Genomic DNA, 57,671 nt, shown 5'->3' on the forward strand with positions numbered 1-57,671 from the left:
TTAAGTTGTTACCAGTTTTGCTTGGCGACCATAGCAAGGTGGAACCACCCGATCCCATCCCGAACTCGGAAGTGAAACGCCTTAGCGCCGATGGTAGTGTGGGGATTCCCCATGTGAGAGTAGGTCATCGCCAAGCACCTATTTAGAGAAAACCCAGCTCAGTGAGCTGGGTTTTTTCGTTTCTGCCCGGGGGAAAATTCGGCGTACTGATTACATCCTGTGACCGGATCTACTCGTAGGTTGGTCATCGCCTTGCGATGCCCAACACTTCCCTATATTCATGAGCCGACGTCTTTGTACTTCAAGTCTCAGGCTGTTGGGCAACGCTTCGCGTTGGCCAACCTACAGGTGCCAAGCCCACCGATAAAAGTGGGTCTTACGGCTTTGTTAAGCTCCCCTTCAAATCTACATGCTACTATTTCCACTTAACGGTAACGCCCCAGGCTATCAGGGAGTGGAAAGATGTCGGCAAAACCTGTGTATTGGTCCTTACTGGTATTTGTGTTCGCATTGCTTGCTGGATGCGGTGAAGACGAACCTAAGCAGGTGACTGCGCAAAGCACACCAACCGCAGAACAGTCTCAGCTTGTACCAGAGGCGCAACCAGCAGTAGCGGAACCGGATCTCAGATATGCCGACACAACCTTTGCGGTTGCCGATGTAAGCACCGAGCTTTATCAGGGGCGTTTGTCGGCTGCGGTTACGTTTACCGCACCGGTACCCGTGAACCAACCTCTTTCCCAGTGGCTCAAGGTGGAAACCGCCGAAGGTGAGGTGGTGTCGGGTGAGTGGGCGACCGCAGACAACGCCACTACGCTCTATTTCCCTCACCTCAAGCCGGAAGCCAAATACAGTGTGACCGTCCTTGCGGGCATGCCATCCCAGCTCGATAAGGCCATTCCTGAAACCTATAACGCAACTATCGAAACTGATACGCTTACTCCGATGCTGGGTTTTGTGGGACGCGGTAATCTACTGGCGCACAAGCTGACCAAAGGCCTGCCGGTGTTGTCACGCAACGCTGATTCCGTTGATATCGATTTCTTCAGTATCCCTTCCGAGAAACTGCCACGCTTCCTGAACGATAACCGCAAGGCCGGGCAGCAGGAGTTCTGGCAGGTAAGGGAATATCTGCGCGATCTTGAACTGGTTTATACCGGGCGCTTTGATCTGAATGTGGAACGCAATGCTCAGGCGACCAGCTATATCCCGATTAAACAGATTGAGAAGTTACAGGCAAAAGGTGCGTACCTGGCCGTGATGCGTAAAGCCGGGGACTACAACTACAGTTATCCCGCAACCTGGTTTGCAGTCACTGATCTGGGTGTTCACCTGCGTGTCTACAACAAGCAGATCGACGCCTATATCAGCCACTTGAGTACAGCCAAACCAGCTGGCGATGTGGAGCTGCAGCTGTTGGATGCTGAGGGCAACGTGCTCGCCGAGCAACGCGCGTCTGCTGACGGGCATGCCAGCTTCGGTGACCTGGATCTTGGTGGTAACAAGTCTCCACGCTTACTCCTCGCCAGCCAGGGTAACGACACCACACTGGTTCGTCTGTACGGCCCCGCGTTGGATCTGTCCGAATTCCCTGTTACCGGTAAACAACCCCAGGCACAAACCCTGTTCCTCTATTCTGCCCGAGACCTTTACCGCCCAGGTGAGAAGGTCACCATCAGCGGCTTACTGCGGGGGCGTGACGGTGAGATGGTGCCTGGGATTCCTCTGCAAGCCTCATTGCGACAGCCTGACGGACGTATTGTCAGTACTCAAACGATCACACCGGGGGCGCTGAATTATTATGAGGTAACCGTGCCAATTGCGGCTGATCAGCCCACAGGGCGATGGTCTTTGCTTGTACAGTTGCCTGACCAGACTCGGAGCGAATACAGCTTCCATGTGGAAGAGTTCCTGCCGGAGCGAATGACACTGGAGCTGGACGGACCTGAACAGGTCACACCTCAGGAAGGCTTAGCGGTGCAGGTTTCCGGCCAGTACCTTTACGGCGCGCCAGCTGTCGGCAATAAGCTGCAGTCTGAACTGGTTGTGGCTATGCACGCGACACCTTTTGAGAACTTTTCCGATTATCACTTCGGCGATATTCGCTATACCGAGCTGAATCGACGCGTTGATCTGGATGACCTCAAGCTCGATGACCAGGGCAATGCGGTATTGAAGGTTAAACCGTTCTGGCAAAATACCCGTGCACCAATACGTCTGCGCCTGTTCGAAAGTCTGCAGGATATGGGCGGTCGGCCAGTTAGCCGTGCGTTCACCAGCTTTGTGCTGCCGGCAGACAAACTGGTCGGCATTCGGCCATTGTTTGCTGATAACACCACCGACTATAACGGCAATGCTGCCTTCGAACTGGTTTATACCGACGGTGAGCAGAAGCTGGCGCGGGAGGATTTGGAGGTCACGCTGGTACGTGAACACCGCCGTTACCACTGGGTGTATTCCGATAGTGAAGGTTGGAGCAACCACTATACCGAGCGTCAGTACCCGGTATTCAGTCAGACAACCTCGATCGGTGCAAATGAGGTGACCGAGATTGAAGCACCGGTGGAGTGGGGCTATTACCGCCTGGAGGTAAAAGATCCTCAGACTGGCTTGATCAGCAGCTATCGTTTTAAGGCCGGTTGGAGCGAGCAGGAGCAGGCCCTGTCCGGGCGTCCTGATCGTATCGGTATGTCATTGGATAAAGCAGCCTACAAGGCCGGGGATACCGTACAGATACGTCTGCAACCACCGGCGGCGGGTGAAGGCTACTTGATCGTTGAAGGCGATCAGCCACTGCACTGGCAGAAGATCAGTGTGCCGGCAGAGGGCGGTACGCTGGAACTGCAGGTCGATCCGTCCTGGCAGCGCCACGACCTCTACATCTCTGTGTTGCTGGTACAGCCGGGCGAAGCACGCGAAACCCGCTTGCCGCGTCGGATGATGGGGATTCAGCCACTCAAACTTTCCCGCGAAGAACGCAAGCTGGATATCGCCATGACGCTGCCCGCAAAAGCGCTGCCGGAACAGGCTTTGAATATCCCGTTGCAGATCACGGCTAGTGAAGGCACCGAGTTGCCAGAGCAACTAGGGATCACAGTAGCAGCCGTGGATCTGGGGGTACTGAATATTACTCGCTTTGATACCCCAAGCCCGTTTGATGGATTCTTTGGCCAGCGTCGCTACGGTGTGGATGCGCGGGACAGTTATGGCGCGCTGATTGATGCCGACGATGGTGAGCTGGCAACTCTGCGCTTTGGTGGCGACGCAGATTTACAACGGGGTGGCGATCAGCCGGCGTCGGATGTACAGATCGTCTCCCTGTTCAGTGGCATGGTGACTGTGGACGAGAATGGCCAGGCGCAACTGCCGATTCAGTTCCCGGACTTTAACGGCCGGGTGCGTTTAATGGCAGTGGCCTTTGGAGAGGACCGCTTTGGTTCCGCTGAGCAGGAGTTGCAGGTGGCAGCGCCGCTAGTGACCGAATTGGTGAAACCGCGTTTCCTGGCGATTGGGGACGAGTCTCAGCTGGCCCTTCAACTGCACAACCTGAGTGGTCGTGAGCAGCAGGTGACTATTGAACTGGAGTTGGATCAAGGGCTCAAGTTGCTGACCGAAGCAGAGCTGTTTTCTCAGCCTGTCGTATTGGCGGATAACGAGCGCAGGCTGATTAAGATCCCGGTTAAAGCCACGGAACAGTTTGGACGCTCCAGCATCGATATCCATTTCAGTGGCCTGGAAGGTTTGGAAGCGGAGGCACCGACGCATTTTAGTCGTCGTTGGTATCTGAGTTCCCGTCCGGCCTGGGCCCCTAGTGAATACCGTTGGCAGTTGGCGCTTGCGCAGGGTGACAGCTTTGTACTGCCAACCGAACCGGTGAGTGCGCTGATGTCGACGGAGGCGTCGCTGTCACTGAACCTTTCTTCACGTCCACCTCTCGCGGTAGGGCGGCATATTGAGGCATTGCGTGCCTATCCATACGGTTGCCTGGAACAGACCACCAGTGGTGTGTTCTCCCAGCTTTTCGTCAATCAACAACAACTGGCACAGCTGGGAATAGAGGGAGAGAGCGAACCGGCGCGCCAGGATGCCATCCGGCTGGCGATTCAGCGTTTGCTGGGTATGCAGAAGAGCAGTGGTGGGTTTGGGTTGTGGAGTAATCAAAGCCCGGAAGAGTATTGGCTGACCATCTACGTGACCGACTTCCTGTTGCAGGCCCGAGAGCGTGGTTACAGCGTGCCGGAGCAGAATCTGCAGAAAGCCTTACAGCGGGTGCAGCGCTACCTGCGCAATCCACGCTGGATCCATGATGAATACGCCGGCGATAACAACCGCGCCCGATTTGCTGTGGGGGCCTATGCTGCACAGGTGCTGGCACGCAGCGGGCAGGCGCGTCTGGCGGAGCTGCGTACGCTATATGACAACCGAGGCACACATTGGTCGGCGCTGGGCTTGTATCAGCTGGGGCTGGCGTTGAACCAGGCCGGAGACTCGCAGCGGGCCGCGAAAGCCCTGCATGAAGCTTTGGTGGCATTTAACGGCAATCGATTCCATAGCAGCACCTACGGCAGTGAAGTGCGTGACCTCGCGTTGGCGCTCTACTGGGGGCTGGATGCAGGCTTGTCGGAAGAGCTGTGGTCACCGTTGCTGTTTGAGCTGGATGAGCGTCTGAAAAACCGCCAATGGCTCAGTACGCAGGAGCGCAACGCGCTGGTATTGGCTGGTTTGGCGCTGCAAAAAGCACCTGTGGATAAGCTGAATGCCGAAATTACGCTCGGGGATAAAACCCTGGTGCTGAGCGAGCTGGATCAACTGCAGAGCCGTTATGACTTGGACTCGCTGCACGACGGCCTGACGATCCGTAATCTGAGCACCAATAATTCATATCTCAGTGCAACGCTGAGTGGTTACAGCCGCACGTTGCCAAACGCGCAGAGCGAAGGTATCGATCTGCAGCGCCATTTCTATACATTGGATGGTGAGCCATTGGCGGATCCGCAGTTGCAGACCGGCGATATGGTCCTGGTGGAGCTGGCATACCGCTTAAGCACGGATATGAACCATCTGTTGATCGTGGATCTGCTGCCCGCGGGTCTGGAGCTGGAGAACCAGAACCTGGCCACCTCTTACGATCTGGATGATCTGAAGATCAAAGGCAGTAGCGTGACCGGCCTGATGCAGGAACTGGATATCCGCCACCAGGAGTTCCGCGACGATCGCTACGTCATCGCACTTAACCCGGCCTGGCGCAAACGCGGTCGAATCTTCTACCTGGCGCGTGCCGTATCACCCGGTGTGTTTACCCTGCCGCCAACGTTTGCCGAAGATATGTACCGTCCGGAGTTACGCCACAGTGGTATCGATGCCGGTGTGTTGCGTATTACCGAGGGCCAATGACCGGCAAGCTTAAATGGGGCGCTATTGGTGCCCTGAGCTCAGCGCTGTTGTTGCTGGTGTTCCTGTGGACACTGGATCGGCTCTACCCGGTGGCGGCAGAGCTGCGGGTCAGCACCGTGGTGTTGGCCGAAGACGGTACGCCGCTGCGCGCCTTTCCGGGTGACAATCACCAGTGGCGTTATCCAGTAACCCTGCAGCAGGTATCTCCGGCATATCTGGAGCTGCTGTTGGCCTACGAGGACCGCTGGTTTTACCATCACCCCGGGATCAATCCACTGGCGTTGGTACGGGCGTTCTGGCAGAACCTGCAAGCCGGGCGGGTAGTGTCCGGTGGTTCGACCCTGACGATGCAGGTGGCCAGGTTGCTCTACCCGCATGACCGCAGTTATGGCGGTAAATTGCAGCAGGTACTGCGTGCGTTGCAGCTGGAGTGGTACTACAGCAAGGCTGAGATTCTCAACCGCTACCTCAATATCGCCCCGTTCGGCGGCACTCTGTCCGGTGTGCAGGCGGCCAGTTATTACTACTTCGATAAACCCGCGTTGCAGCTGACCGATGCAGAGGCCGCGTTGCTGGCGGTGCTGCCGCAACGTCCCAGCGCGTACCGGCCTGATCGCCATCCTCAAGCCGCTAAGCTTGCACGGGACAAGGTTCTGCAACGGATGTTGTCCCTTGGTGAATGGCCACAGGTGCGGGTGGAGGATGCCCGCCGGGAACCGCTGGTGACTTTTGCACAGGGCATGCCCAACGTTGCGCCGCTATTGGCACGGCGTTTATATCAGGACTGCCCCGATTGCACGACAATCAATACCCTGATCGACTTCGATCTGCAGGTGCAGCTGGAAACCATGGTGCGCCAGTACAGTGAATCGCTCAGCGACCAGCATTCGGTAGCGGTGATGGCGATGCGCAACGATGACGGCGCTGTGCGAGCCTATGTCGGCTCGGCGGATTTCTGGTCCCGGACACGCGCAGGGCAGGTGGATATTATCCAGGCGGTGCGCTCCCCCGGTTCGACGCTGAAACCTTTCCTCTATGGCTTCGCCCTGGATGAAGGTCTGATCCATTCCCACTCGCTGTTGATTGATGCACCCCGTCATAAGAGTCGTTACCGTCCCGGCAACTTTAACGGTTACTTCAACGGCCCGGTGACCGCCACCGATGCCTTGCAGCGATCGCTGAACGTTCCTGCAGTGCAACTGATCGAGCATTTCGGTGCAGATCGCTTTGTCACCCGCCTGCAAAACGGAGGCATGAAAACCTTTGGCCCCGGCAGTATCAACCCGAATACCTCGGTCATTCTGGGTGGGATCGGTGTGCAGCTGGAATCCCTGGTAGGGCTCTACAGTGCGCTGGCGCGGGCAGGTCAGTCGATCCAGCCAAGATTGATTCCACAACAGGCAATGCGGGAACGTTACCTGTTATCCCCAGGGGCAGCCTGGATTCTGCAGGATATGCTGGCACAACATCCTTACAGGCGTATTGGCAACAAAACCGGTCAGCGCTGGGATCTGGCCTGGAAGACCGGCACCAGTTACGGCTACCGTGAGGCGTGGGCGATCGGCACGTCCGCGGAGTGGACCATTGGGGTGTGGGTGGGACGGCCTGACGGCAGTGCCAGCCCCGGACGGTATGGTCGGGTAACCGCAGCCCCGTTGCTGTTTCGCATCCATGCCGCGCTGCCATCAACGAAGCCATTGCCGCAGCCTGCAACGGTCAGTCGCCAGCCGGTCTGCTGGCCGCTGGGGACGCGTGCCGAGCGAGAAGAGAATGCTGGGGATAACTGCCTGAAGCGTCATCAGGCGTGGCTGTTGAGTGATACCGCGCCTTATACATTGCCGGAGACCACCGACCTGAACCTGCAGCCTGCACTCAGTCGTATCTGGTTGGATAGCAGTAGTGGCCAGCGCGGTGATCCGACCTGTTTATCAAGCGCAAAGCTCAGCACAAAACAGATCGCGCTCTGGCCCGCAGCCGTGCAGCCTTGGATTCCAGTACACTGGCGCAATCACAACCGCCTGCCAACCCTGGCGGAAGCCTGCCGCACCTCTACGGTTGCCGTATCAGCGCCGTTGAAGATCACCAGCTGGCCGGACCAGGCACAACTGCGCCTGCCGGGCGCCCATCGTGATGAGGCCTTGGATATCGCACTGGAAGCGGAGGGCGGCAGCGGTTACCGGGATTGGTATCTCAATGGCGGTTATATTGGCCGTAGTCGCAATAGCCTGCCGTATCAGTTAACAGAGGTGGGGACCTATCAGATCAGTGTGGTCGATCAGCAGGGCAGTATGGATATGGTGGAGATCCGGGTACTGCCCTGATCAGCTATCGCTGTACCCGGACTGATCACACAACTTTTTGCCACTGGGCATAAAGGTGCCGCTGCCCCGGGCCACTTCACGCCCGCGTGGATCGTACATCACCGCTTCGGCCACCAGTAACTGCTTACCGGCACTGATCAGCGTACCCTTGGTGGTAAGTGGGCCTTCACTCACAGCGCGGGTGATGTAGGTGGTAAAACCGGTGGTAACCAGAAACTCAGAGCGGTTGCGGCTGGCTGCCGCAAAGTAGGCGGCATCATCCAGCGCCTTGAAATAGAGGCAACCGTGCATGGACCCGGCGGCATGGAAGTAGTTTGGAGAGACGTTGCTGAGAATGGTCGAGCTGCCTTTCTCCACCGAGATCGTACTTTCCAGAAACTGGTTGATCGGAGCGGCCTGATGCATACGCTCCAGTGCACGGTAATGGGCTTCAGTTGCTGACATCACTGTCGTCCTGTTTGAGCTTTTTGTCTTGTTTTTCTTCCTGCGCCTGCTGATGATCCTGCGCCAGATGCAGCCAGAAGGTGTAGGAGGTGTTAAAGCCCTGGGAGAGCTTAAATGACAGCTCGTAGCCGATCTTTTCACTGCCATCGAGAATCCGCTGGAACTGTTCCGGCGTAATACCACACAGCTCCGCCGCGCCTTCGACCGATAAATGGGTGGGTTTTAGGTACAGTTCGTGGATAATATCGCCCACGCTGGGTGCATTTTTAAGAACTTGCATAGCGGCTTCATCTCTTTTGTGTGGTATCTAAACAGCTCTTGATAGGAGAAACAATGTCTGAGTCGTGGATCTATGGTCTGATTGTTGTGGGGGTAATGGTGTGTGCCGGGTTGCTGGTGTACATCTGGAAGCAGCACACCTCTATCAAGGCGATAAAAGAGGAGCAGGCTGAGAAGCAGAAGGCGCTGGAGGCACGTGCGCAGGAGCAGCGTGACTATCTGATCGAGAGTATCCATGTGATCGCCAATGCGATGATCCACGATGAGCGTATGACCCTGACCGAAGGCACTATCCGTATCAGCGTGCTGCTGGACAACCTGGCGCCGCAGCTGAAGCAGGAGCCGGACTTCTCGGTGATCAGCGCGGTGTACGAGCAAACCCGCCATATCCCGTACCTGGACAAGTGGAAAGAGCTGGATAAACAGGAGCAGTGGCGCTATACACAAGAGATGAAGCGTATCGAAAAGGAGAACAAGGATGCGCTGCTGAAAGCGGCGGAATTGCTCTCCAAGTACCCGTTTGAGAAACACTTTCACTGATGGAATTTATAGCGGTCTTCCTGGTAACCCTGCTGATCGTCACCGGACTTGCGGTGGCACTGGTGTTTGGCCGCTCTCCCACCTACCGTCCGTCACGTAAGGATATCCTCGAGTTGCTGCAGGGGGTGGCCCGCGACACCGCCCAACCGGAACGCTGGCAGCTGTTCCTGGGCATGCCGATTCTGCACGATCCGGAGCTGGAGAAGATTCGCCAGCTCTGTGTCGGTGTGGATGAGGGGGATGAGGATCATGCGCCCGCCGCGTCCGGCATGATCATCTACGACCGCAAGGGGCGGGAGCGGATTGGCAGGATCGCCGAGCAGTTAGCGATCCTGATCGCCAAAGAACCCGTTTACCGCGACTTCTAACCCGCTTCTCCAATTTCTCAGTACTGACTGTGTTCGATCATCCGCTGCAGGCGCCAGAGGGCGTCCCAGGTCTGGCGGATATCGTCCTGCTTGATGGCACGGTTGAGTTCGATGCCTACCACTTCCAGTTCCGGCAGCTCATACAACCCCGCCAAGCCCAGCAATTGGTGGGAGTGGTGGCGCATGCGTTCTGAACTCCGATCTTCGAATCCCGCCTGCAAACCTTCCAGCTGCTTGATCAATTCCGAATGCAGCAGATCTTTGCTTATCTGGTAATCCTCCAGCATCTGGCTGCTGGAGACCGGCTCGGCGCTGGCCGGAGTATTCGCCAGCGGCGCCTTCTGGGTGAGGGCGTTGATCGCGGTTTTAACTTCATGATCATTGATCGGCTTGAGCAATACCTTATTGGCTCCGGCGTGCAGCAGGCGCTGGTGTTCGCTGGCGATCACATTAGCGGTCAGTGCAACGATCGGTGTATCGCGGTCCTGTTCGCGGATTGCCTCGGTGGCCTGGATACCGTCCACCTTCGGCATATGTACGTCCATCAGGATCAGGTCAAAGCTCTCTTTCTGCGCCAGACGGGTTGCGTCTTCGCCGTTGCTACAGGTCACCACGTCGGCTCCGGCCTGTTCCAGAATGCGGGTGATCAGCAGGCGGTTAAAGTCGTTGTCTTCCGCCACCAGGATACGTAGCGGCAGCTCGACACGTTTCTCACTGTATTCGTCGTCCGGCGCTGCAAACTGGTCCGGCAGCAGGGTGCCCAGCAGGTTGCTGGTGCGGGCCGGCTTACGCAGCACGCTGATGTTTTCCGGCAGCGCCAGTTCCGGCGGCTCACACGCCAGCAGGATCAGCGGGCCCTGGTACTGGGCGCAAACCATACGCAGCTCGTCGGCAAAAGCGCTGGAGCGGGTGGCGTTGGGTTCCAGCCCCCAGATAATGGCACCGACTTTTTCGGACGCCTGACGGCGCAGCATCTCCTCGCAGGAGGCGACGGAGATTGGACGTGGCACCAGACGGTTGAGCTGGTTCTTCAGGTTGCGCCGGTTGAGCGGGTGCTGGTCGAAGATCACTACCTGATCGGTGTGGTAGGTCTGCGGCAATGCCTGTGGTTGCGGGCAGAACAACGGCAGGTAAACACGCACAACGGTGCCCTGATCTTCCTCACTCTCCAGGTCGATGGTGCCACCCATCAGCTCGGACAGCAGGCGGGCGATCACCAGGCCCAGGCCGGAGCCACCAAACTTGCGGGTGATGGAGTTGTCCGCCTGGGTAAACGCCTGGAACAGGTTGCGGATGCGGTTTTTCGGAATGCCTACACCAGTGTCCTCCACCTCGAACATCAGGGTGGTGGTGTCTTCCGTCTGGCTTTCCAGATACACGCGGATCACCACGTGGCCGTGTTCGGTGAACTTGATCGCGTTGCTCACCAGGTTGGTGAGGATCTGACGGATACGCATCGGATCGCCGTGCAGCTCTTCGGGGATATCGGTGGCCAGCAGTGGGATCAGTTCCAGCCCTTTGCTGTGCGCTGCCGGCGCCTGCATCTCGATGATATCGCTCACCAGCGAGTCGATATTCAGCGGCAGTTTCTCCAGCTTGATGGCGTTGGACTGCAGCTTGGAGAAGTCCAGGATGTCGTCGATGATCGACAGCAACAAGGAGGAGGTCTGGTTGATGATGCGGGTGTATTCCTTCTGCTCGGGACGCAGGTTGGTCTCGTCCAGCAGACGGGAGAAACCCAGTACCGAGGTCAGCGGTGTGCGCAGCTCGTGACTCATCCGGGCCAGGAAGTCGTCCTTGGTACGGTTGGCACCGTCGGCTTTTTTACGCGCGGCGTTGAGGGCCAGGTTCTGGCGCTCCATATGCACCAGGGTTTTACGCAGCCGGTTGGTGGCTTTGTCTACCTGGCTTTCCAGGGTCTGGTTCGACTCCTGGACGCGTTGTGCCAGTCGGTTGATACCACGGGACAGGGTCTTCAGCTCGCCGGTGGTTTTGTGCTGCACGCGGACATTGAGGTGGCCCCGCTCCAGTTGCTCGACCACATCGGTGATCTTCAGCAGTGGGGTGGTAATACGGCGGCCGAATCGCATCGCTAAGTAGAGGGTGACCAGCAGCCCGGTCAGGGCGATGGTGATCCCCTTGAGGATGATCTCCTGCTGGCGGTGCTGGGTGTGGATACGGGACATCACCACGGCGACCCACCCCACCTGGGTTGGTCGGCTGTCACCCATTTCGGTGTCGCTGAACTCTGGAGAGTCGAGCACGTCGATACCGGTCGCCATCACCGGTTGCAGGAAGTAGATGTGTTTCTCGGTGATACGCGGGTAGCTCTGGTCCCGGCGGATAGTGGAGCCGTACTGATCGGCGCGCAGCACCACGTCAAAATCACTGTTGAGGAACACGATATCGGCCACGCCGATATCCTGGTTGGGGTGGCGGATCAGGCTGGCAAGCATCTCCTTGTCGTCGGTGATCAGGCCAAATTCGGCGGCGGCTGCCATCAGGTGTGACATGCTTTCGCCACGTTCACGCAGGGCGGTTTCCGCATCTTCCAACTGGTTGTGGATAAAGTAACTGCCCAGCAACAGGGTAATCAGCAGCAGCGGCAACAGACTGACAATCAGTACCCGCTGGCGGATGGTTACGTCTTTGAAACGGTTCAGCATCACTGTTCCGCCTCCTTAAGCGACTGCTCAAGTACTGCCTTGGCAGGGATACGGATGCGCAACCGTTTGGCTGCGGATGGGTTAGTGGCTACAGAAAAATACATCGGATACTGCGCTGATGGCAATACAAGTTTTTGTAGATTTAGCCGGGTCATCACCTCGCCGGTCTGACGGCCGATCTGTTCGGCGCTGGAGTAAATGCCGGCTACTGCACCCGCTTCTACGTATTTACGCGAGAAACCCAAGAGCGGCACACGTAGGCGGAACGAGATGTAGAGAATCCACTTGGCGGTGGTGCGGTTGAAGACCGCCTTGTCCGGCAGGGTCAGGAAAATATCGCTTTTTTCCAGCAGCGGTTGCAGCTTCTTGATCGGGTTCTTGTCCTCATCCAGCACTCGGTATTCCAAGGTCAGGCCGGTTTCGTTGAGGGTCTCTTCCAGCAGGGGCAGGTCCCGTGCGGAGAGGTCACTGAACGCAGCACCGATCACATCGGCACGGGGACTGATCAGCCGGGCCAGGCGTAACTGACGATCATAGGGCTGATCCAGGTAGATTGCTGAGATCCGCTTGTGGCGGACCACCGGGTGGTCTGCGTAGGCGCGCAACAGGGACTGATAACTGCGCCGCGGGATGAAGGTGGCGAGCACCGCCGGCGCATCCTTTGGCAGGTGTTTCAACAGCGTGTCGGTGGCACGGGAACCCACGCTGATGTAGTAGTCGTAGGGCTCTTTCTGCAGTCTGTTGGGGGAGGCATCCAGTGTATCGGCGGTGATGTTGTCGACGGCGATTCCGCTGACTTCATACAGGGTGTTCAGCACCTTCTGATAGCTGGTGGTGCTGTCGCTGAGAATCACCAGCGGACGAGCGGAAGCCTCCGGTGCGACGGTGATCAACAGGGTCAGGGCAAACAGCAGCGCGTAGCTCAATCGGCGCAAGATACTGATTGTCCTGATTGGGTTGGGTGGCGCAGATGCCATTTACACAATCCGTTGTGACAGAGCTGCTCTTAATAGAGCAGTTTGAATTCCACGTAGGCGCGGCGATCAAAGTGGTTGTTGGGATAAAACTCCTGATACCGCTCATCCAACAGGTTTTGCACGATCAGTTTTACCTCCGCATCGGTGTTGTTCGACAGCGCAAACCGCTTTTTGATCTGCAGGTCTGCCCGGTGATACGCCTTTCGCTCTTTAGTGCCACTGGTGCCCTCAAACCAACGTGTTGTGCTCATGAAGTAGTAGGCCAGGCTGGCCTGCCACTGATCGGCAAACTGCTGGCTCAGCAGCAGTGACACGGTGTCTTTGGGGGCGTAGTGATGGAGCTGGATGGTATCGTCCGGTTTTTTGAAGTACTGACCGTCTACCTCTACGTGCCCATAATTTAGCAGCATCAGTGTTTCTGGCTGCGGTTTGTATTTTACCTGAAATTCCACCCCGGCGGCGTCATAGAATTCAACATTGCCCTTGGTGATACGGGTGCCGTTTTCCAGAGAGGCAAGGAACGGGTCGCTGATGATCAGATCCGGGTCGGCGGCAATAAATTCCGAGCGGATCCCGCCGGTGATTTTTTCATAGAACAGGCGGGTGTCGAACTGCAGGTTCTGTTCCGGTAGCAGTTTGTAGAAGCCCAGTTCGGTGGTGTCGATCTGGCCGGGTTTCAGGCCTTCTGCCGCAATTGCCTGCTGCTCCAGAATGTTATTGCCGTTGGCGTCGTCCTGGCGCAGGTTGTAGGTGTTGTGGCGTTCCAGCAGCGAGGGCATGCGGTAGGCGCGGGTGCGTGCGGCACGTACGCTGGTGCTGTCGTCAATCAGGTAGTTGAGGGCCAGGCGGGGGGAGAGCCGCCCGTCAGCGATGCTGCCGTCCTCATACATCGCCCCCAGATTCCAGATCATCTGATCGGTCTGGTTCCACTGCACATTGGCAAAGACGCGGCCACGCTCTTCGCTGATCCACTCGTCGGTATCCAGCAACACATCACTCTTCGCCTGTTCAAAGCGGTAGCCCAGACCGCTGATCAGGTGCAGTGATTCGTTGGCGTAATGGGTGTGCTGCAACTCGATATCGTACTGCTCGGTGGTACCGTGTTCGGAATCCGGGCGAAAGAAGGCGTCGCTTACACCAAAGGCGCTGGCGTAGGCGGTGGCCGTGGCCAGATCCACCTCAAATTCCCGCGCTAGCCATTCGTTGGCCGGTATCGGATCGACATTGAGCTTCAGGTAGTTGTGGTAGAAGCTGAGGCGGAACTCGTTCTCATCGGAGGCGGCATGGTTCCATACCAGATACTGGTAATTGGCGTTGTGATCCCGTGGGCTGGCAATGTTGTCCAGCTCGTCCGCATCGACAATAAAGGTCTCACCCTTGCTGGCGCCCAGCTGCAGATCGATGGTGTCCTGCAGGCCCAAGGTAGAAGATGCACTCAGATTTACGTACTGGTTTTCCGCACCTTCGTTGTAGATCGGACCGCCGTCATTGGAACTGGCACCTGCCGAAACACGCAGGTGGCCGAAGTCAGTGATCAGGCTATGGCGCAGTTCACCACGCTCTTCGCCCCGGTTGCCGCTCATCACCTTGGCGCTGTTGGTTGGTTCGCTGAGTGCCGTACGGGTGACGATATTGATCGACCCCAGGAAGGCGTTGGAGCCCTGAGTGGGCACGTTGGAGCCGCGCACCACCTCGATATGGTCGATGTCATCCAGCTGCAGTCCGATGGTTTCCCAGGCGACGGTGGAGAGTAGCGGCAGGTAAATACTGCGGCCGTCGACCATCACTTCCATGCGGTTGGGAAAGTTGTCGCTGACACCGTGGTAGGTAACCCCACTCTGGTTACGGGTGACGTGGAATACCTGCATACCGGGCACCAGGCGAAACAGATCCGCGATCCGGGTCGCGCCGGAGGCGTCGATCTGTTCCCGGTCGATGACGGTGATTGAGGCGGGGGCTTCGGTCAGGCGTTGCGGCAGACGGGTGGCCGAGACCACTTCCGGGATATCGGCAAACAGGTCCGCTTCGGTGAATTCGGAGATATCCTCGCTGGCCAAGGCCAACGGACTTGCCAGTGACAGGGATAAAGCACTTAGAGGAGCAAGACTACGCGCAGAACGCCAGGCCAATAAGAGCGCAGAAACAACAGGTCCAATCTGAGGTCGCGTCATAAATAGGCTTCGAGCGCGGCTAGATCCGGGTACCCACGTAGATAATGATGCCTGTCATTACAATAGCCTCGAGGATGAAGCCGTTATGCGTGAGGATCCAGTCCATAACCACTTTGTCAGTTATTATTGAATGGTTGTCCTAACCGAGCCGCTAACATCCTTCAGCTTTCACAGCGTTATAGCATATCCGCATAACAAAGGGGACCACCCCTCACAGACTCCTTTGTCGACTACCCAGTACGGAAACTCGAAACAGCTAGATCTTGGTGGAGTATTGATAAGCATCAGGTAACTGGTTGTAAGCGCTGGACCTGATCGAAATTTGGCCACACTATGCACCGTTTGGTATCGGTAGTATGGAGCAGTAGACGTGGAATCTTTTCGCTGGGACTCAAGCTTTCTGACGGGTATTAACGAAGTCGATGATCAGCACCACCGGCTGGTGGATATCATCAACCAGTTTGGTGATCTGCTGGCGGAACAAAACGAAGTAACTACCCTCGCCATGGAAGGATTGCTGCAGGAGCTGATCGAGTATACCCACTACCACTTCAGCGAAGAGGAGCAGTTCATGGAGGCGGCGGGTATTGATCCGCGCCACCTGAAACCACACAAGGAAGCCCACAAGCACTTTATTGAAGAGGTGCTGAACATCCGCAGCGAACTACGCGAGAATGGCCTGGCGTCGGGTGAGCCGGTACTGAAATTCCTCACCCACTGGCTGGCCTACCATATCCTCGGTACCGATATGTCCATGTCCCGCCAGATTGCCGCGATCCACGCCGGCAGCAGCGGTGCTGAGGCGTTCGATCAGGAGGAGCGCGAACGTGCCACCTCCACCGAACCCCTGTTGCATGCACTCAACGGCCTGTTCCAACAGGTCTCCAAACGTAACCGTCAACTGACTGAACTGAACCGCACCCTGGAAGAGCGGGTGGAAGCGCGCACCCATGAACTGGCTGAAGCCAACGCCCGCCTCGAAGCGATTGCGATGACCGATGCCCTGACTGGCCTGCCGAACCGCCGCCATGCACTGATCGCCTTCGAACAGGAGTGGTTACGTGCCGACAGTCAGCACAGCCCGATCAGCTGCATGATGATCGATGCGGACGGTTTCAAGCAGATCAACGATACTTACGGACACGATGCTGGTGATGTGGTGCTGCAGGAGCTGGCGCATTCCCTGCGTGATTCCGTACGCACCGATGACATTGTTGCCCGACTGGGCGGCGATGAATTCCTGATCATCTGCCCGGATACCGACCTGGATGATGGCCTGCTGGTGGCCGAACAGGTACGTGCGACTGTCAACGCTATGCGCGTTAAAGCGGGTGACGGCGAGTGGCATGGCAGTATCAGTGTGGGTGTATCCGCACGCACTAATGCGATGGAAGGGCCGGAGATGCTGATTAAAGCAGCGGATCTGGGTGTGTATAAGTCCAAGGAGGATGGACGTAACTGCGTTCGGACGGCGGATCGGTAAGCTAAGGCAGAGATTTGTAAGAGGTTGTCGCGGCGGGAAATAAAACCTGCAGCGGGTCACACATCACACCCGCTGCAGTGAAAGTAGTCTGGCTCAGGCTGGCATTGCTTCCAGGCGACGTGCGTAATCAGCGCCAACACGGCAACCGTAAACACCCACTTCACCCTTCCAGCGCATCCAGGTGATGAACTCACCGGCTGCTTCAAATGCTTTCACCAATGCAGATTTTTCATCTGCCTGAGCCTGATCAAAAGCACCCATAGCCTGCAGTTCAGCGGCAATACGGCGGTCGTCGCAAGCGACGCCAGTGTAAACAGTGTTTTTCATAGATCAGCTCCAGACGTTCCCGAAAAAATAGACCAAAGTATTATACGGACGGGTTTTGCGGTGCACAATAAATTCGTTCAAAAAATCGTCAGGGAAATCCCTGTCAGGGATTGACCGGGGTCAAAGGGAGAGAGGGTAGCCGTAGTTTGGGTCGAGCCGTAGGTGACACCCAATATTTCAGAGGATAAATCTTGCTTGTCCGGGTGGGGGGGATTGAATTGTAGGGCAGCCTTCAGGCTGCCGGCAGGCTGAAGCCTGCCCTACAACTGTGGGAAATAAAAAGAAAGGGGAGCCTACTGCTCCCCCCGTAATTTCGCACTGAAGCGATCAACCACCTAAGGCTGCTCACCGGCAGACAGACGCGCATTGATGTCTTCAATCACTGCTGGCAGGTCGGCCACTGTATCAATCACATAGTGCGCGCCGGACTGATGGAAACGTTTGTATGCTGCCTGACGTTTCGCTTCCTGCTCTTTGATAGACAGGGCTTCCCAGTCGGCCAGATCCAGGCCCACTTCGTTGCCGGAGATCGCAACACCCACGGTCCAGCAACCTGCGTTCAGGCCCTCTTCGATACCGGTCAGGGTGTCGTCTACCTTTACCACTGACTGCACATTCAGAACTTCCAGCTCCAGCATGTTTTTCAGCGTCATGTGCGGGTACGGACGACCACGTGGTACGTCGGTGGCACAGACGTAAGAATCCGGTTGGTAGCCCTGCTCAGCGGCCAGAGTGCGCAGATCGGTAATCATCTCCTGACTGTAGCCGGTGTTTGCACCGATCTTGATCTCGTTTTCACGCAGGTAATCAAAGGTCTCGCGTGCTCCCGGGATCAGGGTCGTACGTTCAGCGATCGCCGCTTTCTGAACCGGGATGAACTGGTCGTACAGCGCATCGATATCAGCTTCAGTTGGCTCGGTACCTTTCACGTCGATCCATGCCTGACGGATACGTGGCATCGCCAGCAGCGCTGCGATGTGCTCACGCTTCTCCGTACCCATAGGAGCACGGGCTTCCGCCAATGTGATCGGCACACCGTGCTCTTCAAACAGTCCGCAGAATGCCTTGATTGGCGCCAGAGAACCGAAGTCGATCGTTGTGCCTGCCCAGTCGAAGACTACGGCGGTAACAGGACCGGTGTAGAAACGCTGATAACCAAAAGTCATTTTTTATCCTCTCTGGATCAATATAGTTCGTTGATATTCGCCCGTTATGTACCGTTTGCTATCAGCCTGCTTTGAGGCTGATCTTCATCTCGTCCAGCACGGCGGCAACCGCTTCCAACAGGCCGTCCACCTGTTCGTCGTTAAGCTGTCCGATGTGACCGAGGCGGAAGCTTTCCGCTTCGGTGAGTTTGCCCGGATAGATGATGAAGCCGCGTACCTTCAGGGCTTCGTAGAACACCTTGAAGTCAAAGCTGGTATCGGTCGGGCTGAAGAAGGTGGTGATGATTGGAGACAGCCACTGATCATCCAGCAGGGTTTTGAAACCCAGCTTACGCATACCGGCAACCATACGGTCGCGATTGCGGCTGTAACGCGCCAGGCGGCCTTGAACGCCACCTTCCGCTTCGTGTTCCTTCAGCGCCTGTAGGAACGACGCCACTACGTGGGTGGGCGGCGTGAAGCGCCACTGACCACAGCGTTCCATGTACTGCCACTGGTCGTATAGATCCAGGCTCAGGGAGTGCGCATTGCCAGCACTTGCCTGTAGGTCCTCTTCGCGGATGATGGCGTAACCAAAACCTGGCACCCCTTCGATGCACTTGTTCGCAGCTGAGATCAGCGCATCAAACGGCAGCAGTTGGGCGTTGATCGGCAAGGCACCAAAGGCACTCATGGCATCAATGATCAGACTGCGGCCGGCACCTTGAACCACGGCTGCAATATCCGCCACCGGATTGAGGATGCCGGAGCTGGTTTCACAGAACACCAACGCCACGTGGGTGATGGATGGATCGGCTTCCAGCGCTGCGTGTACTTCTGCCGCGGTAGGTGGTGCGTAGTCGCCTTTGTCGATCGCCACATGGGCACGGCCCATGTAGTCCAGGGATTTACCGATACGTTTGCCGTAGGCGCCGTTCATCAGTACCAGCACCTTGCCATCGCGTGGCACCAATGTGCCCAGTGTCGCTTCAACCGCGAAAGAGCCACTGCCCTGTACCGGCACGCAGGTGTGCGTACCTTCGGCGTTTGCCATGCGCAGCAGGCGTTGGCGCACTTCAGCGGTGATCTCGTTGAAGTCGGCGTCCCAGGAGCCCCAGTCGTGGAGCATCGCCTCCTTGGTGGTCATTGAAGTAGTGATCGGTCCCGGTGTCAGCAGATAAGGTTCAGCAATGCTGGTGTCCATGGTTGTCTCGTGTTTGATTCTGCTTACCTCGACGCGACTGCGGGTGCCGAGAGGAAGCAGGGGGTGCCCGTTCATTTGTGTATAATTCTATATCTGGTATATACCAGATTTCAAAGAAAAAAATATGACAGTTTTTTGGGTAAATTGCGGCGGTATAAGAAAACCTTGGGGCTGGCCGCGAAACTGTCATAACGCTTTGGCCAGACCCTTAACCGCAACTATCCAGAGATCAGGTTGCGCTCTTGTGGCGCCAGCGCTGGGTGCGCTTCAGCAACAGGTGAGACATGCCCCAGTGCAGCAACTTGATACCGATACAGGTGAACATCAACAACACACCCATCGCTGCGGCAGGCGCAATATCACCGGCGTCATCCATGTTCAGAACAGCCACCGACGCCAGCATGGTGTTGCTGGAGTAGAGGAACACCACCGCAGATACGGTGTTCATGGCGTTCACGTACAGGTAGATAAAGATATCCAGCAACGCTGGCATACAGACCGGCAGTGTTACGCGCCAGAAGGTCACGTAGAACGGCACTTTCAGCGAGGCTGATACCGCTTCAAATTCGGAGTCGATCTGCTTGAGTGCGGTGACTGCGGTCAGGTGGCAGACGGTGTAATAGTGGGCGATGGTACAGATCACCAGGATCGCCAGCGTCCCGTACAGACCGTTCAGCGGGTTGCTTGGACTGTTAAAGAAGAAGATGTAGGCCAGACCCAAGACCAGGCCCGGGACCGCCAGCGGGATCATCGCACCCAGGTGCAGCAGGGTACGTAGGCCGGTGATGCCCGGTACTTTCTCCACCAGGTAGGCATTGGTGAAGATAATCGCAGTACCGAACAACGCAGTGTAAAGCGCCATCTCCAGGGAGTTGTAATAGGCTTCCCAACCGCCGCCGTCCATCAGGTCGAACTGGTAGTTGTTGAAGCTCAGCTCCAGGTTGTACGGCCAGAATGTCACCAAGGAGGCGTATACTGCCATGCCCAGCACACCGATGATGGTGATGATAACCGGCAGGCAGAGCAGCAGCATCACGTTGTCTTTCAGTGGGCTCTTCTTTGGCAATAATGGCTCAGCGCGGGCCGTCAGCAGGGAGACCTGCTTGCGCTGAACCCACCGGTCCACGGCAAAGGCCAGGATGGCTGGCAGCAACAGGATCACGGAGACCACCGCACCCATCTGGAAGTTCTGCTGGCCGATCACCTGCTTATAGATATCCGTCGCCAGCACGTTGTACTGACCACCGATCACCTTTGGTGCACCGAAGTCGGTGATCACCAGGGTGAACACCACAAACGAGGCGCTGATCAGACCGTACTTGATCGACGGCAGGGTGACGGTGAAGAAGGTACGGATCGGGCTGGTGCGCAGGGCTCGGGCAGACTCGTACAGGCGCGCGTCGGTATTGCTCAGGGCGGTGGTGATGATCATTACTGCGTGTGGGAAACACCAGAAGGCCAGACTGATCACGATACCGATCGGGCCATAAACACTTTCACCCATCAGCCAGCTTTTCAGCACGCCCTGGTTACCAAACAGATACACCAGCGAGATCGCCGGTAGCAACGATGGCGCAAAGATCGGCCCCATGACCAGCACACGCACTACACCTTTGAACGGCATGCAGGTGCGGGTTAGGGCGTAGGCGGTCATCAGCGCCAGCGAGATCACGATCAGCGTGGTGATGATGGCGATGGTAAACGAGTTGCTGATGGAGTTGAGCAGGCTGGGGTTGGAGGCATACTTCAGGTAGTTAGCCAAACCTATGAAGTCGCCGTCTTTGTTCTCGACGCTCTTGGATAGGATTGCGTAGAGCGGCAACACCATGGTGACAATCAGGAACAAGATGCCAACCAGCACACCTGCGATCTGCAGACCACGGTCCAGGCCCAGTTTGCCCAGACGGTTTTTAGCCAGGAAACCTGGCGGAGACAGTGCAACGGACATAATCAGTGCTCAAACAGGTGAAGACGGTTTTCAGGTAGGTCCAGCATCAGCTCGCGGCCTACCTGGATGTTCATATCGCGGACATCGTTCATGGAGAAGTCGGCAACCACCGGATCACCCACACCGTCCAGATCCAGCTCGGTACGTACAAAGGACCCCAGGAACTCCATGTGGCGTACGTCGGCACGCAGGGTATTGGTGGCATCTCCGTTGTAGCGCACGCGGAAATCTTCCGGGCGGATGGCGATGTTCATCTCGCCCTGATGCTGGCAGGTCAGGTTGTGGTGGCCACGACAGCTCATTTCGCGGGTGCCGACACACACGCGGTCGCCTTCCAGATGCGCCGGGATAAAGTTCATGGTGCCGACAAACGACGCCACAAAACGGGTGGCCGGGTTGGAGTAGATCTCTTCCGGGGTACCGATCTGCTCAATCACACCCTGGTTCATCACCACAATCTTGTCGGCCATGGAAAGCGCTTCCTCCTGGTCGTGGGTCACCATGATGGTGGTCACACCCAGTTGGCGCTGCAGGGATTTGATCTCCTGGCGCAGATGCAAACGTACACGGGCATCCAGTGCCGACAGCGGTTCATCCAGCAACAGCAAACCCGGTTTGGTGGCAATCGCACGTGCCAGCGCCACACGTTGCTGCTGACCACCGGACAGCTGGGATGGGAATTTTTTACCGGAATCCGGCAGGCCGATCATCGCCAGCAGTTCGTCCACACGGTCACGAATATCAGCACGGCGTACCTTCTGGTTACGCAGGCCGTAGGCGATGTTCTCGGCCACCGTCAGGTTTGGGAACAGGGCATAGGACTGGAACACGATACCAAAGTCACGGTGCTCTGGCGGCAGCCAGGAGATGTTTTTGCCGCTTTGAAAGATCTCTCCTTCGGTCTGCATATCAAGACCGGCGACTGCACGCAGCAATGTAGTTTTGCCGCAGCCGGATGGACCCAGGAAGCAGACGAATTCGCCTTCCTGGATCTCCAGTGAGATATCTTTCAGGGCAACAAAGTCACCGAAGTGTTTATGGACGTTTTTAATAGTGAGGTATGAGCGACTCATGATGACTCCCCCGATGTTGGATTACAGTGGCAATGAAACGACGAAGCGGGATACGCTTGCGCGCACCCCGCTCTCTGGCGAATCTGATTACTTCTTAGGATCAGACTTGCTGTCGTAACGACCCTGCCACTCTTTCAGGATGGCGCTGCGGTTTGCTGCAGACCATGCGAAGTCGTTGTCGATCATCATCGCTTCCGGGTTTTCCGGGTAGTACTGAACTGGCTTAGCTACGCCTGGGATTGCGACCACTGCGTAACCTGCGTTGTACATTACATTTGCTTCGCGGGATGCGGCGAAGTCCATCAGCTTCTTAGCCGCAGCCATGTCGTCGGTGCCTTTCACGATTGCCGCCGCTTCCATATCCCAGCCCAGACCTTCTGTTGGGAATACTACGTCCAGCGGTGCACCTTTCTTCTTCAGCTTCGCACCTTTGTATGCGAAGGAGATACCGATTGGCGCTTCACCGGCAGCAGCCAGCTTACAAGGCTTGGAGCCGGAGTGAGTGTAGCGGGCGATGTTGGTGTGCAGGCGGTCCATGTAGTCCCAACCTTTCTCTTCACCAAACATCTGCAACCAGGACGCTACGTCCAGGAAGCCAGTACCGGAAGAGTTCGGGTTAGGCATGATGATGTGACCCTGGTAAACAGGCTTGGTCAGATCTTCCCAGGAAGTTGGCTTAGGCAGGTTGTGCTTTTCCGCTTCGATCGTGTTGAAGCAGATGCCTGCAATCCATGCGTCCAGACCGATCCAGGAAGGTGTTGCGTCGCTGTCGCGGAACTTAGGAGAAAGTGCGTCCAGACCTTTAGGCGCGTAAGGAGACAGCATGCCTTCGTTTTTCATGACCAGCAGGGAAGTTGCAGCCAGACCCCAGATAACATCAGCCTGTGGGTTTTCTTTCTCAGCCAGCAGTTTTGCCGTCACGATACCGGTAGAGTCACGCACCCAGTTGATCTTGATGTCTGGGTGCTTTTTATTGAACTCTTTCGCGTAGCGTTTTAGGTCTTCCGCTTCAAAAGCGGTGTAGACAGTCAGTTCAGTACCCGCCATCGCAGCGGTAGTTGCAGTCATTGCACCTGCAGCGAGCAGGCCGGAAAACAGTTTCTTGAAAGTCATGGTCACATTCCTGATCGATAAGTCTTGTTCTGGTCTACACCAGGGATGCGAGCAGGTTAAAGGTGAAATTTGACGATCCTGTGACAGTTATAAAAAAGAATTGTGACCGGCCAACTTGAGCTGCTGGCACTGACCAAGGGGGGAGGGCTGGGTCTGCAGCGAAAAGAATGAATTGGCTACAGACCTTATAAGCAGTGTGGTTTTAGCCTTTGCGGTTGTCGATCAGTACATTCAGGTTGAGTGAATCATGACGCCAGAATTCGCGGTCGTACTCCAGTACATCGCCGTTTGCGTTGCGGGTAATACGGTGCACACAGATGCAGGTATAACCGGCTGGCGCGTCCAGCAACGCAGCTTGTTCGGCAGTCAGTGCCCCCACGGTGATGTCCAATTCCACCGTGCTGAACTCCTGCTCATAGTCGCGAGTAAGAACGGTGCTGACTGAGCGCTCCAGCGCCTTGTCAAAGATGCCCGGCAGCAGGTTTTCACGCAGATAGATGGTTTCCAGGTACACCGCACGACCGTTCGCACCACGCACACGTTCCAGTTTCACCAGGGTCTCATCGGACGCGGCGTCCATCTTGCGCGCCAGGCGTGACGTGATCTCGATACGTTCCTTGCCCAGTTCGGTGCTGTACGGGGTGAAACCCTGGGCAGCCACGTAATCCATAAAGAAGGTATTACGGCTTGGGTCGTAGTTGATACGACGCGGGGTCACAAACCAGCCACGGCGGTTGGAGCGGTAGATGGCGCCTTCGGCTTCCAGCTGTTTCAGGGCTTCGCGGGCGGTCACACGGGTGGTTTGCAGCTGTTCGCTGATCACGCGTTCGGATGGCAACTTGTCCTCCGGTTGCAGATCACCGTGTTCAATACAGTTTCTCAGGTACTCCACCACCTGCAGTGAAGTGACCGTTTTACGCCCGGACATCCAGCTCTCCGTGTTCAGTTGAAGATCGTGCTTTGAAAGAAGCGGCATATTAACAGCTGGTTAGATTACAGACCTGTGAACCTTTTATGAAGTGCCAGTGACGCTAAGCGATTACACGGGGCTGGATCAATTAACCGTTATCAAAACGGTGGCAACTGCCTTCCCAGACATGCATCGCCTGCTTGCGTGTGCTCCCCCAACGGTAGTTGCCCGATTCGCCTGTACCTTTGATCACCCGGTGGCAGGGGATCAGAAAACCGATGTTGTTTTTTGCAACCGCTGTACCCACCGCTCGTTGTGCGTTTGGCATCCCCAGCTGTTGCGCCAGTTGTCCGTAGGAAACCAGTTGGCCCGGTTCGACCTTCAGCAGCGCTTCCCACACCTTGATCTGGAAATTGGTGCCGCGCAATACCAGGTGCAGCTTGCCGGGAGTGGGTGTGGTTGGAAAAATCTGTGCACCGTACTGAGCCGCTTGGTTGGAATCTTCCTCAATCTTGGCGGAGCACCATTGGGACTTCATTTCGTCCAGGCGTTGTACTTCATCGCCGGAACAGAATGCCAGATAGCAGATGCCACGGTCGGTCCAGCCGATCAGCGCGATACCAAACGGAGTGTCGGTGTAGCCGTATCCGATCTGCACCCCGGCACCGCCCGACTTAATCTCGCCGGGTGTCATCGCTTCGCAGGAGATCATCAGGTCGTGCAATCGGCCCGGGCTCGACAGGCCACTGTCCAGCGACACACTGAGCAGATCATCGGCGTTATGCAACGCCTGCAGGGCGTACTCCTTGGTCAGGTATTGCAGAAATCGTTTGGGGGAGATCCCCGCCCAGGCACTGAAGATCCGCTGCAGATGGGATTCGCTGCTACCCACGGCGTCAGCCACTTCAGCCAGTGTAGGCTGGTGGCGGGCACGGCTGTGGATATATTCGATGGCACGGGCCACGGTGTCGTAGTGCTGTTGTGAACTCATCGCTGGGCTGATCCTGTTGTGAAATCTTGCGGGGCGCACTGATCTGCCCTAAGTGTGCGCGATGTGAGTACAGTGCACCACCCGATTCTTGCTCAGGAGGTGGTGTTGTCTGCTGTATCAGCCCTACGCTGTTTGGATCTACGGTTGGCGATCAGGCCACCCAGCATAATCAAAGCCACCGAGATCAGCAGTTCTACCGAGGCTTCATCCTGGCCCGCCATTACCAACGCCACGGAGGAGATCAGCGGTGCAAAAAAGCTCAGAGAGGCCAGCAGGGTTTTGTTGCCCTGTTTCAGGCCAATATCCCACAGGTAGAAGGCGCCACCCACCGGGCCCAGACCCAACAGGATCGCCCCCAGCCATTCACTCGTCGAGAACTGCCAGAGGCTGGCATCCAGCGAGAAATTGCTCTCCAAGATCAGGTGGGCGAGTAGGGAAAGGCCTGCTACCGCCAGCGAGATCCAGCCGATGTCATCCACCTTGCCCGGTGAGCGGGCCAGATAGGCCGAGTAGTTCGACCAGATCAGCGCGCAGAGGATGGCCAGCAGATAACCCAGGGTGGATTCGCCCGACAGCGTCAGTTCGCCCTTGCCGGACATCAACACCACGACGCCTATAAAACCCACCACACCGCCAAGCATCGCCTGCAAGCGTTGACTCCGGTGGGCGACAAGTACGGCCAGCAGCAAAGGCCAGAGGTACACGATCAGGCTCACCTCCAGTGCAGGGGCTTGTCTCAGCGCCATAAAGTAGAAAAAGTGGAAACCAAACAGACCGGTTATGCCAATCAGCCAATTGCGCAGTGGCAGATTTGGTCTTTTCAGGACGCGCTCGCCGCGAATTATGCGACGGCTGAACATGATCAGGCTGGAGATGCTGAAACAGATAAACAGCAGCTGGAAGGCCGGTATGCTGGTGGTCATAGTGCCAAGCAGGGCGAGAATACCCCACAGCAGAATTGCGCTGATACCCAGTATTGTTGCCATGATCTGTTTCCTGATGCTTGTTGCAGACAGGATCAGTTTAAATCAGGTGTTGCTCCATAATTGTGCTGAATAGCCGGTTTAGTTAGAGCATAAGCCGAATCTGCTCAGCCTCTGAATTGGCGGGGTGATTGCCCAAAGTGCTCGGAGAAGCGGCGGCTGAAGGCGGACAGATCGGTATAACCCACCTGCTCGGCCACGATGCTGACCGGATAGTCTGTGTGGGCGAGCAGGGCGCGGGCCTTATCCATACGCAGCTTGAGCAAAAACTGGCTGGTGGATAGACCGGTCTGCTGCTTAAACAGGGTTTTGTACTGACTCAAACTCAGGCAGGCGATAGCGGCCAGCTCCGGCACGCTGGGTGTACTGGCCAGGTCCTGCTGCAAGTGCTCCAGCACCCGAGAGATGCGCGGGTCATACTGGGCCTGGAACGGTTCTTCGGCGAGCAGGCTAACAAACAGCTCGCCAATCTCGCGGTTGAGATCGGGGTTGTGGCTGTGTTGCAGCTGGTACTCCACAAACTGGCAGAAGGCCAGCAGCGGGGAGGAGATATTGGTAAACGGGGTACCCAGGCTGCACATGTTCTCCGGCAGCTCGTCGAGATCTGCCACCAGAAAACGGGCCCGTTCATCTGCCGCAAAGCTGTGTTCGGTACCGGAGTGAATAATCACGCAGCGGCCGGGGCCAACTCGGTCTGAAGCCCCCGCTGTGGTGATCTCGATCGCGCCTTGTAGGGGCAGTACCAGCTGATAATAATCATGCGCGTGGGCATGCATGGTGCGGGTGTAGGAGCGGATCGACAGTCGGGCGCTCATAGTAAGAGGCAGGAGCCGGGTGTTTACCCGGCGTTCTTGCGCATCTGGTCGATATATCGGGACAACAGCTCCATCTTCTCCGGGTCGTTATCCACAAAGAGCACGTCCACGTTGAGGAAGGTGGTGTCGACTTTCGGTTCGTGGGCTTCGATGGCACGCACAAAACCGTTGAGCTGGATGGTGTCCTGGCCGCTCACCTGCTCGATATCCACAACGGTGGGTTCAAGCATGGATGGGATGCCGTCTTCGCGTTTTACCGCGACTTTCACCTGTTGCAGGGTCAGGTCTTTGACGGCACAGCGGTGCATGGCGCCACCAAAACGCAATTGGGCCAGCCCTTTTGGTTTTTTCTGTGCAGGTTTCTTTGTAGCGCCTTGCTCGGCGGCCAACAGCTGTGCAGCACGGCGACGGGCCACGGCGTTGGTCTCGCCGCCTTTGGCCAGCCAGGTTTTTATCTTCTCGATCAGATGAGCCGGCTCAAACGGTTTGCCGATGTAGTCGTTAACGCCAGACTGAACCGCTTTTAAGACGTAGTCACGCTCACCACGGCTGGTCACCATTAGGAAAGGTACTGTTTGATAATTGGGTTCTTTGCGAGCCCACTGCAGTAGCTCAAGACCTGACATGCCCGGCATCTCCCAGTCACAGAGAATAATGTCGAACTTGTTTTGCAGCATCAGCTTGCGACCAGCTTCACCGTCTTCCGCCGCCTGAACTTCAGACTGGGGGAAACCGGTGCTGACAATCTTTTTCACCAGATCGCGGATAAAGCGCGCATCATCAACAATCAGAACTTTCAGGCCTGCCATGCAATTACTCTGTCTTCTTCTACTGCACTGATATTTTTTGCATTTCGCAGCTTAGCACGCGGAATGAGCATTTCAGAAGCCCGAAGCTAAAAAAGCACGGCCAAGCTGCTGAAATTTATATAAAGTTTGATGCAGATTCATGGGATGGCAGCGCGTGCAGGGAGAGTGACAGAGCCCCTTCCTCATTGCTGTGTCATCCCTCAAAATGGCCACATCCGCAACAGCGCCGTCGGGGACCGTTTAAAAAACGTTAACGTTTGATCGTTATACTCGACGCGCCAACCTTCCGTAAGTGCAGTGATTCAAACAGATATTTGGGTTTTTCTATCTTTTGGGTGTTCTGGCTTAACACGCTTGCTAAGCCAAATATTTATTATTCTATCGTGTTTTATGTCAGGTTTTTTGCGGTGTTTGGTAGATATTTGTCAATTGTCCATATAATCTTTGCGGAATATTAGGCGGTCTTAATACAGCGACTGCTAAAGAGATTCAAACAGAATGATGTATTTGGTGGACGTTATGACACGATTGCAACGAGCTGGATATTGGCTGGTTACGCTGCTGCTTTTATTAACCATGCCGGTGAAAGCTGCGGAAGCACATCGGGCCGTTGTCGCTTTTGCCCAGGACACGCTGAGAAATGACTTCCGTAAAGCTCAGGTGATGGCTGTGCGTGATGCGATTGCCAACCAGCCCGATCTGGAATTTATCTACTCCGATGCGCAGGGCAAAACGGCGTTGCTGATTCGCCACATCGAGAACTTTATCAGCCAGCAGGTGGATGTGTTGATTGTCGGGACCAACGATGAATCCGCGGTCGGGCCAGTTATCTCTAAAGCTCACCAGGCCGGTATCAAGGTGATTGTGCTGGACCGGGGTGTGAAAACCCGTGATTACACCACCTTTATCAATTCTGACAACTACGAGATTGGTGCCATTGCAGGTCGCTTTATCGCGGATAAGTTGAACGATAAAGGTAAAGTCTTGCTGCTAGAGGGGATACTGACCGCCGATGTGACCCAGTTGCGCAGCCGTGGCTTTCTGGATGTGGTGGCAAACTCACCCAAGATTCAGGTGATCAAACGCACCGGCAACTATCTGCGCAAAGATGCGCTGATGGAGATGGAGAAGCTGTTGGCCAGCGGGGAGCGTGTTGATGCAATTTTCTCCGAAAGTGACAGCATGCTCAGTGGTGTGCGCCCGGTACTGGCAAAATATGGCATTGATCCGGCCACGGTTGTGATGGTGGGGGTGGATTACACCAGTGAGGCCCGACAGTCCATTAGGGATGGCAAGCAGACTGCGACCATCAAGTTTCCTTTGGGGGGACCTGAAACGGTCGATACCGTCATCAAGGCACTGGCCGGTGAAACCGTCCCAGAGCATATCGTGATTCCGGTCCAGATGGTGACCTCTGAGAACGTTGAGTCCGTTGCACCCATTTTTTAAGTTGACGCTCTATGTCTGATCTATCCAGTAACCTCAATGTGCATAAAAAGGTATCGATCACGGTTGCGGTGTTCATTACCTTGGCGGGCATTTTTACACTGTCTGCGCTGGGGTTGTATTTTGATGGTTTCCTCAAAAAGAGTTTCCTGGAAACCACCGAAACCCGTATGCGCCACGCGTTTCAACGCGTAGAGCTGAATATCCTTGGGGTTGAGAAAAGCCTGCTGGAGGGGATTGTGTTTATCGAGAAACACGAACCCACCATGGCGTCCATCGATCTGATCAACAACTACGAAGACAAAAACAACTACAACACTTTCCTGATCGACGAAGAGAAGAAGACCATCGCTGAAGAGCTGTTGAAGCGTGTCAGGCTCTCATTTAACGACGATATCGCTCTCTATAATCAGCGTGGCGAGCTGATCGCTTACGTGGCCCGTGGCGAGAATGGTTACGCCCTCAATATCATCTCTCATGCGGACGGCCGGACCCGATTGTTGCGCCGCCACGAAAACGAGTTCGAGTACCACGAGCATCCGCTAGGCGGGGCCGACCGGGATCTGGTCGCTCTGCAGCACGCCGCACTCTATGCCCAGAAGCGGATCGAGCAAGGCAGTGTCGTTACCTACCAATACACCGAAAGGGGACTTCGGCTTACGTCCCATCTAAGCCTGTTTTATGCCCAGGATGGTGAGGCGATTGCGCATATCGAGATGTCCCGCACCATCGACCCCCAGTATGTGGCTGCGCTGTCCGCCGATCTGGATATGACACTGGAAGTGCGCAAGCTCAACGCAGGGGCTGAAGAAACACCTCCCTCCTTGTTTGATGCTGCGGCACTGGCCGGTTTGAAGGTGGTTGAAACCGAGCTCAATTATGCAGGGCGAATGCGTATCGACAGCGTGGATGGCCCGATCATTGTCGATGGGCGTCTGGAGCGTGACGTGTTGGTGCGCACGCTGGCTGAAAACCGAAAACATCTGGTGACCTGGTTGATTGGCCTAGCCCTGCTGACCTTGATATCTGTGCACTATTTCATCAAGTGGCGGCTTGAGAGGCCGCTGGGCAAATTGATGGCGCAGATTCAGAAGATCGAAGCGCGTGACTACAGCAGTTCGCCACCTCTCAATACGGACGATGAGCTGGAAGTGGTCTCCCGCAGTATCAACCAGTTGGCGGAAACTGTACGTGAACGTGAAACCTCGCTGCAGGGGTCAAAGCGAGAGCTGGAGTACCTGTCGAACCACGATGTGCTGACACACCTGCCCAACCGCCGATACTGGGACTCCCAACTGGAGTCGGCGCTGGAATCGGCCGCGTCAGAGTCTCAGAAACTGGCGATGTTCTTTATCGATCTGGATCAGTTTAAGCAGGTGAATGATACCCAGGGGCACAATGTAGGTGACGCGCTGTTGGCCCAGGTGGCCGCCCGCCTGAAAGGGCATGCACCCGAAAATCATGTACTGGCCCGGATCGGTGGTGACGAGTTCAACATTATCGTCAACCCGGTGGACGGTGCCGAAGAGTTGGAGGCCATCGCTGAGGGATACCTCAATCTGTTCAGCACACCTTTTCCGGTGCATGGTCAGGAGATCGGCATTTCAGCCAGTATCGGCATCGCCATCTACCCGATGGACGGTAAGGATAAGGTGTCATTGCTGAAGTGCGCGGACCTTGCAATGTATAGTGCCAAAGAGAAGGGGCGTAACAACTACAGCTTCTTCTCCAGCGACCTCTCTGCGCAAATGAAAAAACGTGCGGAGATGTCCCGGGCGATGAAGCAGGCAATCACGGACGGGAATCAGTTCCGTCTCTGTTACCAGCCTAAGATCTGTACCCTGACAGGCAGCATTGTGTCGATTGAGGCGCTGATTCGCTGGGAAAGCCCGGAGCTGGGCATGGTGTCGCCGGCAGACTTTATTCCACTGGCGGAAGAGCAGGGCTTGATTGTGCCGATTGGTGAATGGGTGCTGGAGAAGGCCTGTCGGGACTTCAGTCGCTTGGTGGGAATGGGGATCAACCTGCAGCATGTAAGTGTGAACGTGTCGAACGTCCAGCTCAGTAATTACGAGTTGATGCCCAAGCTTTTACGCATCCTGAAGGACACGGGTGTCGCGCCGAAGCAATTGGAGCTGGAAATCACCGAAAGCTATATCGCGACCAATATTCAGGAAGCGATCCAGACCCTGAAACAGTTCCGCCAGATGGGCATTGGCTTGGCGGTCGATGATTTCGGTACCGGCTACTCGGCCATGAGTTACCTGCAGACACTGCCGGTGACCCGTCTGAAAGTGGATAAGGCATTTGTGGACGGCTTACCAAATGATCGTAACAGCGTGGCCATTGCCCGGGCGATTATCAGTCTGGCCAAGAGCTTTGGTCTGCAGCTGACCGCTGAAGGTGTGGAGCATCAGGGCCAATTGGATTTTCTGGTCTCGGAAGGGTGCGAAGAGATTCAGGGCTACTATTACTCCAAACCGCTCGACTTTGACGATCTGGTGCAGTACTGCCGGGTCGAAGAGGTTGATAACGTGGTGATGCTGCACTCGCCGGAAGGCGCCTGATTTATCCAAAAACAGGTGGTGGACAGGGGCTGCCCACCACCTTCTCATTTCGCCGTGGACTTACGGCATATACACATCGCGGAAAAATCCGCTCATCGATAGGTGTACCGTCACCGGATTATCGGTACGGTTACGCCAGTACCAGCCGTGGGTGCCCTTAAACGGTGCGGTAAATGAACCGCTGGAGCTTGGCATATTGCGGGCAAACCAGTAGCTGGTGAACTCGTCCTTGGCTGCATTGGGTGGCTCGCCGTGCATATCAAAGTTCACCACACCGCCTTCCACTTCCCAGTTGAAGATAAAGCGTTCACCTAGCTCCATAATTGCCTTGAGCTCGGTACCCTGACCGGGTGCCAGTTTCAGGCTGAAGGTCCGGGTTTTATAGGCTTCTTCGCGTTTACGGACGGGTGAATTGTCCTGCGAGTCTATCCCAGCGATTGCGGCGGAGATGATCGTGTTTGCAGGCGTTGAATCGGTACTGCGGTTCAGGGCGGTAAGGCCCATCGCCTTACCCAGACCGGTGGGATCGATGCCGTATTCCGCGGGCAGCACCGTGGTGACCAGCAGGGCCCCGCCCAACAAGGCCGCAGCCAGGGTGGCTTTGATCAGGCTGGTTTTTGATGGCAGCCCTTCGTGAGTTACATCTGTAATATCGCGCATGTTATCTACTCCTCTCTGTTCAGGCTGCAATTACAAAACCGGTGAGCTGATAACCGATCAGCAGGAAACCGGCGGCCATCAAGACCACGTTGGCGGCAAACGCCTGGCGGGCAAAACTGTGGCTACGGCGCCAGGCATTCATTAGGATCAGAATGCCACCCAGGGCAAGCATCTGACCGATCTCCACACCCAGATTAAAGGCGAGGATATTGCCCACGAGGCCGTCCTCGGAGAGGGTGAAATCCTGCAGCTTGGTCGCCAGGCCGAAACCGTGGAAGAAGCCGAAAATCAGCACGGCCGCTTTGGTGTTGGGCTGGAAACCCAGCCAGCGCTTGAACGCACCCAGGTTATCCAATGCCTTGTACACCACCGACAGGCCGATGATGGCGTCGACGATATAGGGGTTAACGTTGGTTTCACTGAGCACGCCGAACAGCAGCGTGACACTGTGGCCAAAGGCAAACAGCGTGACGTAGATCCCCACTTCCCGCATGCGGTAGAGGAAGAAAATAACCCCCAGCAGAAACAGCAGGTGGTCGTAACCGGTCACCATATGTTTGGCGCCGAGGTAGATAAAGGGCAGCAGCTGCAGGCCGCTGGCCTGTTCGATAAAGAGGGCATCGCCCTCGGTCACACCGTGAGCGAATGCCAGGGAACTGAAGCCGGACAGCAACAGCAACAGCACCAGTGGCAGCAGGGTGCGGGCAGACAGGGGTGACCCCCATCGCATCTGTGATGGTTTAAGCATCTTGATTGCTCCATAAAAAATCGGAGGCACAAACGATCCGTCACCTGATCGATGATCTGGCGACAGCACTGTTCAAAGAGTGATAAAGAAACTTAAACCCGCGGTGGGCGGTAGGGACCGGATAGGTGTGGATCGGCCGGATCGGGCAGCAAATAGGCCTGCCGTGGTTCGCGTACTTTGCTGATCGCAAAGCCGGTAAGTGGATGATCAAGCTGGTTTTCGAATGCACCCACACCGTGCAGCAACTGGTGCTCGATATCGCTCAGTTGCAGGCTGTCATCATGAAAGTGCCCCAGCTGGGTGTCATGGAAGTGCCCGTGCTGCTGTGCTTTGACGTACGGATTGATCGCATCGGCGCTGGCATGCAGATCCTGCTGCGCCGCCCACAGACCACGCCCCAGCAGCGCAGCGATCAGCAGCGCGGCAAGCAGGGCCAGCAATATGCGGGATTGATGTATCGGTCGTACGTTCATAGCTGCCTTTGAACAGAGGTTTATGGCGAAGTTCAGTGGTCTGGAGAAAAAAATTATCTTCAGCCTAGAGCGTTTATAGACAGGTGAACAGGGTGCTTTAGTGTGGGGTGGTTCATCGTTTGGTGTTGGGTGGTTGGATGTAGATTTGGATCAAATTGTCGGGCATCGCGTTGCGATGGCCGACCTACGGGAACCTTGTAGGTTGGCCATTGTGAAGCAATGCCCAACACCCATGGTTTAAATTGACATAAAAAAACCGCTACCGGCGAAGCGGGTAGCGGCTAAAAGGTGGATGGATCATGCATCCATCACAGGAGTGTCACACGAGGTGGTGATTCCCCGGATGACAGACCTCAGTTGACAAAGAGAGTCAACAGCGCAGCATCCGAAGAGCTGTTGCGGTGGCTCTCTGGTCCCGAAACTCAGTGAGGAGAAGGCCTTACTGAGCAGCGATTACAGAAAACTCAACCAGCACGTCCGGGCGTGCCATGCGTGCTTCAACACAGGCACGGGCTGGTTTTTCAACGTCGGCAACCCACGCGTCGTACACAGCGTTCATCGCGGCGAAGTCTTTCATATCGCGTACGTAGATGGTGATCGACAGCAGTTTGTTACGGTCGCTGCCTGCTTCAGCCAGCAGGGCGTCGATCTTGTCCAGGCAGCGCCGAGTCTGTTCAGCGGTGTCCCACTCAGCGTCGCTCGCGGTCTGACCACACAGGTAGATGGTGCCGTTGTGTTTTACGATTTTGCTCATGCGGTCGTTAGAACCGATACGCTCGATGCTCATGATTTGTGTCTCTCCGATTGTATTCAGTGACAGTTCGATAACAGTTATTCAGTGACAGTATTTGGATATAGGTGTCGGATTCGGTTACAGCACCTTGCGCTCGAAACGGTCGATGCGGAATTTGTTCAGGTCAAAGCGTGACGTGCCGGTGGTGATCAGTTCGGCCATCACCTGGCCCACGATCGGTCCCATCTGGAAGCCGTGGGCGGAAAAACCAAAGGCGTGGTAGGCGTTGTCAGCGTTCACGCTGGTGCCAATCACCGGCAGGTTGTCCGGCATATAGGCTTCCAGACCGGCCCACATACGGTTGACCGAGGCGGTGGCCATAATCGGGAAAAACTCCACCGCGTTGCGCGCCCCCACCGCCATCTTGGCGTAATCCAGACGGGTACGGTTGTTTTCACGGTCGGCAAAACCCTTGGCGCCACCACCGATCAACACGGTGCCGTTCTCAAACTGCTTGAATGACAGCGGACGGCTTACTGCACCGACTACCGGGGTGGCGAAGTGTGGCATGCGGGTGGTGATCATCAGCATCGGCGCACTGTGGGTCAGTGGCACGTTATCACCGATCTTCACGGCGATCTGGTCGGCCCAGGCACCGGAGCAGTTCACCAGGTGCTCCCCTTCAAAGCGGCCCTTGTCTGTTTCAACGAGCCACTGCTGGCCGATCTTGCGGATCCGCTGGGCGGCGACCCCTTCAACAAACTTTGCGCCAAAGCGTTCCGCCGCGCGGCGGAAGGCCAGCGTGGACTGGTAAGGGATGGCATAACCATCCTGTTCGGACACTACGCCCCCCACACAGTGGGGCGCCACGTGGGGCAGACGTTCGCGCAGCTCCTGCTGGTCGATCATCCTCTCGTGGTGATGACCAAGACCGTGCATCAGCGCTTCACGCTTGCGCAGGGTGTCCATATCGTTTTCGTCTGCGGCGATGTTGATCAACGAGCGAGCACGGAAACCGGTGTCGGCATCCAGTTCGTCGTCGAGCCCGTGCCACAGCTCCATAGAGGCTTTACTCAGTTCCACTTCGGCCACGTCGCGACCCAGCACGCGCACACCACCGGCATTAACGCCGGATGCGTGGCGGGAAACCCAGTCCTTCTCCAGGATGGTCACGGAAACACCCAGACGGGCCAGGTTATACGCAGTGGCACAGCCCTGGATGCCACCACCGATAATCAGTACGTCGCTGTTCCCACCGTTTTTAATGAGAGTGTTTTTCATGATTTGGCTCCGGCGGCTGTGCTCTGTTTGGGTTCTACCCGGCTGAACTGACCCAGTTCGGTCAAGTTGAGCAGACGCATTGGTGAGCGCAGGCGGTAGTACCCCACCTCGGCCACGCTGATGCCACGCCACTGGGCCAGCAGTTCGCTGACGGTGTGACCACACTGGCGTCCCTGACAGGGACCCATGCCACAGCGGGTCATGCCTTTCAGATCCTGTGGACCGCTGGCACCCAGCTCAAAGCCACGCTTCAGGTCGGCTACGGTGCGCTCTTCACAGCGGCACACCACGGTGTCGTCTGATTCCGGAATACGGTGCGCGTCGACCGGACGGTACAGGCGGTCGATAAAGCGACGGAATTTGTTCAGGCGCTCCAGTTCACGGAACAGCGGGGTGGCCTGCTGATCACGTTCGCTGTCGGTGATAAAACCGGCGCGCTGCAGCTGGTTCAGTGCGGCCAGCTTGCCCATCACCGCCGCGCCGTCGGCACCCACGATGCCACTGCCATCACCGGCCACGGCGATGGTGTCCAGGGAACTCTGGCCCCAGCGGTTGAGGGTCGGTTTCCAGCACAGCTGCTGTTCGCACCAGTAGTGCTCCAGGCCCAAGGCGCGGGTCAGGTTAAGGTTTGGAATCACCCCCTGGTGCAGGAAGATATGTTCCGCTTCCAACTGACGGCCTTCATTGCCGCAGTTGAACTTCAAGCCAGTCACGGCGTTGTCACCGGTGATCTGCAGGTCAGACGCGAAGCGATAAACCGGGACACCGGCCTGACGAATCTCGTTCAGCAGTAGCAGGCCCTTGCGCAGCATGGAGGTGGCGCTCAGGGCACCGCCCACTTCAGCCATGGCGTCGAGGTAGGCGGATTTTGGAGTGGTGTCGACCAGTGCTTTAACCGGCACACCCAGACGCAGGTACTGCGCCACAATCAGGTAGAGTAGGGGACCTGTGCCGACGAAGATCGCATCGTCGCGCACCAGGCCGTCGGATTTCAGCATCACCTGGGCGCTGCCTGCGGACATCACCCCCGGCAGGTGCCAACCCGGGATCGGGAACGGACGTTCCATCGCGCCGCCGCTGATGATCAGCTCACGGGCGGTCAGGCTTTGGGTGCCGCCATCGCGGGAGAACAGCACTTCGCCGTTGTCACCCACGTGCCATACGTTAGCACCGCAGAGATGTTCGGCACTGCTTGCTTCGAAGGCTTCGACCAGCGCCGCGCCTTTCAGATAATCTTCGCCCAGCAGTTCCGGCTGGGGCAGCGGGCTGTTGGTCACGTTACGGTAGATCTGACCACCCGCTTTGGGTTTGTCGTCCAGTACCACCACGGAGGCACCAGCTTCAGCGGCTGTTACCGCAGCTGACATACCGGCCGGGCCCGCACCAATGATGGCGATGTCGTAGCTCTGGCCGGAATTGAATTCTGGAGTGTCGGTAGGGCTATAGATGTTCATTTACTGGCCCTCCTGGTATTGCACGGTGTTGTCACTGTTGTGTGTGGCAACGGCTTCGCTGGTTTGGGTGATCTCCTGACGTTTTACCGACATGCCGTCCTGCACCTGAGTCAGGCAGGCCTGACGGTTAGGCATTCCGTCGATCTCGACCAGGCATTCAAAGCACACGCCCATGGCACAGTAGGCCGAGCGTTCCTGCTCATTCACCGGAGAGAGACGGGTAACGGTCTCGCCAGTCTGCGCCATCGCGGCCCACACACTGGTACCGGCGGGTACGCTGATCTCGCGATCGTTGATCGTCAGGCGTACCTGTGAGTCGGAGTGGGACCCTGACGGTTGCGATAGGTATCGGAACATCATGAAGCTCTTTTGTGCTGTGTTTAAGCTTTCTACGCGGAACGGATGGCAGTCGCGCAGATTGGGGTTACGCAGGGAGGTTAAACAACGGGCGGCGCGGAAATGGCTGTATGCCGCCCGTTTCAGGCGTTAGATCGTCAATTAGTTAGCGATCTTATCCAGTACGCTCTGACCCCACTCAGCGCCGATGTCGTCCAGGATCTGAGGCCATACTTCAGCACGTACTTTCTTCGCTGCAGCCGCCAGTTCTTCGTCGGACAGCTTCACGATAGTTGCACCGTAGTCAGCCAGTTTCTGCTCGTAGTCGCCCTGGTCGGACTCAGCACGTTCCCAACGCTTCGCTTCGAACTCTTTTGCAGCTTGTTCCAGCGCCGCACGGTCGTCGCTGTCCATGTCAGCCAGGGTTTCGGAGTTGATCAGCATGTACCACGCTTCGAAGTGCGTGTTCACCGGTACGTAGGTTTTGGTTACGTCACGGAAAGAGGCGTAGTAACCCTCTGCACCGGAACCGATGACACCGTCTACAACGCCGGTCTGCACTGCGGTGAAGGCTTCAGAGAACGGGATCGGGGAGCTGATGTAACCAAGAGAGTCAGAGGTCAGCTGGAAGCTCTTGATGCCCGGTACACGTACCTTGATGCCTTTGTCTACGTTCGGGTTGCCCGGAGAAACCGCATCACGGTTCAGCGCTACGCCACCGAAGTAAACCGGGTACGCTGCCAGCATGGTGATGTCCTGCTTCGCGTACAGCTCTTTCATCGCTTCGTAGATAGCGCCACCTGGGCCGTAAGCAACTTTTGCTTCTTTCCAGTTAGCCGCTACGTATGGGAAGTAGGTGATCTGCATCTGACGGGATGCCGCAGTTGCTGCAGGCTGTACCGCCATGTCCACTGCACCTACGGAGATACGCTCCTGAACGGTGGTGTAGTCACCCAGCGCGCTTGCCGCGAAGATCTTAACTTTCACGTCGCCTTCGGTCGCTTTTTCAACGTTGGCTGCGAACGCTTTCAGCTCGGTATCAACGATGGCGCCCTGTGGACGGATGTGGCTGATCTTCAGGGTTGCCGCTTCGGCAACAGCAGTCAGGCTCATTGCACCTGCGATAACAGCAGCAGTCAGGGTTTTAGTCAGGAATTTAGGTTTCATCTCGTTATCCTCTATTACTTCTTTTTATATTCGGGAGCCTGAAAATCAGGCTCCATAGCCGGGTCGGGATGGCCCGGCTTCCGGGATCTCTTAAGGGTCTTACCCTCTTATTTGTGGATCAGTATCCAAACAGGGCTGGCAGGCCGAGGGAGAGGTCTGACCAGAAGGAAGTCAGGAATACCACCGGCAGGTAGCCAAACAGGATCAGGATCATTGCTGGACGGATCACCTTGGTCACTTGGACGTTACCGATACGCGCACCCAGGTAGAGGATCGATGCGTACGGCGGTGTTACCCCACCCATTGCAGTGTTCACACCCATGATTGCGGCGAACTGCACCGGGCTGATGCCGATTGCTTCCATCAGTGGCAACAGCAGTGGCGCAATCAGGATGATTGCGGTCACGTCGTTCACCACCATGCCAACCAGGAACAGCAGAATGTTGATCAGGATGAGCAGAATCACTTTGTCGTCGGTGATGGAGAAGATCGCTTCCACCAGGGCCTGCGGCACACTCTCCAGCACGAACATCTGCGACAGGATCATGGAGAACAGGATCATCAGCATGATCGCGCCCACAGAGGTGGAGGCTTCCTTACCGGCGCCCAGGAAAGTTTTCCAGTCCAGACCTTTGTAGATCAGGAAGCCCACTGGGATCGCGTAGATCACCGCCACAGCCGCCGCTTCGGTTGGCGTCATGATGCCGCCGTAGATGCCGCCCAGAATGATCACTGGCATCAGCAGTGCAGGGGTTGCCTTAAAGCCACGACGGCTTACTTCAGCAACAAACTCTTCACCCTTAGGACGCTCTTCCAGCTTCAGCGGGAACTTACGGGCCAGCCATACGTTCACCACGGAGAAGTTGAACATGATCAGCAGACCCGGGCCCAACGTTGCCAGGAAGCAGGCCAGGATGGAGGTATCGGTTACCCAGCCGTATACGATCATGGTCACACTGGGTGGGATCAGCAGACCCAGCAGGGAAGCATTGGCGATCAGTGCCGTGGCGTACTCACGCGGGTAACCCTGCTTCTCCATCTCTGGGATCAGCAGTGGGCCGATCGCCGCGACACCGGTCAGACCGGAGCCGGAGATCGCACCGATCAGCGCACAGCTGACGGTGGCTACCACACCCAGACCACCGCGCAGGTGACCAACAAAGATATTTACAAATCGCAGCAGACTGGCTGCGATCCCGCTGACACTCATGATGGTGCCGGCCAGGACAAACAACGGAATGGCCAGCAATACTGGGTTACCCAGCTGCTGGAAGCCCCACAGCATGTTGCCTTTCATCACAACATCGCCGACGAAGTACATCACCATCAGACCACCGCCGAAGCAGTACGGCAGAGGGACGCCAAGGGTTAACAGGATGACCAGAACGGCCACCGCGATCATAGCTACTTCAACCATTTGTTGGCTCCTCATCGGCAAACAGTTCACGGATGTGACCCAACAGGTGGTAAGCGGTGTACAGCATCATCAGCACCAGGCCGGTGATCAGCGCCACATCAACATAGAAGGTCGGGATGTACAGGGTTGGGCTCTCTTTCCAAACCCGCAGGGAGTACTTGGTAAAGCGCCATGCCCAGTAGGTGAGCCAGCAACCAACAACCAGACTGATCACTTCGCCGATGATTGCGAGCAGGGTGTGCGCACGGCGGGTGGACAGGAAGATCTCCAGTACATTGGCACGGATATGGGTGTTTTCACGGGACGCGTTCACCGCGCCCAGCAGATAGAGCCACATAGTTGGGTAGAGGAGGCTTTCCTCCAGACCCATCACTGGGACTTCCAACACGTAGCGGGTGATTACCTGGACAAACTGTCCAAGTGCCACCAAACAGATCAGCCCGGTCAGAAGGACACTGACGAATCGGTTCATGGGCGTGTTTCCTCGAATCACAACGTTTTTAGAGTTATTGGGTGCCGACTCGGTTTGTTTGGAACGGTGGTCGGTCACCTCACATCTCAGCTTGTTCGGAATCCACTCCGTGCCGTTTCTGGGCACTGGTGTATTCGTTCAGAAATACTCGCAATGGCACCCTATAAAATCAAAACGATAATATTGATCAGTCCATAGATTTAATTTATGGTCTGCGTATATCGCCTTAGGAATCAGAGGGTTTTATGAATCTCAGCATTCGCCAGTTGCAGGCATTTCGTGAAGTGATGCGTACCGGCTCCATCTCAGAAGCGGCCCGGGCGCTTAACCGCACCCAACCGGCGGTCAGTGCGGCGATCGCCAGCTTGGAAGAGGAGTTGGGATTAACCCTGTTCGAGCGTCAACGCGGGCGGCTGGTGCGTAAACCTGAAGCGATGTTCTTCCTAGAGGAGACTGAAGCGGTGTTGGAGCGTCTGGCCCACACCTCCCGCACCATGAAGGAGCTGGCGTCTTTGAAGGAAGGGCGGTTGCGGATCGCTTGTATGCCCGCATCCTCCCAGTTCATGATGCCGCGACTGGTCGCGGACTTTGTGCGCGACAAACCGCAGGTGAAGGTCTCTTTGATGATGCGTGCTTCCTCCATCATCGAGGAGTGGGTGGCCTCGCAGCAGTACGACTTAGGTTTCGCAGAAACACCGCCGCCCAACAGTGCGCTGGCCACAAAGGACTTTGCCCTCAGTTGTGTCTGCGCATTGCGCCACGACGATCCCCTAGCACAGAAGGAGCTGATCACGCCGGAAGACTTGGCAGGCAAACCACTGGCGGTGCTGCAGGAAGACCATCCCAACCTGATCGCCACCCAGGAGGCGTTTCGCAAGGCCAAGGCGGTCTTTGAACCACGCTTTGAGCTGCGCAACTTCCAGCCAGCATTGAAGTTGGTGGAGGAGAATTTGTGTTACTGCATCTGCGACCCGATCACCGCCAGCAGTTATTACGACTACCATCAGGTGGAACCACAGCTGGTATTCAAGCCGTTTGCACCGGTGGTGCCGCTGCTGGTATCGATCCTGACCCCGGCGCATCGCCCGCAGTCATTGCTGGCCTCGGCGTTTATCGAGATCCTGGAAGAGGAGATCAACCGGGTGGATATTCTGTTTCAGGGAGAGGTGTAGTATCGAAAGAAAGTGTAGGTTGGCCATCGCGGAGGGATGCCCAACAAGTCGACTCAAAAGTATCCCGTAACTGTTGGGCTTCGCGTTGCGAAGGCCAACCTACGACCGAGTCGTGGTGAAGCTAAAGCAAGGGGCAAACAGGAGAGAGTGGAAGCCCGGAGCAGGAAACAGGAGTCATACACACCACTCCGGGGCTTCAGCGATCACATAATCCTAGATCGGCATGACGGGAGGCGCCGACCTCAAGAGACTTATGCGATGTTCAGGCTGTCAAAGCGGCTCAGCAGCGCTTTAACACGCTCGGCAGATTCGTTCTTTTCTACCAGCAGGTTGTCACGTTCGCTGCGCAGCTCGCTCACTTCCATGCGCAGCAGCTCCAGCTCATCCAGCAGAGAATCAATTTTAGAACCCAGTTGTTCCAGCAGTTCTTTTTCCATCGTACTTATCCGTCCAAAACTTAGAGATACATCGTAAAAGCGGGCGATTATAGGCCTGCCCAGGGTGTCTGAACAGTCGTAATTTGCCTGCTGTTTAATTGCTGACCGGAATGCTGTGCAGGGAGTGATCAATACCTGTTTCAAGCAGCTAAACCCAGCGTTATCCGGCCCGCTGGTGGGAGTCATAGATCTGTCATAAGTTCCCCAAAAGAGGACCGCATCCATCCGAGGAAGTTGCAGCGATTAGGCCTCTGACTGACCCCCATCAACAACCCGGCCAGACTACTTACCTTTGACCCTGTTGATGGTTATGATCAGGGTAGAAAAATCTGTGGAATGAATGACATACGTATGGAAAACCTCATTACTCTGATCCTGATCTGTGCCGGGCTTTCACTGGTGCTCAACGTGTTGCTGAAGAAGCTGCAGGTGGAGTCCGTGATCGGTTATATCCTCACCGGTATGGCGGTGGGATTTGCCTTTGATCTGGAACACAGCGCCAGCCTGGAGACGGTGGCGGAGTTTGGTATCGTTTTTCTGATGTTTACCATCGGGCTGGAGTTTTCGCCGCATAAACTGCGGCTGATGAAAAAAGAGGTATTCCTCTACGGCACCCTGCAGATGGGGATTACCGCAACGGTGTTCTTCGCCGCAGGGCATTACCTGCTGGCGTTGGAACCGGCAGTGAACCTGATCGTCAGTCTGGCGCTGGCGTTGTCCTCCACCGCGATAGTGCTCAACCTGCTCACCAAGAACCGCAAGGTGGGCAATCTCTACGGCCGTAACGCAGTGGGCGTGCTGCTGTTCCAGGATATTGCGGTGATCCCGGTATTGTTGATGGTGTCGATCTTCGCCAGCAACCACCAGAGTGTGCCGGAGCTGCTGCTGGATGTGGTGATCGACGGCGCCATCGTCTTTGCCCTGCTGTTCTTTGGCGCCCGTTTTGCCACACCACACCTGATGGAGCAGGTGATTGGTTCCCGCTCCAACGAGATCTTTGTCGGCGCGTTGCTGTTGTTTGTGATCGGCGCGGCACAACTAGCCCATACGTTGGGTTTCTCTTACTCTCTGGGGGCCTTTATCGCCGGTATGGTGATCGCCGAAACCCACTACAAACATCAGGTGGAAGCGGACCTGATCCCGTTCCGTGACCTGCTGCTGGGGGTGTTCTTTATCACCGTGGGGATGCAGGTCAGCCCACCGTTTGTGCTGGAAAACCTGTTCCTGATCCTGGCTGTGATGATCAGTTTGCTGGTGGTGAAAAGTATTATCCTGTTTGCCCTGATCCGTGTGTTCCACGGTACCCGTACCGCGCTGAAAACCGCCTTGCTGCTCTCCCAGTGTGGTGAATTCTCCTTTGTGATCTTTGAAACCGCTCAGGCCAACGACCTGTTTATGGATCAGGAATTTGGCCAGATTCTGGTGATGGCGATTGTGTTTACCATGATGCTGACCCCGTTCCTGTTCCGCTCGCTCGACCGCATCACCGATTTGCTGGTGCGGGAGGGTGACGAAGATGAAGAGGTATCTGCCGAGCAGCCGACCAGTGGGCATGATCACGTCAAAGCCAATCAGGTGGTGATCTGTGGTTTTGGCTCGCTGGGTAAACGGGTGGCACAGCATCTGGTGCGTGAAGATATCGACTACGTTGGCGTGGAGCACGAGGGCCATATGTACCGCGCCGCCACCGATGATTACCTGCCGGTGATCTTTGGTAACGCCAGCCGTAGCCAGTTTCTACGGGGTATCCATATTGATCAGGCGCGTGCCGTGGTCATTGCCATGAGCAACGAAGAACGTATCCGTCAGGTGGCACATACGCTGCAGCATGTAGCGCCGGAAGTGCCGGTGTTTGTCTGTTCTTCCAACGATAAACTGATTGCGGAGCTGGATCTGGTGGGTTCGACTCAGTCGATTAATACCCAAGATCAGAAGGCACTGGCGCTGGTACAGGCGCTGCAGGAAAGGGAAGGGCGTATATAAAAAAACGGCGGTCATCTGACCGCCGCGATTACGTTTGTAGTTACTCCTTATCTGAGGCCGTTTGCTCGGTCACCATGCACTCGGTGGTAAGCATGAGGCCGGCCACGGATGCCGCGTATTGCAGTGCGCTACGGGTTACTTTGGCAGGGTCGATGATGCCGGCTTCGAGCATATCCACGAATGCATCGGACGCCGCGTTATAACCGTAGTTACCGGTACCACTGCGTACTTTATCCAGAATGACGGACGGCTCAGCGCCAGCATTCTGCGCGATCTGGCGCAACGGGGCTTCCATCGCAGTGAGTGCAATGCGGATACCGTGGTTCTGGTCGTCGTTGGCTCCGGTCAGGTCGTTGAGGCGAGAGGCCGCACGCACCAGAGCCACACCACCCCCGGCGACGATACCTTCATCCACCGCTGCACGGGTGGCATGGAGCGCGTCGTCAACACGGTCCTTCTTCTCTTTCATCTCAACTTCGGTGGCCGCACCAATCTTCAGTACGGCTACGCCACCGCTGAGTTTGGCCAGCCGCTCCTGCAACTTCTCACGGTCGTAGTCGGAGCTGGTGGACTCGATCTCCTGGCGGATGCGGTCGCAGCGGGACTTGATCGCATCGTCGCCGCCCGCACCGTCCACGATGGTGGTGGTGTCCTTGGTGATCAGCACACGCTTGGCCTGACCCAGCTGTTCCAGGGTAGCGCCTTCCAGATTCAGTCCCACCTCTTCGGCGATCACCGTGGCGCTGGTCAGGATCGCGATATCTTCCAGCATCGCCTTGCGGCGGTCGCCGAAGCCCGGTGCTTTAACGGCAGCCACTTTGACGATGCCGCGCATGTTGTTCACCACCAGGGTTGCCAGCGCTTCCCCTTCAATATCTTCGGCGATGATCAGCAATGGTTTGGCCGCTTTCGCCACCTCTTCCAGAATTGGCAGCAGGTCGCGGATGTTGCTGATCTTGCGATCAGCCAGCAGGATATACGGGTCTTCCAGCTCGACCTGGCCTTTATCCGGGTTGTTGATGAAGTACGGTGAGAGGTAGCCGCGGTCGAACTGCATACCCTCCACCACTTCCAGCTCGTTCTGCATCGACTGGCCTTCCTCAACGGTAATCACCCCGTCGCGGCCGACTTTTTCCATCGCTTCCGCGATCAGGCGGCCAATCTCATGGTCCGCGTTGGCGGAGATGGTGCCCACCTGGGCGATCTCTTCCGAGGTGGAGCAGTCCTTGGCGATATCCTGCAGCTCCTCAACCGCCGCATTCACCGCCAGGTCGATACCACGCTTCAGGTCCATCGGGTTGAGGCCAGCCGTTACCACCTTGAGGCCCTCATTAACGATCGCCTGGGCAATTACGGTTGCGGTGGTGGTGCCGTCACCGGCCGCATCGTTGGCTTTGGACGCAACCTCTTTCACCATCTGTGCGCCCATGTTTTGGAATTTATCTTCCAGTTCAATCTCTTTGGCGACCGATACGCCGTCTTTGGTGATCGTTGGCGCACCAAAGGATTTGTTGAGTACCACGTTGCGGCCTTTAGGGCCGAGGGTGACCTTTACCGCATCGGCAAGGATGTTTACACCAGCCAGCATCTGCTCGCGGGCATCATGGCTGAACTTTACGTCTTTCGCACTCATATGTTGTTAACCTCCTGAATACAAATTTACGCGTCGATAACTGCCAAAATGTCGCTTTCCTGGACGATCAGGTACTCCTTCTCGTCCTGCTTTTCGGTGTGGGCACTGAAGCCCTCTTTGAATAAAACGGTGTCGCCTACCTGGACGGCGGGTGGGCGATGCTGGCCGTTTTCGAGTAACTTACCGGCGCCGACGGCCTTCACTACTCCTCGGTTGGATTTCTTGGCGGCATTCCCGGTCAGGATAATGCCTCCTTCACTTTTGCTTTCCTCAGACAGGCGCTCAATGAGTACGCGATCATGTAGAGGGCGAACATTCATTTCATTTCACTCCATACAATAAAACACATTCACATCGTTATTACGGGCGGTATCGCCCGGCGAAAAAATAATTAAGGGCGGCCAAAAACGATTTCAAGCACTGCAATCGAAAAAAATTTCATCGCCTCATCCATGAAGGGAGAGCAGGGGCACTGGTGGGTTTTGGGGGGGCGCGCGATATTTTTTTCCAGCCACTTGAAACTTTCGCTCAAAGTACCCACTCAATATTGCGTACTCTGAACCGGTCGTCCTTTCAGCAATGCTGCACGGATTAGTGGTGCATCGTATCGGCAGGCTTTATGGGACTGACTATCAATTTCCAGTGACAGGAGATGACACATGAACTTGATGAAACGAGTAAGTGCCAGTCTGCTGATCCTCTTCAGCAGTTGCGTGTTTGCGGGGTTACCTACCCATGATAGCCAGGGCCAGCCGCTCCCTTCGTTGGCGCCGATGCTGGAGTCGGTCAATTCAGCTGTGGTGAACATATCCACCTACTCGAACCGCCAGCTCTACAACCCGCTGCTGAACGATCCTTTCTTCCGTCGTTTCTTCAATATCCCCGATGAACAGTACCGCCAACAGACCGAGCGGCGTGAACAGAGCGCAGGCTCCGGTGTGATCGTTGATGCCGGTGATGGGGTAGTGCTGACCAACTTCCATGTAATCAAGGACGCCGATGAGATTCAGGTGTCACTGATCGATGGCCGTTCTTTTAAGGCTGAGCTGCAGGGTGTGGATCCTGAGCTGGATATCGCCGTATTGAAGATCGACGCTAAAAACCTGTCCGAGGTGAAGATGACGAACTCGGAGAACCTGCGGGTGGGAGATTTTGTGGTGGCGATCGGTAACCCGTTTGGTCTGGGGCAAACCGTGACCACCGGCATTGTCAGCGCGTTGGGGCGCAGCGGTCTGGGAATCGAGGGCTATGAGAACTTTATCCAGACCGATGCCTCCATCAACCCGGGTAACTCCGGGGGCGCGCTGGTGAACCTGCGTGGTGAACTGATCGGCATCAACACCGCTATTATCTCCCGGGGCGGCGGCAACATCGGTATCGGCTTTGCCATCCCTACCAACATGGCCAAAGCCAGCATGGAGCAGATCCTGGCAGATGGCAAAGTCCGTCGTGGCCAGCTGGGTGTGGGTATCCAGGACATTACCTCCGATCTGCGTGATGCCTTTGGCCTCAAACGCGGCGAGTTTGGTGTGCTGGTGACCGGTGTCGCGGAAGATTCCCCTGCTGAAGAGGCGGGTATCGAAGCGGGCGACATCATCCTGTCGGTTGATGGTGTGCCAACCAAAAACAGCAGCCAGCTGCGCAGTCTGGTGGGTGTGAAACGGATTGGTGAGGAGGTGAAAGTCGCCCTGTTCCGGGACAGCGAGCGTATTACGCTGGATGTAAAAGTGGGTGATCCGCGCCGCATCGCTGCAATCGGTGAAGTGGGACACGAGCTATTGGCCGGCGTACGTTTCGAGAACCAGGCGGACCGTGAAGGCGTGGTTGTAACGTCCCTGGATCGGAACTCCGCCGCAGCGTTCGCCGGGTTACGTCCAGGTGATCTGATTGTGAGTGTGAATCGCCAGCGCGTGCGTGATCTGGACGATATGCAGAAAGCACTGGGCCGGGAGGCGAGTGAAGTGTTGCTGCGTGTAAACCGCGGGCGTGGCAGCTTCTTTGTCCTGCTGCGTTAATAACCGGAAGGACAGGGGGAGCATGATAATGCTCTCCCTATTCAGTTCTGGCCGGATTTTTCCTGTAGATAGCCGAGTAAGTTGTTCAGACTGGTAAGCAAGTGGTGGTCCTGGTCGGGAATCTTGATCCCCAAGCGTTTACCCAGCGCCACCATCAGGATCATAAAGTCCATGGAGTCGATATCCAGCTCTTCGCGCAAGTCTTCATCCCGATCCAGCTCCGAGGGCACCAGTTCGGGGGCGATATTCTGCAGCTCTTCAAAAACGATTACCTCAATCTGTGCGATCTCCATCGTATCTCCTCTAGTCCAGCAAGCGTTCCGGGTGCTGTAGCAGCTTGGTTACCCGGCGCAGGAATTGAGCGCCCTGGTGGCCGTCGCTGACCCGGTGATCTGCCGCCAGTGAAACGTTGACCAACAAGCGTGGGCAGACCGCGCCGTTCACCACCCAGGGCCGGGTTTGCGGACAACCGATCCCGATCAACGCCACCTGCGGTGGATAGATCACGCCAAACAGGGTTTCCACACCGCGTTCGCCCATGCTGCTGACGGTGATGGTGGCATCGGTCATCTCGGAGCTACGCAGGCCACCGCGGCGGGCGCGCAACGTGAGGTCCCGCATTCGCTGCATCAGTTCCGGAAGCGGAGCCCTGTCGACCCGGTGCAATGCGGGTGTGATCAGTCCCCAGGTGCGGATCGAGATCGCCATTCCCAGGTGGATCTCGTCGGCGGACTGAAACTGGCCGTGCTGGTAAAAGCCGTTTAGCTCTGGGCTGTCGAGCAATGCCAGTGCGATCGCCTTGTGCAGCAGGGCGGTCATCAGCAGTTGTTCGTCGGCGGGCTTGTCGTGGTTGTACTGGGTCATCCATTCCAATGCGGTTTGCAGGTCGATGGTGGTGGCGAGGTAGTAGTGGGGAATTTCCCGCTTGGAGCGCACCATGGCGGCGGCGATGGCCCGACGCATCATCTCTTTTTCATCACCCGGTACCGGGGTGTTGACTTCAGGCCGGTGTGGAATCGGAGTGGGCAGGTCAGCGGCCAAAATTGCGCCATCGGGACCGCTGCCACTGAGGCCCCTCAGATCGATACCCCTTACCTGTGCTTGTTTCCGGGCCAGGGGCGACGCTTTGGGACGTGTACTTATCACTGAATCAGTTGAGGGCGCTTCCGCTTTATCATCGCTAAGGGTGGCAATCGGCGTACCCACCGGGACACGGCTACCGGGTTCAACCAGCAGTTCATGGACGGTACCGGTCTGGAAGGTCTCCATATCGATGGCGCCCTTGTTGGTCTCGATCACTGCGATGATGTCGCCTTTCTGAATCCGGTCGCCGGGTTTGATACGCCACTCGCTGACAACGCCGCTCTCCATATCCGCGCCAAAGGAGGGCATGGTCAGTTCGTTCATACCACCCCCAGAATCTGTTTGGCGCTACGCACGATCTCGCTGCGCTGGGGCAGTGCGGCATCTTCCAGGTGTTTCGGGTAGGGGATTGGCACCTCCTGGCTGCAGACCCGGCCTACCGGCGCATCCAGTTCCCAGAAGGCCTGCTCCATGATGATGGCGCTGACCTCGCCGGCCAGTGAGCCGGTGCGCCAGCCTTCGTCGATGATCAGGGCACGGTGGGTTTTACTGACACTGCGCACAATGCTTTCTGTATCCAGTGGGCGTAGGCTACGCAGATCCAGTACTTCGACACTGATACCCGCGTGGGAGAGTTCTTCAGCCGCGGCCAATACCTTCGGCAGAGAGCCGCCGTAGGTGATCAGGCTAAGGTCGCTGCCTTCGCGGCGGACAAGTGCCTGCTCCATCGGTGGACACTGGTCTGCGGCGGGGACCGGTTCCTCGTTGTTGTAGAGCATCACATGCTCGAAAATCACCACCGGATCGGGGTCATCCAGCGCCATCTGCAACATATAGCGGGCATCGGCAACAGTGGCGGGAGCCAGCACCTTGAGCCCGGGCACATGGGCGTACCAGCACTCCAGACTGTGGGAGTGCTGTGCCGCCAGCTGGCGACCGGCGCCGCTGGCCATGCGGATCACCAGGGGCACGCTGAACTGCCCGCCAGACATATGGCGGATGGTGGCGGCGTTATTCACGATCTGGTCGAGGGCGAGCAGGCTGAAGTTAACGGTCATTACCTCAACAATTGGACGCATACCACCCAAGGCGGCGCCCACACCCGCGCCAACAAAGCCGGATTCTGAAAGGGGCGTATCGCGGATACGTTCGTCGCTAAATTCACTGAGCAGCCCCTTGGACACGCCGTAACAGCCACCGTAGTGACCAACGTCTTCACCCATCAGGAAAACGCGGGGATCCTCATTCATTGCCTCGCGCAAGGCCTGCCGGATCGCCTCGCGGTAACTCATGGTGCTGTTGTCAGTCATGCCGCACCTTCCGATCTGCTGGCGGTGTATACGTCTGAGGTCAACGTATCCACGGATTCGAACTCGCCCCGTTCAGCGGCTGCCACCGCTTCGCTGAGCTCCAGCTCCACCTGGCGTTCGAGGCTGCCGAGTTCTTCGTCACCCAGCTGGTGGTAGTCCCGCAGCCACTGCACCAGCTGCACGATGGGGCCTTTCTGTTGCCAGCTTTCCACCTCCGCCTTGTCGCGGTAGAGCTGGCTGTCGAACATGGAGTGGGCGCGGAAGCGGTAGGTACGGCACTCCAGAAAGCGTGGTAAACCGTCGGCCCGGATACCGTCGCAGGCCCGTTGGGCGGCCTGTTCAACCTCCACCACGTTCATGCCGTCGACCGCCTCTGACTTGATGTTGTAGCCGGCCGCCTTCTGGTGAATATCCTGCTCGGATTCGGAAATCTTGAGGGCTGTACCCATGGCATAGAGGTTGTTTTCGCAGACAAACAGCACCGGTAACTGCCAGAGCGCAGCCAGATTGAGGCTTTCGTGAAACTCACCCTCAGCGACGGCGCCTTCACCAAAAAAGCAGGCGGTAACCCGCTTGCGGTTTTGCAGCTTGTCGGCCAGCGCCAGTCCCACCGCCAGTGGCAGGCCTCCGGCAACGATAGCGTTACCACCGTAGAAACGGGTATCCGCGTCAAACAGGTGCATGGAACCCCCGCGACCCCGACTGCAGCCATTGAGCTTGCCGTACATTTCGGCCATCACTGCGGCCATGGAGACGCCACGGGCCAGGGCATGGCCATGTTCGCGGTAGGTACAGATCAGGGCATCGTCCTTCGTCAACGCTTCGTTGCAGCCGACTGCGATCGCCTCCTCACCGATATAGAGATGGAGGAACCCACGGATCTTCTCCAGGGTGTAAAGCTCGGCGCATTTCTCCTCGAAACGGCGGATGCGGATCATGCCGTGCAGCAACTCTAGGAGGTGGCTGCGTCGGACATGAGGTTTGTCATTTGCGGGCGCCATGTTCATCACTCTCCAGGGTTGAGGTGTCCCCTTCGGGTAAACCCAACTCCCGCGCTTTCAGCAAACGGCGCATGATCTTGCCACTGCGGGTTTTAGGCAGGTTGTCGCGAAAATCGATCTCTTTGGGCGCGATGGAGGCGCCCAAGTGTTTGCGGGCATGGCCCAGTAGCTCTTTGCGTAATTGTTCGTCGGCGGCGTAGCCCTCCTTGAGTGCCACATAAGCTTTTACCATCTCACCCACCACCTGATCGGGGATGCCGATCACGGCGGCTTCAGCCACCGCCGGGTGTTCCAGCAATGCACTTTCCACTTCGAAGGGGCCAACCAGATGGCCGGCGGACTTGATGACATCATCAGCGCGGCCGACGAACCAGTAGTACCCTTTTGCATCACGGTAGGCGAGGTCACCGCTCAGGTACCAACCGTCCTTGAAGCAGGAGAGGTAGCGTTCCTCGGCATTAAGGTAGGCGCGGAACATGGAGGGCCAACCACACTTCAGTGCCAGTTCGCCGATATCCTTCTCTTCATCGGTAAAGACCAGATTACCGTCGGGCATCCGGTGCACGATGGCCACCTCGATGCCTGGCAGCGGCAGCCCCATGGAGCCCGGCTGGATCGGCTCCGAGGCGAAGTTGGCCAGCATGATGCCGCCGGTTTCGGTCTGCCACCAGTTGTCGTGGAAGGGCAGTCCAAGTACCCGTTCACCCCAGTGGATCGCTTCCGGGTTGAGCGGTTCACCCACGCTGGCCATAAAGCGCAGATGGGAGAGGTCATACTGGGCGGGCAGGTCATCCCCGGCTTTCATCAGCATTCGGATGGCGGTGGGCGCGGTATACCAGACACTGACCTGTTCCTGCTGCAGGATCTGATACCAGCGATCGGCATCAAATTCCGCTTCATCGATCACCATGGTCACGCCGCAACAGAGGGGGGCGATCACGCCGTAGGAGGTGCCGGTGACCCAGCCCGGATCAGCGGTACACCAGTAGGTGTCTTCCTGATGCAGATCCAGTGCGTAACGGGCGGAGATGATGTGGTAGACCACCGCCTGGTGGGCATGCACCGCGCCTTTCGGAGTGCCGGTGGTGCCGCTGGTAAAGTGCAGCAGCGCCATATCCTCCGGCTGAGTAGGTTCGACTGGGCACTGGGGATCACCGCTAGCGAGCAGTTTTTCCAGGTCACGGCAGCCCTCGGGCAGCTTGTCGGAGGTGTCCATCAGCAGGACGTGTTTCAGATCCGGCATCTTATCCCGCCAGGGCATCACTTTTTTACGATACAGTTTCTCGGTGGTGACCAGCACGCGGGCGTCACCGATGGTCATTCGCGAGCGGATCGGTTCGGGGCCGAAGGCGGAGAACAGGGGGGAGAACACGGAGCCGTTTTTCAGGCTGCCCAGCAGGGCGATATACAGACCGGGCACACGGCCCGCCAGGCCAAACACCCGGTCCCCTTTGCGTACGCCCAGCATCTGCAGGACCGATGCGAAGCGGCTGGTCTGTTCGGCCAGGTCGGCGTAGCTAAGCTCCTGCGGTGCACCGGTTTTGGGTAACCAGCGGATTGCGGTTTTTTGTCCCCGTTCGTGCACAAGATGGCGATCAACCGCCTCATAGGCGATATTGACGACGCCATCGGGGAGGCCATCGATACAGATACCAACGTCTTGCCAGCGAAAATTCTTATAGGTGTCGGCGTACCGGGTCAGGTTGGGCGTGACGCCAGCGTACCGTTCTTCTTTTAGGTTGGTTGCGAGGTGCATATCAGGAACCTGCTCAAAAAACCAAAACGTCACTTTCGAGCATAGTTCACTGACTTATACCTGCAAATTATAGGGGTATTTGTGTGCGGACGGTTTTAGCGCCGTTCAGAAATAAAGGCGCCAGCGCAGGGTCAGGCTGTTGGGAATATGGCCGAACTCGGAGCGAGGCTGATCCGATGCAGCCAAGCCCCGTCCACTGGTCAGCAAGGCTGACAACAACAGATCCGATTCGTCACTGAGGGAGTAGAGCAGCGTAAACTGGTGCAGGCTGGAGAGGTGGCGTTCGTTGTCTGCATCCCTGAGTGGACTGAGCAGCAGGGTATAACTGCCGCGCAGCAGCGGTGTCAGGTCGTCACTCAATCCCAGCCCCAGGACCTGCCGACCGAGTTGCTGTTGCAGGCCGGATTGCACCAGGAATGAATCGGCTACTTCTGTTAAGCCCATTTCGTCACTGCTACCCAGGTCGTTTTGGTGCCACTCCAGATTCAGCAGGGTGCCGTTGTCGAACTGGTAGTCCAGCCCGGCGATCCAGAACAGGCCGTCTTCGCGCCCATCGGCTTGATCATAATAGATGCCCTCCACACGCCAGCCGATGCCTGACCACTCGCTCTCAAATGACGCCCCAACGACCCGGTTATCCACAACCTCACCCGCCAGTAGTGCCAGCTCCGAGCGCTCGCCGGCAGGCTGGCGGTAATACAGGGCGGCACTGTTGCCGAAGCGGGGTTCATCCTGCGGTGCCAGGGCATAGACCAGGCTGAGCGAGGAGAAGGTGGTGGGGTACCAGTCGTAGATCAGGCTGTCGATTCCGGCTTTGAAGTCGGTATCCAGATCAGTGGGGGCAAAGGCGCCAAACACGTTGAGCGGTTGCCAGAAACGGCCGCTGCCCCAGTCCACCGGCTGACGGCCGATACTGAGGCTGCTATTGGAAAAACGCCGTTGGTAGTGCAGGCGGTCGAGCTCGAAACGTACCCGTGCCTGATGGTTATCTCCGCTATGGGCGAACGCCTCGCCCGCCAGTTCCCGGTAGCGAAACAGGTCGCTGGGGCTGCTGTTTTCAATCGCAAAGCCGTTGGTTTGCAGGCGGCTACTGCGCAGGTGGATCGACCACTCACTGTTGGGCATAAAGTCCTGCAGCATCAGACGCAGGCTCTGTTGGTTGGCGCTGAGGCTGTTGCGGTTTACCTGTGCACCATCGGCTGTGTCGCTGACCAATCCCAGCAGGGAGATGCGCCCGGTGAGCTCCGCCGCCATCAGGTTCAGTGGGCAGAGCAGCAGTGCGAGCACGGCAAAACTACAGCTCCGCTTCATGGGGCTGTTCCCTTGCCTGGTCGCTGACAATACGGCCGTCACGCAGGGTGATAATCCGCTCGGCCCGTTCCATCACCCGTGGGTCGTGGGTGGAGAAGATAAAGGTGGTCTGCTCCTCGTGGCTCAGGCGGTGCATGATGTCCAACAGGGCGGTGGCGTTCTCCGAATCCAGGTTAGCGGTGGGTTCGTCGGCCAGCACCAGGCGGGGACCGGCGGCGAGTGCTCGTGCCACGGCCACGCGTTGTTGCTGGCCACCGCTCAGGGCGGAGGGACGGCGGTCCATCACCTCTTCCAGGCCGACCAGTGACAGGTAATGTTGCGCCCGTTCCCGGCGCTCGTCGGCGGAGCGGCCTTGCAGCACCATGATCAGCTCTACATTTTCCAGGGCGCTCAACACCGGCACCAGGTTGTAGGCCTGGAAGATAAAGCCAAGCTGGAACAGACGGAAGTCGGCCAGGGCGCGATCATTCAGCTGGGTGATATCGGTGTTGTTGAGTCGGGCACAACCCGTGCTCGGGCTGTCCAGGCCGCCAATGATATTCAGCAGGGTGGTTTTACCCGATCCGGAGGGGCCTACCAGGGCAGCAAATTCTCCCGCTTCAACCTGCAGGTCGATATCCTGTAGTGCCTGCACCTCAATCTCGCCCTGGCGATAACACTTGCCGATCCCATCCAGTGCCAACAATGCCATTTCAATATTCCTTTCTGAACGTTCTGAAAGCCATCATGTGCGCAGCGCCTCCACCGGTGTTACCCGTGCGGCCTTGATAGCAGGATAGATGCCGCTGGCCAGGGTGGTGAGAAAAATGATGAGGGTGAGTTGCCCGATGCGGGACCATGACAGCTCGGTATATACCACCGGATCGATAAAGGTGCCCATGATCTGAGTGCCTTCGTTCATCACCGCACTGAGGTCGATGCCGTTGTGGGCAAACCAGAGATGGGCCAGGCCGCCGATCAGCCAACCCGCCGCGACTGCCAGAATGCTCAGCAACAGGGATTCACAGAACACCAGCAGCAACAGGTGAACGCGGCTCAGTCCCAACGCCCGCAGCAAACCGAACTCGCGGGTACGCTCAAGTACACTCATTAACACGGTGTTGATGATGCCAAACCCCACCATGATCAGGATCAGCATGAGGAAGATGTAGTTGCCCGCATCGTCCACCACGATGAACTGCACCAGCTGTGGCATCATCTCCTGCCAGTCCAGCACGACGGTATCTTCGTTGCTGACCGCTGTGGATAAACTGGTTTTCCACCGGGGCAGTTGGTCGGGATCGTCCAGAAAAATGGCAAAACGGGTTAGCGGTGTCCGGGCTGGATCGGCCCCTTCGCCGGTCAGGAAATGACGGGCAAAACCGAGGTTGCTCAGTATCAGGAAGTCATCCAGCTCGGCCATACCGGAATTGAAAATACCGCGTACCCGGCCCAGTTGCGCCTGGGAATCGCCGCCCTGTTTGCCTGCCATCAGCACTATTTTGCTGCCCACCCGGGCCTTGAGCTTGCTGGCCATGCCGCCGCCGATCAGGATGCCACGTTCATCCATGGGCTCAAGCCAGTCACCCTGTACCAGCCGCGGCTTTAGGATTGGGATGCGTTGGTCTGCCTGCATATCCATCCCCTGCAGGCTGGCGCCCACCGCATTGTGGGCAGTGCTGGCGAGTACCTGCAGGGCGATGCGTGGATCGACGCTGCCTGTGATCTTCAAGTTGGCGAGCTGTTGTGTAAGCGCTTTACCGTCGCCGAGGAATTTGTGGTTGGCAGGTGCAGCCAGGTAATCGGAAGGTTGCACCGTCAGGTGGCCCTCGCCCATGCGGATGGCGTTGCGGATCATCGAGTTATGGCTGCCGTCGCCCAGACCGATGGAGATTACCGCCAGCCCAAAGCCAACAGCGATGGAGCAAAGGGTAATCAGGGTGCGGCGGCGATGACGCCAAAGGTTGCGCCAGGCCAGTTGTAGCAAAAGTGTGAGGGCGATCCGTGCCTGCGGTGGTGGTGTCTGAGCTGAGGCCGAATGGTTCATCGCATCACCTCGGCCGGTTTCAGGCGCACCATGCGCCAAGCGGGGATCAGTGCCGTCAGCAGGCTGATGACAAGCATCAACAGGCAGGCCTGCAGGATATGCTGGGGGAGCAGATACACCTCCATCACCGGCTCAAACACCATGCCCGCCCAGTCGTAGCCGTCGGGCATATAGTGGCTCAGATCGATACCCCGTTCTTCCAGATACTTCGTAATCAGGCTGCCCAGCAGGGAACCGACCAGGGCGGAGACCAGCGCCAGAAAGAAGGACTCCAGTAACACCATCAGCAGCAGAATGCGCCGTTGCATACCAATCGCCAGCAAGATGCCGAACTCGTGGGTGCGTTCATGCACCGCCATCAACATGGTGTTCAGCATACCCATCGAGGCGAGGCTGATCACGATCAGGCCCACAAACAGCATCATCGACCGGCTCAGCTCCAGCATTTCGGCAACCGCAGGGTTCAGCTGGCGCCAGTTGCGGATGACCGGGTCGCCGCCCAGTGCATCCAGTGGCTGGTTGGTGCTGATCTGCTGCAGGCGCCCCTGCAGTGTGGTCTGTACCGGGGCCAGTTGGTTGGGATCGTCCAGCCGGATCGCCAGTTCGTGAAAGCCGTTGTCGAGGTACATCAGTGACTGAAAGGCTGCAATCGACATCAGGACGCCGCTACGGTCAAAGTTGGGTTCCAGTGGTTTCAGGATGGCCGCGATGCGGAACAGGGCATTGCCGATACTGCCGTCGGCGGCTTGGGTCACCAGGATCAACTCGCTGCCGATCGTCAGGCTCATGTTCCTGGCCAACTGGTGGCCGATCACCAGGTTAAAGCGAGGCAGACCGGAGCTGGTGGGTGTGGCGAGTGCCAGGTTCAATTCACCCTGACGAATATGGTCCAGGATTCGAGTGACCTGTGTTTCCCGCTGAGGATCAACCGCCTGGATCATCACCCCGGTGGAGCTGGCCTCCGAACTGGCGAGCCCCGCCGCGTAGAGGCGCGGGGCAAAGCGGAGTGTGGGAAAGCGCTGTTCCAGTTCACTAAGATAAGGCCAGGGCAGGGTGGCGTACAGGTCCCGGTCGTCGATAAACGCCTGGCGTTGCAGTTGCAGGTGACCGGTGGAGATCTCGGTAGCATGACGCTGCATCTGCCGATTCATCCCCTCCAGAAAACCGGCATAGAGAATGATCATCACTAGACCGCCTGCCAGGGCTGAGATGGTCAGCAGGCTGCGGAT

Annotated in this window: 48 protein-coding genes and 1 rRNA gene (1 of these 49 running past the window's edge); 11 read left to right on the plus strand and 38 right to left on the minus strand. The window is 56.9% G+C overall.

What is annotated here, in order from left to right:
- Window positions 1-20 precede the first annotated feature (20 nt).
- The 3 genes from rrf to pbpC all read left to right on the plus strand — a co-directional run bounded on the left by rrf (window position 21) and on the right by pbpC (window position 7,715).
- Window positions 21-136 (plus strand): 5S ribosomal RNA (gene rrf, locus ACEQ15_RS09495).
- 326 nt (window positions 137-462) lie between these two features.
- The gene (locus ACEQ15_RS09500; protein ID WP_370278915.1) at window positions 463-5,394 is read left to right on the plus strand and encodes an alpha-2-macroglobulin; all 4,932 of its coding nucleotides are present in this window, start codon (window positions 463-465) and stop codon (window positions 5,392-5,394) included.
- Entirely contained in the window at window positions 5,391-7,715 is a 2,325-nt protein-coding gene (gene pbpC / locus ACEQ15_RS09505; RefSeq protein WP_370278917.1) for a penicillin-binding protein 1C, read from the plus strand. Before ACEQ15_RS09500 ends, pbpC begins: the two co-directional genes overlap by 4 nt.
- Here pbpC and ACEQ15_RS09510 read toward each other — a convergent pair whose 3' ends face one another.
- Window positions 7,716-8,159, minus strand: a complete 444-nt coding sequence (locus tag ACEQ15_RS09510; protein ID WP_370278918.1) for a PaaI family thioesterase — start codon at window positions 8,157-8,159, stop codon at window positions 7,716-7,718.
- Entirely contained in the window at window positions 8,146-8,439 is a 294-nt protein-coding gene (locus ACEQ15_RS09515) for a transcriptional regulator (RefSeq protein WP_370278919.1), read from the minus strand. The genes ACEQ15_RS09510 and ACEQ15_RS09515 overlap by 14 nt, the downstream gene beginning before the upstream one ends.
- Before the next feature lie 53 nt (window positions 8,440-8,492).
- Between ACEQ15_RS09515 and ACEQ15_RS09520 the strand changes: the two genes are divergently transcribed.
- Together ACEQ15_RS09520 and ACEQ15_RS09525 are read left to right on the plus strand one after the other, a co-directional pair.
- A complete protein-coding gene (locus tag ACEQ15_RS09520; protein WP_370278920.1) occupies window positions 8,493-8,978 on the plus strand; it encodes a DUF2489 domain-containing protein in 486 nt (161 codons plus the stop codon).
- Window positions 8,978-9,346: a hypothetical protein gene (locus ACEQ15_RS09525; protein ID WP_370278922.1), complete on the plus strand. Its 369-nt coding sequence runs from the start codon at window positions 8,978-8,980 to the stop codon at window positions 9,344-9,346. Before ACEQ15_RS09520 ends, ACEQ15_RS09525 begins: the two co-directional genes overlap by 1 nt.
- Before the next feature lie 17 nt (window positions 9,347-9,363).
- Here the strand turns inward: ACEQ15_RS09525 and ACEQ15_RS09530 are convergent, their stop codons facing one another.
- The 3 genes from ACEQ15_RS09530 to ACEQ15_RS09540 are packed head-to-tail and all read right to left on the minus strand — an operon-like array spanning window position 9,364 to window position 15,160.
- Window positions 9,364-12,012, minus strand: coding sequence for an ATP-binding protein (locus ACEQ15_RS09530; RefSeq protein ID WP_370279107.1), 2,649 nt, complete (start codon window positions 12,010-12,012; stop codon window positions 9,364-9,366).
- A complete protein-coding gene (locus ACEQ15_RS09535) occupies window positions 12,012-12,989 on the minus strand; it encodes an ABC transporter substrate-binding protein (RefSeq protein WP_370278923.1) in 978 nt (325 codons plus the stop codon). Before ACEQ15_RS09535 ends, ACEQ15_RS09530 begins: the two co-directional genes overlap by 1 nt.
- 29 nt (window positions 12,990-13,018) lie before the next feature.
- On the minus strand, window positions 13,019-15,160 hold the full coding sequence (locus ACEQ15_RS09540; RefSeq protein ID WP_370278924.1) for a TonB-dependent receptor plug domain-containing protein: 2,142 nt from the start codon (window positions 15,158-15,160) through the stop codon (window positions 13,019-13,021).
- Window positions 15,161-15,530: 370 nt separating this feature from the next.
- Here ACEQ15_RS09540 and ACEQ15_RS09545 point away from each other — a divergent pair, with 370 nt between their 5' ends.
- Window positions 15,531-16,643: a GGDEF domain-containing protein gene (locus ACEQ15_RS09545; protein ID WP_370278925.1), complete on the plus strand. Its 1,113-nt coding sequence runs from the start codon at window positions 15,531-15,533 to the stop codon at window positions 16,641-16,643.
- Between the two features lie 93 nt (window positions 16,644-16,736).
- Here ACEQ15_RS09545 and ACEQ15_RS09550 read toward each other — a convergent pair whose 3' ends face one another.
- The 11 genes from ACEQ15_RS09550 to ACEQ15_RS09600 form a co-directional block, all read right to left on the minus strand.
- Entirely contained in the window at window positions 16,737-16,970 is a 234-nt protein-coding gene (locus ACEQ15_RS09550) for a hypothetical protein (protein WP_370278926.1), read from the minus strand.
- A 335-nt stretch (window positions 16,971-17,305) separates the two neighbouring features.
- Window positions 17,306-18,136: a phosphonoacetaldehyde hydrolase gene (gene phnX, locus ACEQ15_RS09555; RefSeq protein ID WP_370278927.1), complete on the minus strand. Its 831-nt coding sequence runs from the start codon at window positions 18,134-18,136 to the stop codon at window positions 17,306-17,308.
- 61 nt (window positions 18,137-18,197) lie between these two features.
- Window positions 18,198-19,319, minus strand: coding sequence for a 2-aminoethylphosphonate--pyruvate transaminase (locus ACEQ15_RS09560; protein WP_370278929.1), 1,122 nt, complete (start codon window positions 19,317-19,319; stop codon window positions 18,198-18,200).
- 229 nt (window positions 19,320-19,548) lie between these two features.
- Window positions 19,549-21,267, minus strand: a complete 1,719-nt coding sequence (locus tag ACEQ15_RS09565; protein ID WP_370278930.1) for a putative 2-aminoethylphosphonate ABC transporter permease subunit — start codon at window positions 21,265-21,267, stop codon at window positions 19,549-19,551.
- A 2-nt stretch (window positions 21,268-21,269) separates the two neighbouring features.
- A complete protein-coding gene (locus ACEQ15_RS09570) occupies window positions 21,270-22,340 on the minus strand; it encodes a putative 2-aminoethylphosphonate ABC transporter ATP-binding protein (protein ID WP_370278932.1) in 1,071 nt (356 codons plus the stop codon).
- A gap of 87 nt (window positions 22,341-22,427) precedes the next feature.
- Window positions 22,428-23,453: a putative 2-aminoethylphosphonate ABC transporter substrate-binding protein gene (locus ACEQ15_RS09575; protein WP_370278933.1), complete on the minus strand. Its 1,026-nt coding sequence runs from the start codon at window positions 23,451-23,453 to the stop codon at window positions 22,428-22,430.
- 202 nt (window positions 23,454-23,655) lie between these two features.
- A complete protein-coding gene (locus ACEQ15_RS09580) occupies window positions 23,656-24,381 on the minus strand; it encodes a UTRA domain-containing protein (protein ID WP_370278935.1) in 726 nt (241 codons plus the stop codon).
- Between the two features lie 130 nt (window positions 24,382-24,511).
- Entirely contained in the window at window positions 24,512-25,354 is an 843-nt protein-coding gene (locus tag ACEQ15_RS09585; RefSeq protein ID WP_370278936.1) for a bifunctional helix-turn-helix domain-containing protein/methylated-DNA--[protein]-cysteine S-methyltransferase, read from the minus strand.
- Window positions 25,355-25,446: 92 nt separating this feature from the next.
- On the minus strand, window positions 25,447-26,340 hold the full coding sequence (locus ACEQ15_RS09590) for a DMT family transporter (RefSeq protein ID WP_370278937.1): 894 nt from the start codon (window positions 26,338-26,340) through the stop codon (window positions 25,447-25,449).
- Window positions 26,341-26,444: 104 nt separating this feature from the next.
- Entirely contained in the window at window positions 26,445-27,152 is a 708-nt protein-coding gene (locus ACEQ15_RS09595) for a helix-turn-helix domain-containing protein (RefSeq protein WP_370278938.1), read from the minus strand.
- Between the two features lie 23 nt (window positions 27,153-27,175).
- A complete protein-coding gene (locus ACEQ15_RS09600; RefSeq protein WP_370278939.1) occupies window positions 27,176-27,961 on the minus strand; it encodes a response regulator in 786 nt (261 codons plus the stop codon).
- A gap of 519 nt (window positions 27,962-28,480) precedes the next feature.
- Here ACEQ15_RS09600 and ACEQ15_RS09605 point away from each other — a divergent pair.
- Window positions 28,481-29,410 carry a substrate-binding domain-containing protein gene (locus tag ACEQ15_RS09605; protein WP_370278942.1) on the plus strand — a complete coding sequence of 310 codons (930 nt, stop codon included), beginning with the start codon at window positions 28,481-28,483 and terminating at the stop codon, window positions 29,408-29,410.
- Between the two features lie 11 nt (window positions 29,411-29,421).
- Window positions 29,422-31,974, plus strand: coding sequence for a putative bifunctional diguanylate cyclase/phosphodiesterase (locus ACEQ15_RS09610; RefSeq protein ID WP_370278943.1), 2,553 nt, complete (start codon window positions 29,422-29,424; stop codon window positions 31,972-31,974).
- Window positions 31,975-32,034: 60 nt separating this feature from the next.
- Here ACEQ15_RS09610 and ACEQ15_RS09615 read toward each other — a convergent pair whose 3' ends face one another.
- The 10 genes from ACEQ15_RS09615 to ACEQ15_RS09660 form a co-directional block, all read right to left on the minus strand.
- Complete coding sequence (locus tag ACEQ15_RS09615; RefSeq protein WP_370278944.1) at window positions 32,035-32,634, minus strand: hypothetical protein; 600 nt, start codon at window positions 32,632-32,634, stop codon at window positions 32,035-32,037.
- Window positions 32,635-32,653: 19 nt separating this feature from the next.
- Complete coding sequence (locus tag ACEQ15_RS09620; RefSeq protein WP_370278945.1) at window positions 32,654-33,382, minus strand: HupE/UreJ family protein; 729 nt, start codon at window positions 33,380-33,382, stop codon at window positions 32,654-32,656.
- Between the two features lie 92 nt (window positions 33,383-33,474).
- Complete coding sequence (locus ACEQ15_RS09625) at window positions 33,475-33,855, minus strand: hypothetical protein (protein WP_370278946.1); 381 nt, start codon at window positions 33,853-33,855, stop codon at window positions 33,475-33,477.
- Between the two features lie 439 nt (window positions 33,856-34,294).
- Window positions 34,295-34,642: a RidA family protein gene (locus ACEQ15_RS09630; RefSeq protein WP_370278947.1), complete on the minus strand. Its 348-nt coding sequence runs from the start codon at window positions 34,640-34,642 to the stop codon at window positions 34,295-34,297.
- 84 nt (window positions 34,643-34,726) lie between these two features.
- Window positions 34,727-35,869 carry an NAD(P)/FAD-dependent oxidoreductase gene (locus ACEQ15_RS09635; protein WP_370278948.1) on the minus strand — a complete coding sequence of 381 codons (1,143 nt, stop codon included), beginning with the start codon at window positions 35,867-35,869 and terminating at the stop codon, window positions 34,727-34,729.
- The gene (locus tag ACEQ15_RS09640) at window positions 35,866-37,323 is read right to left on the minus strand and encodes an FAD-dependent oxidoreductase (RefSeq protein WP_370278949.1); all 1,458 of its coding nucleotides are present in this window, start codon (window positions 37,321-37,323) and stop codon (window positions 35,866-35,868) included. The genes ACEQ15_RS09635 and ACEQ15_RS09640 overlap by 4 nt, the downstream gene beginning before the upstream one ends.
- The gene (locus ACEQ15_RS09645; RefSeq protein WP_370278950.1) at window positions 37,324-37,683 is read right to left on the minus strand and encodes a (2Fe-2S)-binding protein; all 360 of its coding nucleotides are present in this window, start codon (window positions 37,681-37,683) and stop codon (window positions 37,324-37,326) included. It abuts the gene before it with no gap.
- A gap of 138 nt (window positions 37,684-37,821) precedes the next feature.
- The gene (dctP, locus tag ACEQ15_RS09650; RefSeq protein ID WP_370278951.1) at window positions 37,822-38,826 is read right to left on the minus strand and encodes a TRAP transporter substrate-binding protein DctP; all 1,005 of its coding nucleotides are present in this window, start codon (window positions 38,824-38,826) and stop codon (window positions 37,822-37,824) included.
- Window positions 38,827-38,944: 118 nt separating this feature from the next.
- Complete coding sequence (locus ACEQ15_RS09655) at window positions 38,945-40,243, minus strand: TRAP transporter large permease (RefSeq protein ID WP_370278952.1); 1,299 nt, start codon at window positions 40,241-40,243, stop codon at window positions 38,945-38,947.
- Complete coding sequence (locus tag ACEQ15_RS09660; protein ID WP_370278953.1) at window positions 40,236-40,715, minus strand: TRAP transporter small permease; 480 nt, start codon at window positions 40,713-40,715, stop codon at window positions 40,236-40,238. Before ACEQ15_RS09660 ends, ACEQ15_RS09655 begins: the two co-directional genes overlap by 8 nt.
- 245 nt (window positions 40,716-40,960) lie before the next feature.
- Between ACEQ15_RS09660 and ACEQ15_RS09665 the strand changes: the two genes are divergently transcribed.
- Window positions 40,961-41,887: a LysR substrate-binding domain-containing protein gene (locus ACEQ15_RS09665; RefSeq protein WP_370278954.1), complete on the plus strand. Its 927-nt coding sequence runs from the start codon at window positions 40,961-40,963 to the stop codon at window positions 41,885-41,887.
- A gap of 251 nt (window positions 41,888-42,138) precedes the next feature.
- On the opposite strand, the gene zapB is transcribed toward ACEQ15_RS09665, so the two are convergent.
- Window positions 42,139-42,324 (minus strand): cell division protein ZapB, encoded by a 186-nt coding sequence (gene zapB, locus ACEQ15_RS09670; RefSeq protein ID WP_370278955.1) that lies wholly within the window; start codon window positions 42,322-42,324, stop codon window positions 42,139-42,141.
- A gap of 351 nt (window positions 42,325-42,675) precedes the next feature.
- On the opposite strand from zapB, the gene ACEQ15_RS09675 reads away from it, so the two are divergent.
- Window positions 42,676-44,307, plus strand: a complete 1,632-nt coding sequence (locus ACEQ15_RS09675) for a cation:proton antiporter (RefSeq protein WP_370278956.1) — start codon at window positions 42,676-42,678, stop codon at window positions 44,305-44,307.
- 40 nt (window positions 44,308-44,347) lie between these two features.
- Here the strand turns inward: ACEQ15_RS09675 and groL are convergent, their stop codons facing one another.
- Window positions 44,348-45,940, minus strand: coding sequence for a chaperonin GroEL (gene groL, locus ACEQ15_RS09680; protein WP_370278957.1), 1,593 nt, complete (start codon window positions 45,938-45,940; stop codon window positions 44,348-44,350).
- A 26-nt stretch (window positions 45,941-45,966) separates the two neighbouring features.
- Window positions 45,967-46,260 (minus strand): co-chaperone GroES, encoded by a 294-nt coding sequence (locus ACEQ15_RS09685; RefSeq protein ID WP_370278958.1) that lies wholly within the window; start codon window positions 46,258-46,260, stop codon window positions 45,967-45,969.
- 339 nt (window positions 46,261-46,599) lie between these two features.
- Here ACEQ15_RS09685 and ACEQ15_RS09690 point away from each other — a divergent pair, with 339 nt between their 5' ends.
- Window positions 46,600-47,955 (plus strand): DegQ family serine endoprotease, encoded by a 1,356-nt coding sequence (locus ACEQ15_RS09690; protein WP_370278959.1) that lies wholly within the window; start codon window positions 46,600-46,602, stop codon window positions 47,953-47,955.
- Window positions 47,956-47,996: 41 nt separating this feature from the next.
- On the opposite strand, the gene ACEQ15_RS09695 is transcribed toward ACEQ15_RS09690, so the two are convergent.
- From ACEQ15_RS09695 to ACEQ15_RS09735, 9 genes are all read right to left on the minus strand, one after another.
- A complete protein-coding gene (locus ACEQ15_RS09695) occupies window positions 47,997-48,248 on the minus strand; it encodes an acyl carrier protein (RefSeq protein ID WP_370278960.1) in 252 nt (83 codons plus the stop codon).
- A 10-nt stretch (window positions 48,249-48,258) separates the two neighbouring features.
- Window positions 48,259-49,362, minus strand: coding sequence for a dihydrolipoamide acetyltransferase family protein (locus tag ACEQ15_RS09700; protein ID WP_370278961.1), 1,104 nt, complete (start codon window positions 49,360-49,362; stop codon window positions 48,259-48,261).
- Complete coding sequence (locus ACEQ15_RS09705; RefSeq protein ID WP_370278963.1) at window positions 49,359-50,348, minus strand: alpha-ketoacid dehydrogenase subunit beta; 990 nt, start codon at window positions 50,346-50,348, stop codon at window positions 49,359-49,361. Before ACEQ15_RS09705 ends, ACEQ15_RS09700 begins: the two co-directional genes overlap by 4 nt.
- Window positions 50,345-51,349: a pyruvate dehydrogenase (acetyl-transferring) E1 component subunit alpha gene (gene pdhA, locus ACEQ15_RS09710; protein WP_370278964.1), complete on the minus strand. Its 1,005-nt coding sequence runs from the start codon at window positions 51,347-51,349 to the stop codon at window positions 50,345-50,347. Before pdhA ends, ACEQ15_RS09705 begins: the two co-directional genes overlap by 4 nt.
- Window positions 51,333-53,105, minus strand: coding sequence for an acetate--CoA ligase (gene acsA / locus ACEQ15_RS09715; protein ID WP_370278966.1), 1,773 nt, complete (start codon window positions 53,103-53,105; stop codon window positions 51,333-51,335). Before acsA ends, pdhA begins: the two co-directional genes overlap by 17 nt.
- A 105-nt stretch (window positions 53,106-53,210) precedes the next feature.
- Window positions 53,211-54,416, minus strand: a complete 1,206-nt coding sequence (locus ACEQ15_RS09720; protein WP_370278968.1) for a hypothetical protein — start codon at window positions 54,414-54,416, stop codon at window positions 53,211-53,213.
- Entirely contained in the window at window positions 54,400-55,107 is a 708-nt protein-coding gene (locus ACEQ15_RS09725; protein WP_370278969.1) for an ABC transporter ATP-binding protein, read from the minus strand. The genes ACEQ15_RS09720 and ACEQ15_RS09725 overlap by 17 nt, the downstream gene beginning before the upstream one ends.
- A 33-nt stretch (window positions 55,108-55,140) precedes the next feature.
- Window positions 55,141-56,442: an ABC transporter permease gene (locus tag ACEQ15_RS09730; protein ID WP_370278970.1), complete on the minus strand. Its 1,302-nt coding sequence runs from the start codon at window positions 56,440-56,442 to the stop codon at window positions 55,141-55,143.
- Window positions 56,439-57,671, minus strand: partial view of an ABC transporter permease gene (locus ACEQ15_RS09735; RefSeq protein WP_370278971.1) — the 3' portion only. The gene runs 75 nt beyond the window's last position; only the last 1,233 of its 1,308 coding nucleotides appear in the window; the start codon falls outside the window, past its right edge; its stop codon occupies window positions 56,439-56,441. The genes ACEQ15_RS09730 and ACEQ15_RS09735 overlap by 4 nt, the downstream gene beginning before the upstream one ends.

Source organism: Pontibacterium sp., assembly GCF_964228735.1.
Lineage (GTDB): Bacteria > Pseudomonadota > Gammaproteobacteria > Pseudomonadales > Balneatricaceae > Pontibacterium.

Bases quoted from the DNA above. Each gene is read 5' to 3' on its own strand.
- ACEQ15_RS09530 (WP_370279107.1), bottom strand. From the start codon at position 12,012: ATGCTGAACCGTTTCAAAGACGTAACCATCCGCCAGCGGGTACTGATT.
- ACEQ15_RS09565 (WP_370278930.1), bottom strand. From the start codon at position 21,267: ATGTCCGTTGCACTGTCTCCGCCAGGTTTCCTGGCTAAAAACCGTCTG.
- ACEQ15_RS09645 (WP_370278950.1), bottom strand. From the start codon at position 37,683: ATGATGTTCCGATACCTATCGCAACCGTCAGGGTCCCACTCCGACTCA.
- ACEQ15_RS09695 (WP_370278960.1), bottom strand. From the start codon at position 48,248: ATGGAGATCGCACAGATTGAGGTAATCGTTTTTGAAGAGCTGCAGAAT.
- phnX (WP_370278927.1), bottom strand. From the start codon at position 18,136: ATGACTTTTGGTTATCAGCGTTTCTACACCGGTCCTGTTACCGCCGTA.
- ACEQ15_RS09605 (WP_370278942.1), top strand. From the start codon at position 28,481: ATGACACGATTGCAACGAGCTGGATATTGGCTGGTTACGCTGCTGCTT.
- ACEQ15_RS09610 (WP_370278943.1), top strand. From the start codon at position 29,422: ATGTCTGATCTATCCAGTAACCTCAATGTGCATAAAAAGGTATCGATC.
- ACEQ15_RS09620 (WP_370278945.1), bottom strand. From the start codon at position 33,382: ATGCTTAAACCATCACAGATGCGATGGGGGTCACCCCTGTCTGCCCGC.
- ACEQ15_RS09525 (WP_370278922.1), top strand. From the start codon at position 8,978: ATGGAATTTATAGCGGTCTTCCTGGTAACCCTGCTGATCGTCACCGGA.
- dctP (WP_370278951.1), bottom strand. From the start codon at position 38,826: ATGAAACCTAAATTCCTGACTAAAACCCTGACTGCTGCTGTTATCGCA.
- ACEQ15_RS09720 (WP_370278968.1), bottom strand. From the start codon at position 54,416: ATGAAGCGGAGCTGTAGTTTTGCCGTGCTCGCACTGCTGCTCTGCCCA.
- ACEQ15_RS09515 (WP_370278919.1), bottom strand. From the start codon at position 8,439: ATGCAAGTTCTTAAAAATGCACCCAGCGTGGGCGATATTATCCACGAA.
- ACEQ15_RS09660 (WP_370278953.1), bottom strand. From the start codon at position 40,715: ATGAACCGATTCGTCAGTGTCCTTCTGACCGGGCTGATCTGTTTGGTG.
- ACEQ15_RS09625 (WP_370278946.1), bottom strand. From the start codon at position 33,855: ATGAACGTACGACCGATACATCAATCCCGCATATTGCTGGCCCTGCTT.
- ACEQ15_RS09685 (WP_370278958.1), bottom strand. From the start codon at position 46,260: ATGAATGTTCGCCCTCTACATGATCGCGTACTCATTGAGCGCCTGTCT.
- ACEQ15_RS09570 (WP_370278932.1), bottom strand. From the start codon at position 22,340: ATGAGTCGCTCATACCTCACTATTAAAAACGTCCATAAACACTTCGGT.
- ACEQ15_RS09600 (WP_370278939.1), bottom strand. From the start codon at position 27,961: ATGGCAGGCCTGAAAGTTCTGATTGTTGATGATGCGCGCTTTATCCGC.
- ACEQ15_RS09690 (WP_370278959.1), top strand. From the start codon at position 46,600: ATGAACTTGATGAAACGAGTAAGTGCCAGTCTGCTGATCCTCTTCAGC.
- ACEQ15_RS09575 (WP_370278933.1), bottom strand. From the start codon at position 23,453: ATGACTTTCAAGAAACTGTTTTCCGGCCTGCTCGCTGCAGGTGCAATG.
- ACEQ15_RS09730 (WP_370278970.1), bottom strand. From the start codon at position 56,442: ATGAACCATTCGGCCTCAGCTCAGACACCACCACCGCAGGCACGGATC.
- ACEQ15_RS09540 (WP_370278924.1), bottom strand. From the start codon at position 15,160: ATGACGCGACCTCAGATTGGACCTGTTGTTTCTGCGCTCTTATTGGCC.
- ACEQ15_RS09590 (WP_370278937.1), bottom strand. From the start codon at position 26,340: ATGGCAACAATACTGGGTATCAGCGCAATTCTGCTGTGGGGTATTCTC.
- ACEQ15_RS09705 (WP_370278963.1), bottom strand. From the start codon at position 50,348: ATGACTGACAACAGCACCATGAGTTACCGCGAGGCGATCCGGCAGGCC.
- ACEQ15_RS09550 (WP_370278926.1), bottom strand. From the start codon at position 16,970: ATGAAAAACACTGTTTACACTGGCGTCGCTTGCGACGACCGCCGTATT.
- ACEQ15_RS09725 (WP_370278969.1), bottom strand. From the start codon at position 55,107: ATGGCATTGTTGGCACTGGATGGGATCGGCAAGTGTTATCGCCAGGGC.
- ACEQ15_RS09560 (WP_370278929.1), bottom strand. From the start codon at position 19,319: ATGGACACCAGCATTGCTGAACCTTATCTGCTGACACCGGGACCGATC.
- ACEQ15_RS09630 (WP_370278947.1), bottom strand. From the start codon at position 34,642: ATGAGCATCGAGCGTATCGGTTCTAACGACCGCATGAGCAAAATCGTA.
- pbpC (WP_370278917.1), top strand. From the start codon at position 5,391: ATGACCGGCAAGCTTAAATGGGGCGCTATTGGTGCCCTGAGCTCAGCG.
- ACEQ15_RS09520 (WP_370278920.1), top strand. From the start codon at position 8,493: ATGTCTGAGTCGTGGATCTATGGTCTGATTGTTGTGGGGGTAATGGTG.
- ACEQ15_RS09500 (WP_370278915.1), top strand. From the start codon at position 463: ATGTCGGCAAAACCTGTGTATTGGTCCTTACTGGTATTTGTGTTCGCA.
- ACEQ15_RS09665 (WP_370278954.1), top strand. From the start codon at position 40,961: ATGAATCTCAGCATTCGCCAGTTGCAGGCATTTCGTGAAGTGATGCGT.
- ACEQ15_RS09655 (WP_370278952.1), bottom strand. From the start codon at position 40,243: ATGGTTGAAGTAGCTATGATCGCGGTGGCCGTTCTGGTCATCCTGTTA.
- ACEQ15_RS09615 (WP_370278944.1), bottom strand. From the start codon at position 32,634: ATGCGCGATATTACAGATGTAACTCACGAAGGGCTGCCATCAAAAACC.
- zapB (WP_370278955.1), bottom strand. From the start codon at position 42,324: ATGGAAAAAGAACTGCTGGAACAACTGGGTTCTAAAATTGATTCTCTG.
- ACEQ15_RS09585 (WP_370278936.1), bottom strand. From the start codon at position 25,354: ATGAGTTCACAACAGCACTACGACACCGTGGCCCGTGCCATCGAATAT.
- ACEQ15_RS09595 (WP_370278938.1), bottom strand. From the start codon at position 27,152: ATGAGCGCCCGACTGTCGATCCGCTCCTACACCCGCACCATGCATGCC.
- pdhA (WP_370278964.1), bottom strand. From the start codon at position 51,349: ATGGCGCCCGCAAATGACAAACCTCATGTCCGACGCAGCCACCTCCTA.
- acsA (WP_370278966.1), bottom strand. From the start codon at position 53,105: ATGCACCTCGCAACCAACCTAAAAGAAGAACGGTACGCTGGCGTCACG.
- ACEQ15_RS09510 (WP_370278918.1), bottom strand. From the start codon at position 8,159: ATGTCAGCAACTGAAGCCCATTACCGTGCACTGGAGCGTATGCATCAG.
- ACEQ15_RS09675 (WP_370278956.1), top strand. From the start codon at position 42,676: ATGGAAAACCTCATTACTCTGATCCTGATCTGTGCCGGGCTTTCACTG.
- ACEQ15_RS09535 (WP_370278923.1), bottom strand. From the start codon at position 12,989: ATGGCATCTGCGCCACCCAACCCAATCAGGACAATCAGTATCTTGCGC.
- ACEQ15_RS09700 (WP_370278961.1), bottom strand. From the start codon at position 49,362: ATGAACGAACTGACCATGCCCTCCTTTGGCGCGGATATGGAGAGCGGC.
- groL (WP_370278957.1), bottom strand. From the start codon at position 45,940: ATGAGTGCGAAAGACGTAAAGTTCAGCCATGATGCCCGCGAGCAGATG.
- ACEQ15_RS09635 (WP_370278948.1), bottom strand. From the start codon at position 35,869: ATGAAAAACACTCTCATTAAAAACGGTGGGAACAGCGACGTACTGATT.
- ACEQ15_RS09640 (WP_370278949.1), bottom strand. From the start codon at position 37,323: ATGAACATCTATAGCCCTACCGACACTCCAGAATTCAATTCCGGCCAG.
- ACEQ15_RS09580 (WP_370278935.1), bottom strand. From the start codon at position 24,381: ATGTCCGGGCGTAAAACGGTCACTTCACTGCAGGTGGTGGAGTACCTG.